The organism is Aminobacterium sp. UBA4908, from assembly GCF_002398115.1.
GTDB classification, from domain to species: Bacteria; Synergistota; Synergistia; order Synergistales; family Aminobacteriaceae; genus Aminobacterium; species Aminobacterium mobile.
Genome location: NZ_DHCG01000004.1, coordinates 20,597 through 77,939, shown reverse-complemented (window position 1 = coordinate 77,939; position 57,343 = coordinate 20,597). Strand labels below are relative to the sequence as shown.

The 57,343-nt window shown below is 44.2% G+C and carries 58 protein-coding genes and 1 pseudogene; 32 read left to right on the top strand and 27 right to left on the bottom strand.

Annotated elements, in window-relative coordinates; translation table 11 throughout:
- Positions 1–176: 176 nt before the first annotated feature.
- The 4 genes from B4J50_RS05020 to B4J50_RS05005 form a co-directional block, all read right to left on the bottom strand.
- The gene (locus B4J50_RS05020; RefSeq protein ID WP_286847781.1) at positions 177–848 is read right to left on the bottom strand and encodes an amino acid ABC transporter permease; all 672 of its coding nucleotides are present in this window, start codon (positions 846–848) and stop codon (positions 177–179) included.
- Entirely contained in the window at positions 841–1,626 is a 786-nt protein-coding gene (locus B4J50_RS05015; protein WP_024821210.1) for an amino acid ABC transporter ATP-binding protein, read from the bottom strand. Before B4J50_RS05015 ends, B4J50_RS05020 begins: the two co-directional genes overlap by 8 nt.
- A gap of 2 nt (positions 1,627–1,628) precedes the next feature.
- Complete coding sequence (locus B4J50_RS05010; RefSeq protein WP_024821209.1) at positions 1,629–2,303, bottom strand: amino acid ABC transporter permease; 675 nt, start codon at positions 2,301–2,303, stop codon at positions 1,629–1,631.
- A gap of 95 nt (positions 2,304–2,398) precedes the next feature.
- Complete coding sequence (locus tag B4J50_RS05005; RefSeq protein WP_286847782.1) at positions 2,399–3,154, bottom strand: ABC transporter substrate-binding protein; 756 nt, start codon at positions 3,152–3,154, stop codon at positions 2,399–2,401.
- 354 nt (positions 3,155–3,508) lie between these two features.
- Here B4J50_RS05005 and B4J50_RS05000 point away from each other — a divergent pair.
- The 5 genes and pseudogenes from B4J50_RS05000 to B4J50_RS04980 form a co-directional block, all read left to right on the top strand.
- Positions 3,509–4,078 (top strand): annotated as a pseudogene (locus B4J50_RS05000) (peptide-methionine (S)-S-oxide reductase MsrA); the annotation flags it as partial.
- A 209-nt stretch (positions 4,079–4,287) separates the two neighbouring features.
- Positions 4,288–5,397 carry an MGDG synthase family glycosyltransferase gene (locus tag B4J50_RS04995; protein ID WP_024821207.1) on the top strand — a complete coding sequence of 370 codons (1,110 nt, stop codon included), beginning with the start codon at positions 4,288–4,290 and terminating at the stop codon, positions 5,395–5,397.
- Between the two features lie 93 nt (positions 5,398–5,490).
- The gene (locus tag B4J50_RS04990) at positions 5,491–6,618 is read left to right on the top strand and encodes an iron ABC transporter substrate-binding protein (RefSeq protein ID WP_286847787.1); all 1,128 of its coding nucleotides are present in this window, start codon (positions 5,491–5,493) and stop codon (positions 6,616–6,618) included.
- Positions 6,619–6,630: 12 nt separating this feature from the next.
- On the top strand, positions 6,631–7,701 hold the full coding sequence (locus B4J50_RS04985) for a FecCD family ABC transporter permease (RefSeq protein ID WP_286847788.1): 1,071 nt from the start codon (positions 6,631–6,633) through the stop codon (positions 7,699–7,701).
- Positions 7,698–8,453 (top strand): ABC transporter ATP-binding protein, encoded by a 756-nt coding sequence (locus tag B4J50_RS04980; protein WP_286847790.1) that lies wholly within the window; start codon positions 7,698–7,700, stop codon positions 8,451–8,453. Before B4J50_RS04985 ends, B4J50_RS04980 begins: the two co-directional genes overlap by 4 nt.
- A gap of 3 nt (positions 8,454–8,456) precedes the next feature.
- Here B4J50_RS04980 and B4J50_RS04975 read toward each other — a convergent pair whose 3' ends face one another.
- Complete coding sequence (locus tag B4J50_RS04975; protein WP_286847791.1) at positions 8,457–9,071, bottom strand: FmdE family protein; 615 nt, start codon at positions 9,069–9,071, stop codon at positions 8,457–8,459.
- 255 nt (positions 9,072–9,326) lie between these two features.
- Here B4J50_RS04975 and B4J50_RS04970 point away from each other — a divergent pair, with 255 nt between their 5' ends.
- From B4J50_RS04970 to B4J50_RS04955, 4 genes are all read left to right on the top strand, one after another.
- Complete coding sequence (locus B4J50_RS04970; RefSeq protein ID WP_024821202.1) at positions 9,327–10,430, top strand: guanine permease; 1,104 nt, start codon at positions 9,327–9,329, stop codon at positions 10,428–10,430.
- An 8-nt stretch (positions 10,431–10,438) separates the two neighbouring features.
- Entirely contained in the window at positions 10,439–10,981 is a 543-nt protein-coding gene (locus B4J50_RS04965) for a phosphoribosyltransferase family protein (protein WP_024821201.1), read from the top strand.
- Positions 10,982–11,049: 68 nt separating this feature from the next.
- A complete protein-coding gene (locus tag B4J50_RS04960) occupies positions 11,050–12,177 on the top strand; it encodes a VIT1/CCC1 transporter family protein (RefSeq protein ID WP_024821200.1) in 1,128 nt (375 codons plus the stop codon).
- A gap of 19 nt (positions 12,178–12,196) precedes the next feature.
- Positions 12,197–12,820, top strand: coding sequence for a hypothetical protein (locus B4J50_RS04955; RefSeq protein WP_286847795.1), 624 nt, complete (start codon positions 12,197–12,199; stop codon positions 12,818–12,820).
- Between the two features lie 58 nt (positions 12,821–12,878).
- Here the strand turns inward: B4J50_RS04955 and B4J50_RS04950 are convergent, their stop codons facing one another.
- The 10 genes from B4J50_RS04950 to B4J50_RS04905 all read right to left on the bottom strand — a co-directional run bounded on the left by B4J50_RS04950 (position 12,879) and on the right by B4J50_RS04905 (position 20,580).
- A complete protein-coding gene (locus tag B4J50_RS04950) occupies positions 12,879–13,130 on the bottom strand; it encodes a (2Fe-2S)-binding protein (RefSeq protein ID WP_024821198.1) in 252 nt (83 codons plus the stop codon).
- 37 nt (positions 13,131–13,167) lie between these two features.
- Positions 13,168–15,288 carry a heavy metal translocating P-type ATPase gene (locus B4J50_RS04945; RefSeq protein ID WP_286847798.1) on the bottom strand — a complete coding sequence of 707 codons (2,121 nt, stop codon included), beginning with the start codon at positions 15,286–15,288 and terminating at the stop codon, positions 13,168–13,170.
- Positions 15,289–15,321: 33 nt separating this feature from the next.
- On the bottom strand, positions 15,322–16,485 hold the full coding sequence (locus B4J50_RS04940) for a permease (RefSeq protein ID WP_024821196.1): 1,164 nt from the start codon (positions 16,483–16,485) through the stop codon (positions 15,322–15,324).
- Positions 16,486–16,576: 91 nt separating this feature from the next.
- Entirely contained in the window at positions 16,577–16,765 is a 189-nt protein-coding gene (locus tag B4J50_RS04935; protein ID WP_334103959.1) for a thioredoxin family protein, read from the bottom strand.
- A gap of 13 nt (positions 16,766–16,778) precedes the next feature.
- A complete protein-coding gene (locus tag B4J50_RS04930) occupies positions 16,779–17,168 on the bottom strand; it encodes an ArsR/SmtB family transcription factor (protein ID WP_286953963.1) in 390 nt (129 codons plus the stop codon).
- Positions 17,169–17,216: 48 nt separating this feature from the next.
- Entirely contained in the window at positions 17,217–17,873 is a 657-nt protein-coding gene (locus tag B4J50_RS04925) for an energy-coupling factor ABC transporter ATP-binding protein (protein WP_024821193.1), read from the bottom strand.
- The gene (cbiQ, locus tag B4J50_RS04920) at positions 17,870–18,592 is read right to left on the bottom strand and encodes a cobalt ECF transporter T component CbiQ (protein WP_286847803.1); all 723 of its coding nucleotides are present in this window, start codon (positions 18,590–18,592) and stop codon (positions 17,870–17,872) included. Before cbiQ ends, B4J50_RS04925 begins: the two co-directional genes overlap by 4 nt.
- Positions 18,582–19,187 (bottom strand): hypothetical protein, encoded by a 606-nt coding sequence (locus B4J50_RS04915; RefSeq protein ID WP_024821191.1) that lies wholly within the window; start codon positions 19,185–19,187, stop codon positions 18,582–18,584. The genes cbiQ and B4J50_RS04915 overlap by 11 nt, the downstream gene beginning before the upstream one ends.
- The gene (gene cbiM / locus B4J50_RS04910) at positions 19,184–19,786 is read right to left on the bottom strand and encodes a cobalt transporter CbiM (protein ID WP_024821190.1); all 603 of its coding nucleotides are present in this window, start codon (positions 19,784–19,786) and stop codon (positions 19,184–19,186) included. The genes B4J50_RS04915 and cbiM overlap by 4 nt, the downstream gene beginning before the upstream one ends.
- Positions 19,786–20,580, bottom strand: coding sequence for a DUF4198 domain-containing protein (locus B4J50_RS04905; RefSeq protein ID WP_024821189.1), 795 nt, complete (start codon positions 20,578–20,580; stop codon positions 19,786–19,788). Before B4J50_RS04905 ends, cbiM begins: the two co-directional genes overlap by 1 nt.
- 199 nt (positions 20,581–20,779) lie before the next feature.
- On the opposite strand from B4J50_RS04905, the gene B4J50_RS04900 reads away from it, so the two are divergent.
- On the top strand, positions 20,780–21,655 hold the full coding sequence (locus tag B4J50_RS04900) for a PhzF family phenazine biosynthesis protein (protein ID WP_024821188.1): 876 nt from the start codon (positions 20,780–20,782) through the stop codon (positions 21,653–21,655).
- 55 nt (positions 21,656–21,710) lie between these two features.
- On the opposite strand, the gene B4J50_RS04895 is transcribed toward B4J50_RS04900, so the two are convergent.
- A complete protein-coding gene (locus B4J50_RS04895) occupies positions 21,711–23,270 on the bottom strand; it encodes an ABC transporter substrate-binding protein/permease (protein WP_286847806.1) in 1,560 nt (519 codons plus the stop codon).
- Entirely contained in the window at positions 23,271–24,056 is a 786-nt protein-coding gene (locus tag B4J50_RS04890) for an amino acid ABC transporter ATP-binding protein (protein WP_024821186.1), read from the bottom strand.
- Positions 24,057–24,249: 193 nt separating this feature from the next.
- Between B4J50_RS04890 and thrC the strand changes: the two genes are divergently transcribed.
- The 3 genes from thrC to B4J50_RS04875 all read left to right on the top strand — a co-directional run bounded on the left by thrC (position 24,250) and on the right by B4J50_RS04875 (position 27,891).
- On the top strand, positions 24,250–25,455 hold the full coding sequence (gene thrC, locus B4J50_RS04885) for a threonine synthase (RefSeq protein ID WP_286847808.1): 1,206 nt from the start codon (positions 24,250–24,252) through the stop codon (positions 25,453–25,455).
- 19 nt (positions 25,456–25,474) lie between these two features.
- Positions 25,475–26,617, top strand: a complete 1,143-nt coding sequence (locus tag B4J50_RS04880) for a threonine synthase (RefSeq protein WP_286847810.1) — start codon at positions 25,475–25,477, stop codon at positions 26,615–26,617.
- Between the two features lie 86 nt (positions 26,618–26,703).
- Positions 26,704–27,891, top strand: a complete 1,188-nt coding sequence (locus B4J50_RS04875) for a PLP-dependent aminotransferase family protein (protein ID WP_024821183.1) — start codon at positions 26,704–26,706, stop codon at positions 27,889–27,891.
- 129 nt (positions 27,892–28,020) lie between these two features.
- Here B4J50_RS04875 and B4J50_RS04870 read toward each other — a convergent pair whose 3' ends face one another.
- Positions 28,021–29,382, bottom strand: a complete 1,362-nt coding sequence (locus B4J50_RS04870; RefSeq protein WP_286847811.1) for a 4Fe-4S binding protein — start codon at positions 29,380–29,382, stop codon at positions 28,021–28,023.
- A 129-nt stretch (positions 29,383–29,511) separates the two neighbouring features.
- On the bottom strand, positions 29,512–29,613 hold the full coding sequence (locus B4J50_RS04865; RefSeq protein ID WP_286847812.1) for an LPXTG cell wall anchor domain-containing protein: 102 nt from the start codon (positions 29,611–29,613) through the stop codon (positions 29,512–29,514).
- 251 nt (positions 29,614–29,864) lie between these two features.
- Between B4J50_RS04865 and B4J50_RS04860 the strand changes: the two genes are divergently transcribed.
- The 6 genes from B4J50_RS04860 (at position 29,865) to B4J50_RS04835 (ending at position 35,334) form a co-directional block, all read left to right on the top strand.
- Positions 29,865–30,455, top strand: a complete 591-nt coding sequence (locus B4J50_RS04860) for a nucleoside deaminase (RefSeq protein ID WP_286847814.1) — start codon at positions 29,865–29,867, stop codon at positions 30,453–30,455.
- Positions 30,446–31,132: an L-serine ammonia-lyase, iron-sulfur-dependent subunit beta gene (gene sdaAB, locus B4J50_RS04855; RefSeq protein ID WP_286847816.1), complete on the top strand. Its 687-nt coding sequence runs from the start codon at positions 30,446–30,448 to the stop codon at positions 31,130–31,132. Before B4J50_RS04860 ends, sdaAB begins: the two co-directional genes overlap by 10 nt.
- Positions 31,129–32,004 (top strand): L-serine ammonia-lyase, iron-sulfur-dependent, subunit alpha, encoded by an 876-nt coding sequence (gene sdaAA / locus B4J50_RS04850; protein WP_286847818.1) that lies wholly within the window; start codon positions 31,129–31,131, stop codon positions 32,002–32,004. Before sdaAB ends, sdaAA begins: the two co-directional genes overlap by 4 nt.
- Before the next feature lie 271 nt (positions 32,005–32,275).
- A complete protein-coding gene (locus B4J50_RS04845) occupies positions 32,276–33,811 on the top strand; it encodes a YbaK/EbsC family protein (protein WP_286847820.1) in 1,536 nt (511 codons plus the stop codon).
- Between the two features lie 48 nt (positions 33,812–33,859).
- The gene (locus B4J50_RS04840; protein ID WP_286847821.1) at positions 33,860–34,735 is read left to right on the top strand and encodes a peptidylprolyl isomerase; all 876 of its coding nucleotides are present in this window, start codon (positions 33,860–33,862) and stop codon (positions 34,733–34,735) included.
- Positions 34,736–34,815: 80 nt separating this feature from the next.
- Positions 34,816–35,334 carry a DUF2179 domain-containing protein gene (locus tag B4J50_RS04835; RefSeq protein ID WP_024821175.1) on the top strand — a complete coding sequence of 173 codons (519 nt, stop codon included), beginning with the start codon at positions 34,816–34,818 and terminating at the stop codon, positions 35,332–35,334.
- A 52-nt stretch (positions 35,335–35,386) separates the two neighbouring features.
- Here B4J50_RS04835 and B4J50_RS04830 read toward each other — a convergent pair whose 3' ends face one another.
- The 3 genes from B4J50_RS04830 to B4J50_RS04820 form a co-directional block, all read right to left on the bottom strand.
- Positions 35,387–36,172: an IclR family transcriptional regulator gene (locus tag B4J50_RS04830; RefSeq protein ID WP_286847823.1), complete on the bottom strand. Its 786-nt coding sequence runs from the start codon at positions 36,170–36,172 to the stop codon at positions 35,387–35,389.
- 71 nt (positions 36,173–36,243) lie between these two features.
- Complete coding sequence (locus B4J50_RS04825; RefSeq protein WP_286847824.1) at positions 36,244–37,125, bottom strand: DMT family transporter; 882 nt, start codon at positions 37,123–37,125, stop codon at positions 36,244–36,246.
- Positions 37,126–37,201: 76 nt separating this feature from the next.
- A complete protein-coding gene (locus B4J50_RS04820) occupies positions 37,202–38,644 on the bottom strand; it encodes a sodium:solute symporter family protein (protein ID WP_286847826.1) in 1,443 nt (480 codons plus the stop codon).
- A 672-nt stretch (positions 38,645–39,316) separates the two neighbouring features.
- On the opposite strand from B4J50_RS04820, the gene B4J50_RS04815 reads away from it, so the two are divergent.
- The 7 genes from B4J50_RS04815 (at position 39,317) to B4J50_RS04785 (ending at position 46,811) form a co-directional block, all read left to right on the top strand.
- Positions 39,317–40,552 (top strand): M20 family metallopeptidase, encoded by a 1,236-nt coding sequence (locus B4J50_RS04815; RefSeq protein ID WP_286847827.1) that lies wholly within the window; start codon positions 39,317–39,319, stop codon positions 40,550–40,552.
- 79 nt (positions 40,553–40,631) lie between these two features.
- A complete protein-coding gene (gene panB / locus B4J50_RS04810; protein ID WP_286953961.1) occupies positions 40,632–41,462 on the top strand; it encodes a 3-methyl-2-oxobutanoate hydroxymethyltransferase in 831 nt (276 codons plus the stop codon).
- Positions 41,463–41,480: 18 nt separating this feature from the next.
- Positions 41,481–42,407, top strand: coding sequence for a ketopantoate reductase family protein (locus B4J50_RS04805; RefSeq protein ID WP_286847829.1), 927 nt, complete (start codon positions 41,481–41,483; stop codon positions 42,405–42,407).
- Positions 42,408–42,420: 13 nt separating this feature from the next.
- The gene (locus B4J50_RS04800; protein WP_286847830.1) at positions 42,421–43,428 is read left to right on the top strand and encodes a TRAP transporter substrate-binding protein; all 1,008 of its coding nucleotides are present in this window, start codon (positions 42,421–42,423) and stop codon (positions 43,426–43,428) included.
- A gap of 84 nt (positions 43,429–43,512) precedes the next feature.
- Positions 43,513–43,992 carry a TRAP transporter small permease gene (locus B4J50_RS04795; RefSeq protein WP_286847832.1) on the top strand — a complete coding sequence of 160 codons (480 nt, stop codon included), beginning with the start codon at positions 43,513–43,515 and terminating at the stop codon, positions 43,990–43,992.
- The gene (locus tag B4J50_RS04790) at positions 43,989–45,269 is read left to right on the top strand and encodes a TRAP transporter large permease (RefSeq protein ID WP_024821165.1); all 1,281 of its coding nucleotides are present in this window, start codon (positions 43,989–43,991) and stop codon (positions 45,267–45,269) included. Before B4J50_RS04795 ends, B4J50_RS04790 begins: the two co-directional genes overlap by 4 nt.
- 156 nt (positions 45,270–45,425) lie before the next feature.
- Positions 45,426–46,811: an NAD(P)/FAD-dependent oxidoreductase gene (locus B4J50_RS04785; RefSeq protein WP_024821164.1), complete on the top strand. Its 1,386-nt coding sequence runs from the start codon at positions 45,426–45,428 to the stop codon at positions 46,809–46,811.
- 43 nt (positions 46,812–46,854) lie between these two features.
- Here B4J50_RS04785 and B4J50_RS04780 read toward each other — a convergent pair whose 3' ends face one another.
- From B4J50_RS04780 to B4J50_RS04760, 5 genes are all read right to left on the bottom strand, one after another.
- Positions 46,855–47,424 (bottom strand): nitroreductase family protein, encoded by a 570-nt coding sequence (locus B4J50_RS04780; protein ID WP_286847834.1) that lies wholly within the window; start codon positions 47,422–47,424, stop codon positions 46,855–46,857.
- 408 nt (positions 47,425–47,832) lie between these two features.
- On the bottom strand, positions 47,833–48,771 hold the full coding sequence (cysK, locus tag B4J50_RS04775; protein WP_286847836.1) for a cysteine synthase A: 939 nt from the start codon (positions 48,769–48,771) through the stop codon (positions 47,833–47,835).
- Positions 48,772–48,773: 2 nt separating this feature from the next.
- Positions 48,774–49,433 (bottom strand): serine O-acetyltransferase, encoded by a 660-nt coding sequence (gene cysE / locus B4J50_RS04770; RefSeq protein WP_286847837.1) that lies wholly within the window; start codon positions 49,431–49,433, stop codon positions 48,774–48,776.
- A 485-nt stretch (positions 49,434–49,918) separates the two neighbouring features.
- Entirely contained in the window at positions 49,919–51,109 is a 1,191-nt protein-coding gene (locus tag B4J50_RS04765) for a class I SAM-dependent rRNA methyltransferase (RefSeq protein WP_286847839.1), read from the bottom strand.
- Positions 51,110–51,201: 92 nt separating this feature from the next.
- Positions 51,202–51,924 carry a transglycosylase SLT domain-containing protein gene (locus B4J50_RS04760; protein WP_286847841.1) on the bottom strand — a complete coding sequence of 241 codons (723 nt, stop codon included), beginning with the start codon at positions 51,922–51,924 and terminating at the stop codon, positions 51,202–51,204.
- A 347-nt stretch (positions 51,925–52,271) separates the two neighbouring features.
- Between B4J50_RS04760 and rsxC the strand changes: the two genes are divergently transcribed.
- From rsxC to B4J50_RS04730, 6 genes are read left to right on the top strand one after another with little or no spacing between them, the layout of a single operon-like run.
- Positions 52,272–53,594, top strand: a complete 1,323-nt coding sequence (gene rsxC, locus B4J50_RS04755) for an electron transport complex subunit RsxC (protein WP_286847843.1) — start codon at positions 52,272–52,274, stop codon at positions 53,592–53,594.
- An 8-nt stretch (positions 53,595–53,602) separates the two neighbouring features.
- A complete protein-coding gene (locus B4J50_RS04750; RefSeq protein WP_286847845.1) occupies positions 53,603–54,538 on the top strand; it encodes an RnfABCDGE type electron transport complex subunit D in 936 nt (311 codons plus the stop codon).
- Positions 54,539–55,108, top strand: a complete 570-nt coding sequence (locus tag B4J50_RS04745; RefSeq protein WP_024821156.1) for an RnfABCDGE type electron transport complex subunit G — start codon at positions 54,539–54,541, stop codon at positions 55,106–55,108. It begins immediately after the preceding gene.
- Complete coding sequence (rsxE, locus tag B4J50_RS04740) at positions 55,108–55,740, top strand: electron transport complex subunit RsxE (protein ID WP_286847847.1); 633 nt, start codon at positions 55,108–55,110, stop codon at positions 55,738–55,740. The genes B4J50_RS04745 and rsxE overlap by 1 nt, the downstream gene beginning before the upstream one ends.
- Positions 55,741–55,763: 23 nt before the next feature.
- Positions 55,764–56,339, top strand: coding sequence for an electron transport complex protein RnfA (locus B4J50_RS04735; protein ID WP_024821154.1), 576 nt, complete (start codon positions 55,764–55,766; stop codon positions 56,337–56,339).
- 13 nt (positions 56,340–56,352) lie between these two features.
- Positions 56,353–57,177: an RnfABCDGE type electron transport complex subunit B gene (locus B4J50_RS04730; protein WP_286847848.1), complete on the top strand. Its 825-nt coding sequence runs from the start codon at positions 56,353–56,355 to the stop codon at positions 57,175–57,177.
- The last annotated feature ends 166 nt before the right edge of the window (positions 57,178–57,343 follow it).

Here is a 57,343-nt window from a genome sequence, read left to right as displayed (position 1 = left end):
AAAATAGAAAGAGTGCATGTAAATAAAGCAGTCAAGTTCCATTTCTCCTACCATTTGACGCAAGGTGATATGTTTAAAGAAGCTTGTTTTTGTAAAGGGCATTCAGTTTCGTGAAGATATACCTATACGTCAAGCGATAGGGAGGGGAGAGCTTGACCCTTTGTCGCTCGTCCCCTTTAGCTTTCTTGGCTCCATCCAGGGATGTAAAGTTTTTTTTCGAGGATCGATAGAAGCCAACTGGCAAGAGTTACCATAAAGAGATAGATGATGCCTACGACGGAAAAGACAAGGGTGTACCTAAAAGAACGCCCTGCTATTATTTTCCCGGCGCCAGTGAGCTCTATGCACGTGAGCATATATGCCAGAGACGAATATTTGATCAGGTAGATCATTTCATTAGAGCACCCTGGAATAGCTCGTCGTAACGCTTGAGGAAGAATAATATTCCAGACAGCTTGGGCTCGTGTCATGCCTAAAGCTTGCGCGGCTATGAGCTGGCCGCCTTTTACAGATTGTATAGCCCCTCGAATATACTCTGAATTATAGGCGCCGTTACAGAGGACAAATCCCAGAACTGAAGCTGCGAAAGGGCTGAGAGAAATCCCCATGGACGGTAGACCGAAATAGAGCATAAAAAGTAAAATTAAAAGGGGAGTTCCCTTGAAGAAAATGACGTAAAGCTTACAGAAAAAAGAAATGGACTTGTTCCCGTACACTCTTCCAACCGCTATAAGTGTCCCTGTTACCAAGCCAAAGGGAATCGACCATATAATAAGCTTGATCGATACAATGAGTCCTTCCAACAAAGCCGGAAGTACATCTTTTTGAATGAAGAGCAGATCATCCATTGACTTTCCCCAACTCTCCGTAAAGATCTGTTAATTTTCTTAAAAATTGGCGAGTCCTTTCATATTGAGGGGCGTTTAATAGTTTTTCCGGACTCCCGCTTTCCAAAATTGTCCCCTCCTCCATAAACATGATTTCATTGGCTACAGAGCAGGCAAATCCCATCTCGTGTGTAACTACAAGCATGGTCATCCCTCCTCTGGCGAGATCTTTCATGACTTCCAGCACTTCCCCTATGAGTTCAGGATCCAAGGCAGATGTAGGCTCATCAAAAAGCATGACGTCAGGATCCATAGCTAAGGCCCTGGCGATAGAAACTCGCTGAGCCTGACCTCCAGAAAGCTGGGAAGGGTAGTGTTGAGCGAAAGAGTCCATTCCTACACGAGAGAGTTCTTCCATGGCTTTATCCCGAGCAGCGTCTTTTTTCATTCCCTTCACCTTGATAAGAGCGATCTCCACATTACGAAGCGCTGTAAGGTGATCGAAGAGGTAAAAATTCTGAAAAACCATTCCCATCTTCTGCCGAAAAAAATTAATATTTTTTTTAGAGTGAGTTACCTCTTCTCCATGAAGCCAAATTTGCCCTTTATCCGGGATGGTCAGTTGGTTGATACAACGAAGCAGCGTACTTTTTCCTGTACCAGAAGGGCCTATGAAGACTTTTGTCTCTCCTTTCCTGACAGAAAAGGAAACTCCCTTCAGTACCTCTACGTTCCCATAGGATTTATGAATATTCTCTACTCGTAAGATAACGTCTTCTTGTTGCGTTAATGTCGTCATGGTTACCGTTCTCCATTTCCAAAACCAGGAATACGAAACTTACCTTCTGCATAGTGAAGGAGTCGCATTCCTCCGTAATTCAACAAAATAAAGATAATGGCGCATGTGAGAAAAATAGGCATGGGCTGATATGTTCTGGAGACAACCAGATTAGCCCGGGTCAATATTTCCAGTACGCCAATGGCATATGTAACCGAGGAATCGGTGAGAAGGATGGGGTATTCGTTAGACCATCCAGGAAGAGCCAGTCGTATGGCCTGGGGTAAAATAATAGATTTAATAGCCTGTCCTTTGCTCATGCCTAAAGAGCGCGCCGCCAACATTTGTCCTTCTCCAAGGGATAAGATACTCCCCCTAAAAATCTGGGATTGATAGGCTGCACTTCGAAGCCCCAGAACTACTACTGCCGTTGTGAAGGCTGAGGCATCAATTCCAATGGAAGGGAAAATGCCGAAAAAGAAGAGAAAGAGAAGAACAAGGTTCGGAAGGCCTCGGAAAATCCACACATAGAATTTTACTATTTTTTGTGTAAGAGGAGAGCCATATACTTGTCCTACAGCCAGAGGCAATCCCATACAAAGCCCTAGCCCTAGTGAAAGAGCCACAATTCTTAGAGTTACAAGAGCTCCTTGAAGTAGATATGGTAACGATATGAAAATAACCTCCAGACTTCCCATGTTCTTACGCACTCCCTCTGTTTATATTTCTAAACCAAAAGAGGGGAATGAAGGAAAATCATCCCCCTTCAAGTCAGATTTGAATTTAAAGATGTCTAGAACATCTTGTATTTTGCTTTGAGTTCATTCCATTTTGGAGAGCTCATGAGGCGATCAAGACCGGTATTGATTAATTCTTTGAGGTCCGAATCCTCTTTACGAATTGCTACGGCGTACTCTTCTCCCGTAGAGATTGTTCCAATAACTTTGAGAGGTTTCCCCTCTACTGCCTTAGCAACAATAACATCGTCCATCATGGCTGCATTGATCCGGCCGTTTTCCAGGTCTTTTGCAGCTAGAGGAAAGTTATCGTAGAGTTTAAGATTTTCTTTTGGGAGAATTCCTGGCTTTACAAGGTAATCTTCCAACCACAAAGCTGCTGTGCAACCTCGTTGAGTTCCTATAGTTTTTTTACCGTCGAAAAGATTTCCCATATTGATTTCCGATTCGGCTTTTACACAGACAGCCTGATTAATGATCCAGTATACCTTGCTGAAATCAACTACTTTTCTCCGCTCAGGAGAGGCTGTCATACCCGAATAGACCATGTCTATTTTCTTTGCGAGCAGGGCAGGAATAATGCCATCCCATGCCATAGGCTGTACCTTTACTTCAAAACCCATCTCTTGAGCGATCCACTCGATAGATTCCACGTCAAATCCTGTGGGTTTACCATCTTGGCCAATAAAAGAGTAGGGATAATAATCCCCATCAATTCCTACGATGTACGTCTTCTTTTCCGCTGCCATTACTCCGCTGGCTGTCAGAACAAGAAGAAGACAGCCCATGATTATTACTAACTTTTTTTTCATACCTCATGCCCCCTCATAATTTTTTATTTTTCAAGATGATAATTTATCATGCTAAAGTGCCAGTCGATCAAAGATTATAGAGAAAGACCTTTAAACTGTCAATGCGTTAAAAAATCGATTGATTAAAAATATGGCAGAAAGAGAGTTTCTTTGTGGGTATGCCAGAGACCCTTTTCCATGTAAAATAATTTTTGAAGGGCGTGAAGAAGAGAAAAGGGGGAGAGAAAAATGATTTTCCTGAAAGGCCTTTTTATTATCTCTATAGCCGTACTTGCCATTTTAGGGATAGTTTTACCCAGCTCTGCCTCTTCCCGTGCTACTGCTACATTTGCCCTCGGGTGATTCTGGGGGTCAGATGCCCGGTTCGGGATCATTCGAGGGGTTCTTAGTACACGTGTTGGATATGCAGGGGGAGATACAGAGGACCCCACGTATCATAATCTGGGGAACCATATAGAAAGCATTCAAATAGATTATGATTCTCAAGTAATTTCTTTTAAAAAGTTACTTTCCATTTTCGCGGAGAGTCACGACTCTACTCGTGTTTCTTTTGCACGACAATATATGTCGGCAATTTTTTATAGCGATGAAAAGCAAAGAGAAGAAGCTTTTGCTTGGAAGGAAGCGATGAACCGTCAAGGAAATCGCCCGGTTGTGACAAAAATTATGCCTCTTAAGGTTTTCTATCTTGCGGAAGCCTATCATCAAAAATATTGGCTTCGGCTTCATCGCGAACTTTTGCGGGAGTATCAAGTTCAATACCCACAGTACGAAGATTTCTTGAATTCTACGTCCGTAGCTCGTGTGAATGGATATCTTGGCGGAGAAGGGACTCTTTCTATGCTAGAAAAAGATGTGCCTGGTCTCGGGCTATCGGATGAGGGGCAGCGGCGTTTAAAAAACGTTGTGCAAAATCGAGATTAGACAGAAAACGACATGTGTATAAAGGAACCTGACCTGACGATCAGTCATAATTGATTTTAACTTGAAATGCATTTATTACGTTGATCGGCCTCATGAGGTCTTTAAAACCCGCCATTTTACAGAAAACTAGAAATGGAGAAACGTTATAATAATATGAAAAGGGTATTCCACAGGCAAGCGGGCTCGGCTATTGAGGGAGGTTGAGAAAAGTGAGACCGGTTCATCTTGTTTATGTTTCTGCTGGTGGTGGGCATCGAGCGGCGGCGAGAGCCGTGCAAGAAGAACTCGATGCTCGGAAAATTCCAAATGTGATGATGGATCTGCTCGATTTTTCGAGTGATCTCTTTAAATGGTCCTATAGCGATGTCTATGCTTTCGTGAGCGAACATGCCCATATCGCTTGTAAAGTGATGTACGAATTGACGGATCAAGATAGGGAAGAAAGCGCTGTCTTAAGACTGCTGGAAAAGATTAATATGGAGAATGTGAAAAAGTTTATGAGGTATCTTACTGAAAACCAGCCAGATGTTTGTGTGGGAACCCATTTTTTCCCTCTCTCTGTCTTGTCTCACATGAAGGAACAGGGGCTCTACAGAGGGAAAATATACGGTATTGTTACCGATTATGGTCTTCATAGAATGTGGATCAGCCAATTTGTAGATTCTTACTTTGTAGGAGGAGCTTCTGTGAAGGAAGATCTCCTACAGGCAGGGATTCCTGAACATAAAATTATTATGTCTGGAATTCCAGTGATGAAAAGATACGGAGAGCTTTACCATCGAGACCGCCAGTTCTATAAAAGCAACGAATTTTCGATTCTTTTTGTAGCAAGTAGTGTTCCTAACTCCCTTGTCCTTGATATCCTTGAAGGAGTTATAGAATCGGGTATGTCTCTTTCCCTTTCAGTCGTGGCCGGGCGGAACGAAGACCTTATAGAACAACTGGAACGAATAACGATTCCTTCCAGGGTCAAATTTCAACTCCTTGGTTTTGTAGAGAATCTTTACGACTATATGGCTGAAGCAGATGTAATGATTACTAAGCCTGGTGGGCTTACAGTAAGCGAAGCTTTTTGTGCAGGAGCGCCTCTTCTTATGATTAATCCCATTCCAAAGCAGGAAATTAATAATGCCAAATACATAGAATCCCACAATGCAGGCATCTGGGCTCGTTCTGCATCAGAAGCTATTCACCACCTCCGGGATCTCTATAGTTCGCCTGAAAAATTGCAAATTATACGGGCAAACGCGAGAAAGCTCGCTTTCCCTCATGCGGCAAAAGCAGTGGCAGATGCGGTGCTTTCAGCTTTAAATATCTGACAAATTCTTGTAAAGCTATTTGCGCTTTTATTTCCACTGTGCTACGATTTTGTTATTTCGTGCTATTATAAAATCGTAAGGGAGGTTATGCTGATGAAGCGCAGATTGGCAACTGTTTTTGTCATTGTTTTTTGTGCGTTTGCGGTTTTATTTTTTGCAGGGGAAAGTTTTGCGCAGTCTACACATACAATAAGGGTTTCTGATTCTATTGGAAGAGAAATACAGATTTCTGTTCCCGCCGAACGAGTTATATGTTCAGGATCAGGATGTTTACGACTTCTAGTATACCTTCAGGGGCAAAATAGAGTCGTTGCTGTAGAAGATAACGAAAAGAAAGGGAATTTCGGTCCTCGCCCCTATGCCTTAGCCAACCCATGGTTGAAAGATTTGCCGTTGATGGGAGAGTTTCGAGGGAACGCAAATCCGGAGTTGATTTTAGGGGTGCAGCCTCTTCCACAGGTGATTTTTAAAACTTATCCGGAATCGGGAATTCCAGTTCATGTTCTTGAAGAAAAAACAGGTATCCCTGTCATAGGGTTAGGATATGGGAACCTGGCACATGGTAGAGAAATGCTCTATAGTTCCCTTCGACTCATGGGGAAGGTTATTGGGCATGAAGAGCGAGGAGAATCTGTTATTTCTTTTTTCGAAGAACATATTGCCGATCTACAGAAAAGGACGCAAGGTATAGCTCCGCAAGAACGTAAAACTTGTTATGTAGGTGGCATTGCTTCTCGTGGCCCCCATGGTTTCAGTTCTACCGAATTGGCCTATCCTCCTTTCGTGTTCACAGGTGCTGTGCATGTAGCGGCTCCTAAAAATGGGCAGGAGGAGAAGAATACCCACGCAGATGTGTCGAAAGAAAAGTTGTTGGAGTGGGATCCTGATGTCATTTTTGTCGATCTTTCCACGTTGAATGCTGATGATCGAACGAATGCCTTTTCCCAACTGAAAAATGACCCCATCTACCAGGAACTTTCTGCTGTTAAAAATGGGGAGATTTATGGGGTGTTGCCTTACAATTGGTATACTCAAAATTTCGGATCTATTCTGGCAGATGCTTACTTCGTAGGGAAAATACTCTATCCTGACCGCTTTCTTGATGTGGATCCTGCCCAAAAAGCCGATGAAATTTACCAGTTCCTTGTAGGTAAGAACGTTTTCCAGGAAATGAACGATCAATTTCAAGATTTAGCTTTCACGAAAATATCCTTGAAATAGGGTCGTGTACCTATGCACTTGGAAGAAGGAACTCTTTCTCCTCTCTATAAGGAATATCAGGCGCGAAAGATTCTTTGGCTTTTTTCAGGGGGAGTCTTGCTCTGTGGCGTAATTGTACTCTCCATTTCCGTGGGAGCTGTACGTATTCCCCCTCTAGACGTGCTTTTTACCCTTTTAGGTCGAGGGGATACGAAGCGCTGGGCCATTATTATCTGGAATGTCCGTTTACCTCAAACACTTGTTGCGGTTGTTGCCGGCGCCGGTCTTTCTGTTGCTGGAGCTGTAATGCAATCTATTTTGCGAAATCCTCTAGGGTCCCCCTTTACTCTTGGCATTTCGAATGCAGCAGCTTTTGGGGCTGCGCTGTCGGTTATGGTGTTAGGGGCGGGACGCATGTTGAGCAGCCAATCTGATGCAGTTTCTATTTTATCTCCTTTTGCCGCTACAGGAGCGGCTTTTTTCTCTAGTCTTATGGCTACAGGTGTTATCCTTCTCTTGTCTAGAACTCGCGGCGCAACTCCTGAGTCTATGGCTTTATCAGGAGTTGCACTGGCCTCTCTTTTTACGGCTGGTACCATGCTTTTACAGTATTTTGCCGACGATACTCAACTTGCAGCCATGGTTTTCTGGACCTTTGGAGATGTGGCGCGGGCTGGGTGGCGAGAATTAACGATTATAACTGCTTTTGTTTTCATATCTCTTCTCTACTTTTTTGCTCATCGCTGGGATTACAATGCTATTGATGCGGGGGAAGAAACAGCGATGGGGTTAGGAGTCAAAGTGCGGCAGGTGCGATTGTTCGGGATGGTTTTTGCCTCTCTTATCTCGTCGGTTATCGTTGCTTTCGTAGGGGTTATAGGTTTTGTAGGTCTTGTCTGTCCGCATATAGTTCGTCGAGTTATAGGCGATGACTATAGATTTCTTATTCCCGGATCTGCACTATTAGGCTCTCTGTTGCTCCTGGGGGCCGATATGGCAGCTCGTCTTGTGTTGGTTCCCAGAGTATTGCCTGTTTCCGTCCTCACTTCTTTTCTGGGAGCGCCTCTCTTTATCTGGCTTATTACCAGGAGGGGGCGATCTTGATTCTTTCAGCGAATTCCATCTCTTTTTGGTATGGGAACCGTTCAATATTGAAAGATATTTCCCTTCATGTGAAAAAACAGGAAATCGTGATGATTCTTGGCCCTAACGGTTCAGGAAAAACGACGTTGCTTCGTTGTCTCAATGGCATAAATCGACCTCAAAAGGGGACAGTTCTTTTGGGGGATAGGAATATGCGGCATATGTCGGGGCGAGAAATTGCCAAAAACGTGGGATATGTGCCGCAAAGTTGTGAACAAGTACGCCTTACGGCCTTTGATGCCATTCTCCTTGGTCGCCGCCCCTATGTAGGATGGCGTCTATCCGGTAAGGATATAAAAAAAGTAGATGCTATTATTCATACCCTTGGATTGGAAACATTAGCTCTCCGCTACCTTGATGAAATGAGTGGAGGAGAGTTACAGAAAGTAACCATTGCCAGGGCTCTTGTGCAGGAACCAAAACTACTGCTTCTCGATGAACCCATTAGCAGTCTTGATGTAAAAAATCAAATCGACATTATGGAAACATTAAGACATATTGTCTTAGGACATGGGATTTCCGCAGTCATGTCTCTTCACGATCTTACCATGGCTCTTCGCTATGGAGATCGTTTTGTTTTCATGAAAGAAGGAGAGGTTCACCACATTCTTCGAAGGGCGGAAGTCTCTCCTTCCGTCATTGCCGAGATTTATGATATTGCTGTAACGATCGATCATGTGCAGGGCTATCCGGTTATTATTCCTGCATGGTAATTCTTAAGGACGGGGTATGAATTTTTCGAAGCAGGGGAGGCAGTAAAACTCCCCTTTAAAAAACCTGGATTTTGTCTCCATAACCCCTTCGCCACATTGGCAGCATTTCACACTTCCTGTCATGGGGGCAGGAGGGGGAACTGTCTCTCTTGTCTCTTCTACGATAAAAAACTCTTCTATAGGGGCATTTAAAACAGAGTGACATCGATCAAACCGAAGTTTTGCAAAAGTTTCTCGCTCCTTCTCAGTGATAGTCCCTGAATTCATTTTCTCTTGTAACTCTCTATAATAAATATCTCCTGACGCTTTCCCGTTATTTTTGAGCACAACGCGTATAGATTTACCATCTTTCCTTCGGTAAAAGGAAAAAGCCATTTTCCCATAGGGACGGATAATGAGGTTCCCCTTTCCCAATGTGCATCCTGTCAGAAATTGAATAGCATCGACACCACACATATCTGTTTCGCAGATTGCCACTATTTCCTCATCAGAACTGTGTCCTATTTCAGCCAAAGCAATCTGTGCCACACGAATACCAAGAGCCAATCCAGGGCACCAATGCCCGTGAAAATGTATTACGTCTTCAATAATTTCGGAGCTGAGAGGCTGTATTTTCATGGGAGACCTCCTTTTTGTGTTACGAATTATAATTATAATAGCACGATATTCTCCTTAAGAAAACAAGGGATCCTTTTTTGAGGGGTGTTCTTCGAATAGTTCTTTTGCTCTGTAGGGAGAAATATATATCCGTGTACATCAGTGGCAGTACAGGGACGCATACGCGAGATTGAACCTTTACAAATAATGTTTTTTGAGTAAAAATGTTAGCGTTAAAGAAGTTCCCAAAATAACGCACAAGGAGATTGTGATGCGATGCTTACCAACATTCTTACTGCTTTTGCTGTAGTTGTGAACGGAATTCCACAAGGATTGTTAGCTCTTAGTTTCGGTTTTGCTGCTTTCCCCACTGCTATTGCTTTTCTTATCGGTATTATAGGATCCCTTACATTTCATTCTGTTGCTACAATTTCTTTCCAGGCAGAGACTATCACTCTCGCAGGAACTATGGGAAGAAATGTCCAGGAACGATTAAGCCTTGTTTTTTGGGGGGCTGCTTTTCTTCTTATTCCATCTCTTTTAGGGTTGAACGAGGCAATAGTTACATTTATTGGGCCTACGGTAGTGCTTTCTATGATGGCTGGTGTAGGAATTATGCTTGCTTACGTAGCTATAGAACTCTTTAATTCAGAGAGATGGTCAGGAACTGCATCTATGGTTTCAGGTCTTGCCGTCTGGTTTATAACAAAGGATCTGGCGTGGACGATTATTATTTCAGTGCTGGTTTCTACCGCTGTCTATAACTATTTGAAGGCTGGGAAAAAAGTTTCGCTTGAGGAAACGAAGATAGACCTTTCTCGTGAACGTTTTGTTTTTGGCGATATTGAATGGTGTTTTTGGAGAAAACCACGCATTTTTGTAGGTGCGCTGGCTCTTGCCTGTCTCAACATTGGAGCCAATATTAGTTTCGGGAAAATAACAGGAAGCATAGCTGGGGCAAATACAAATATTGACCATCTTGCTATCTATTCAAGTCTTGCCGATATGGGATCATCTCTTTTTGGCGGAGGTCCTGTGGAATCTATTATTTCCGGAACGGCTACTGCGCCGAATCCCCTTCTGTCATCGGTACTCATGATGGGATTTATGGCGGTGATCCTTCTTTTTAAGCTTCTCCCCACTATAGGACGATATGTTCATCGTTCTTCCATCGCAGGGTTCCTTTTTATTCTTGGAACTTTTGTAACTTTTGCCACTAATATCCATGGTGCTGTTACGTCGGTGCCAGACGTTGCTGGTCCTTTTGGTTTTAGTCCATGGGGCATGGTTATTGCTGCCACGACCTTGGTCTCTGCCCGTTGGAATCCTTTTTTTGGGCTTCTGGCCGGCCTTACTATTAAATTCTTTTTCGGAGTGTGATGATTCTTATGGAAAATACCTATGAGCTTCATATTTCAGGTTTAACTCGGCACTTGAAAAAAGTAAAAATTAGCGATGATCTTGTGATTGCTTCTTTTGTCATGTTGGGCGATACAGAGCTTATAGAGCGGACGGCGGAAGACCTCTATCGCAAACTGCCAAATGATATCGATTACCTTGTATGTCCTGAAGCCAAGGGAATTCCTTTAACTCACGCCATTGCCAGACGTTTAGGTATTAATTACGTAATTGTCAGGAAGTCGGTAAAGGGGTATATGAAGAACCCGGTTATTGAAAAGGTGCAGTCCATTACTACCAGAGAGCCTCAAATTATTGTTCTCGATGGTCTAGATGCTGAAAAATTAACGAACAAGCGAGTTTGTATTGTAGACGATGTGGTCTCTACAGGAGGATCATTGAAAGCTCTGGAGAGATTGCTGTCACATGTTCAGTGTACTGTTGTCGCTAAAGTGGCCGTCCTTCTTGAAGAAGGGGGCTATGATAAAGAAGATTTGATTTACCTCGGGAATTTGCCTGTTTTCAAGGAATAGACTTTTTCCCTCCCCCCCCAGAGAGTACAATAAGGGCGTCTTTTTTATGTATGGAAGGAGAGGGAGAAATGACATCGCCAGATGATCTGAAACGATATAAAAGGAATCTTATCGAAGAGCTAGAGGCTGCAGAACTTTATGAAATAATGGCTGCTCATGAAAAGAATAAAGCACTTATAGAAATCTATAAGCGCTTGGCTGAAACGGAAAGGAACCACGCTTCCAAATGGATAACTAGAATAGAAGAGGCGGGAGGCGTGGTTCCGGTTTTTAAAAGGAGCTGGCGCTTACGCACGTATACCTTCCTCTCTAAGATATTTGGGACATCATTTATCCTTCCCGCTGTTGCGGCTATAGAAAGCAGGGCGGGATCTTCTTATTCTGAGCAAAACGATTCTCTTGCCCAATCTATGGCTGTTCAGGAACGATCTCACTCACGAATTTTCAGGGTACTGTCTCGGGAAGGCAAGGGGCTTGAAGGAGGAGCTGTTGCTCGTCTTGAAGGGCGCCATCCGGCTACGGGTGGGAATGCTCTTCGTGCGGCAGTTCTTGGGGCTAACGATGGGCTTGTCTCGAATTTAAGCCTCGTTATGGGTGTTGCTGGAGCGGAGATGAGCGCCCATTCTATACTCATTACCGGGTTGGCTGGGCTTTTGGCGGGGGCTATCTCTATGGCTTTGGGAGAGTGGCTTTCTGTTCAGAGTTCAAGGGAACTTTATGAACATCAAATCAGTATTGAAAAAGAGGAACTGGAAGAAAGCCCGGAAGAGGAAATGGAGGAGCTCGCTCTTATTTATCAGGCTAAGGGGATTGCTCCTGAAAAAGCCCATCAGATGGCATATCACATGATTTCTGATCCAAACACTGCTCTTGATACCCTTGCGCGAGAAGAGCTTGGAATTGATCCTGAAGAACTTGGCGGTTCAGCGTGGGAAGCGGCAATAACTTCTTTTCTCCTTTTCTCTTTAGGCGCTGTTTTTCCTGTTTTCCCCTTCTTTTTTATAGAGGGGCTTCCAGCAGTTGCCACAAGTGCTTTATTAAGTACAGTTGGCCTTTTTCTTGTTGGGGCCGGCATTACTCTCGTTACTGGAAAAAGTCTTCTTTTTTCTGGCTTGAGACAAATTTTTTTTGGTCTTTCAGCTGCAGGAGTAACCTATGTAATTGGTCGTCTTATTGGCGTTGGCCTGGGAGGGTAGCAAAAGGGGGGAGACGTTAATGGCACCTAAATTAAAAGATATTTTGGAACGAGAGCCGGGAACGATACCTAGAGGAAATGAAATAAAGGAATTCGGCTGGGAGGTAGGAATTTCCATGCTCTCAAATCCCTTCGTTCTTGTGGAATTTGTCGTGTTCTTTCTTTTTATATGGATCGTAGTGACAGGCATAGCCCTTATTGTCATAGTAAGTGCCAGTCATTCCTTCAATTTTTTGGTTTTGGCGTACGCATTACAAGCAGGCGGTATTGCAGCGGCCCTCTTTGCAGGCGTGTTTTTATGTATAGCCCTGCTTTTTTTCGGGAATCGTTTCTATGGGAAATATTATCTTGATAATGATGGGATCCTTTACACTACAGTTCGTGGACAGGCGTTTTCTAAAGTGCCACTCTTCACTGTTCGCCCCTTCCCTGTAGGTCGTATCGACATGAATAAAAAAGCGGAGAAGAGAGTCTATTGGCAAAATGTGGAAACTATAGAGCCTTTTGAGAAATGGCGGGTTATAGGGTTAAAGAAAAAAAACAAGACGATTCTTCGCCTCTATTGTCCTGATAAGGGAATTTATGACCAGGCATTAGTCTGGTGTCAGGAAATTTTAAAGAGCAAGAAGCAGAAAGAGACGTAAGCCACTCCCTGCTTCTTATAATCTTGAAGCCTCTACGAGACTTGTATTTCTATTTTTTTCAACCGCAGTTTCCACTGGAAAGCTTTTCAAAGATAGGAATATAAATAGCCAAGAGCTCATTAATGTCTTTCGAACAGCATATCCCAGAAGGGTTTAATGTAGCGCATTGGTTCCCTGTGCAGGCTCCAGTCATGCTTTGAATATCTTGTAGTGTTTTAGCTCCATTTGTTATTGCACGAAGAATCTGTTGCTTATTCACGTTTTTACAGTAACAGACAGTTGTTTCTTGATGTGCTTCTTTCCAATTCATGTGTAACCTCCTCTTTCTCAAACATAAAATCTACTTTTCATTTGCAATGGATCGTTCGTGTAGAGTTCAAGACAGCTAGTAAGGCAATGCCTACATCCGCAAACACAGCTTCCCACATTCCCGCAATGCCGGCTATTCCGAGGGCTATGAAAAAGGCTTTAGTCGCAAGGGCAAGTATAATGTTTTGCCAGACAATTTTTCGAGTCCGCCGAGCAAGAAGAAGAGCGTCTGCAATTTTAGAAAGAGCATCGTCTAAAATAACAACATCTGCTGTTTCTATTGAAGCTTCGGAACCTAATCCGCCCATGGCGATGCCAATATCGGCAGTGGCTAATGCTGGAGCATCGTTGAGGCCATCCCCTACAAAAACGATTTTTTCTCGGGATCCCAATTGGGCTTTGATTTTATTGAGTTCCAAAACTTTGCCTTGAGGGAGCAAGTTCGCAATGTACTTGTCGACTCCCACCTTTTGAGCAACCCATTTTGCGCCGCTGTCCGTATCTCCTGTAAGCACAATAAATTGGGATAAGCCACTTTCACGAAGGGCTTGCATTGCATGCATAGCATCAGAACGAATAATGTCAGATACAGTAATGTACCCTAAATATCTATGGCCTTGGGCTACATGAACAACAGTTCCCTGTTCTGGATCCTTGATGTTTTTGAAGCCACTTTCTGCTAGAAGTTTTGAGTTCCCCACAAGAATAGGCTGTCCCTTAATAAAGCCTCGCAACCCTTTTCCCGCCATCTCTTCGAGGCCTTCTGGAGTTTGCAATGTGTTCACATCTGTGGCGTCGGCAATAGAGCGTGCTATAGGGTGGTTTGATTCCTGCTCCAGAGAGGCAGCCAGAGAAATGAGCTCATCTTCCGAAACGCCTTGTTGGGGGACAATGTCTGTTACCTTGAAAACTCCTTCTGTAAGGGTCCCAGTTTTATCGAAGGCAATGATCTTCGCAGAAGAGAGGGCATCAAGGATATTGCCGCCCTTAATGAGAATACCTCGACGTGAGGCAGCACCGATTCCTCCAAAATAGCCGAGAGGAATGCTGATCACTAAAGCGCAGGGACAAGAAATAACGAGGAGCACGAGGGCTCGATATGCCCAGTTCGTAAAAGTTCCAGCGCCGAATAAGGGGGGAATTGCGGCCACCGCTAAAGCACCAAGAACTACTGCCGGAGTGTAATATTTGGCGAAAGTTGTAATAAAACGTTCTGTGGGCGATTTCCTGGCTACGGCAAATTCCACCATTTCGAGGACACGAGCAATAGTTGTCTCTTCGAAGAGGGAGGACACACGAATAGTTAGGGCCCCTCGCAAATTAATGCTCCCGCCGTATACTTTTTTGCCGGGCTCTGCTCGTATAGGTACTGGTTCGCCAGTGAGAGGCGACTGATCTATTTGGGATATTCCTGACTCAATAATTCCATCCAGAGGTATTTTTTCGCCAGGTCGCACAAAGATCAATTCATTTACATGAACGTTCTCAGGTTTTACTTTTATCTCTGCCCCTTTGCGAAGAACCTGGGCATATTGTGGTCGAGCTGCGAGGAGAGATCGTATGGAGTTGCGGGATTTTGAAGCCGATATCTCTTGGAGTAGCTCTCCTGTGCTATAGAAGAGCATAACGGCTACAGCTTCTGGCAGCTCTCCTATAGATATGGCGGCAATGGTTGCTATTGACATGAGGGAGAATTCATCAAGACCTCTCCGGTTTTTTAAATTCCTCAGAGTGTTCAAAAGTACCTCGCTGCCGCTCAAAAAATAGGCAGTGAGAAAAAAAGCGTATTCTCCAATGCCGTAGGGTGTGGCTGCCAGTCGTTTCCTGAAGATGAGGCTTATGGTAAAAATGAAGGCTGCTGCTCCAAGCCTTTTCCCTTCTTTTTCAAAGCGTTCCAGAAGAAGGAACCAACCAGAAGTAGCAACACTGGGGGAAGGGATATTTTTTTCGTCAATGGATGTTACTGTAACGCTCGGTTCTATACGGCTCACGATGTCCTCGACTTTTTGATCAAGATTACTTCCATCATTTTCAATTCTTAATATTTTTGTATCAAAGTCAAATTTCACGCCGATAACTCCAGAAATAGTCATGATCTCTGCTTCAATCAGAGAGGCGCATCCTTGACAATGAAGATCTTGGAGCCTGTAGAGCAGCATGTTTTTTACACCTCTTCCCATTCATCAAAAACGCTAGAAAAAAGCTCCATATATAATCCCCGCAAAAGTAGATAGACACACGACAAGGCTTACGTAGGCGACCGTTTTTTTAGTACCCATAATGTTTTGGATAACCAGCATATTGGGGAGAGAGAGAGCCGGACCAGCCAGAAGAAGGGCGAGAGCTGGCCCTTTCCCCATCCCTGCCCCCATAAGGCCTTGAAGAATTGGGACTTCCGTTAGTGTAGCAAAATACATAAAGGCTCCTGCTACAGATGCAAAAAAGTTAGCGGCTATAGAATTCCCTCCTACGAGAGCTGCAATATAGCGACTTGGGATAAGAGCCTCATAGCCCGGTCGACCAAGGAGAAAACCAGCGAATAGAACTCCCAAAAAGAGAAGGGGGAAAACTTGTAAGCCATATCCCCATGTAGCATTTAGCCACTCGGTCAGTTCATCTTGAGAAAACCATTTTTTTGCAGCAAAGAGAGTGGACAGAAGCCCCAAGGTTGCAATGACCCATTTCGTGCTATATACTCCTGCCCAGATGCCAGAATCTATTTTGGGAGCTGCCCAGTTGGCAAAGACAAGAAAAATAACCATACTTGCCATAGTCCAAGTCGTTTGCCATAGAGATCGTGCTGGTTCTCCCACAGGAAGCTCAGCAAATCCCTGCTGTCGAATGGCTTCATCTTTACGGAAGAAAAAGGCCATGAGAAGGCCAATAATGACACTAAAGGAAATAGCCCCTATAGCACGGGCAACACCCATTTCTATGCCAAGAACCCTGGCGGTGAGAATAATAGCAAGCACATTAATGGCCGGGCCAGAGTAAAGAAAAGCGGAAGCTGGTCCAATTCCAGCTCCGCGACTGTAGATCCCTGCAAAAAGAGGGAGGACGGTGCATGAGCATACGGCGAGGATGGTTCCGGAAACGGCTGCAACAGTGTAGGCCACCACTTTTTTAGCCTTGCCTCCTAAATATTTCATTATGGCTTGCTGGCTTATAAAAACAGAAATAGCACCAGCTATAAAAAAAGCAGGAACGAGGCAAAGAAGTACATGTTGTCTTGCATACTCGTGGAGCATGGCTATAGACTCAATAGCGGCTCCTTTTACTCGAGGGTGATCCCCAGGTAAGAAATAAAAGAACAAGAAAGCTAGAATAATCCATAGAAACTTTTTCCGGTCGCTCATTATAAACGTCCTCCCTGTATTTTAAGTGGCGAAATCTTCACATAAAAGAGCCTTAAAAACCCCGATGCTAGCCATCGGGGAGTTTTTTACGTTATTTTACTGCCTTTTGCAAGAGTTCCTTGAGCGTTGCTTCTGTGGGAACTCGTCCCGCAAGTAAAACATTTCCATCTACAACAAGGCCTGGTGTCCCAATAACTCCGAAAGACATGATTTCTTTAATGTCTGTCACCTTCTCAATTTCGAAGTCGACTCCAAGTTCTGTTGCAACTTTCTCTGCCATTTCCGCAAGTTTTTTACACTTTGGACAGCCTGTTCCCAGTATTTGTATCTTCATCTTGTGTCTCCTTTCTCATGGCACAAAAACAGGGAGTATGGTGATATTCAGATATGGGATGCCCCTGCACTACGTGCTCAATACACTGAAGTAATGTGGCCAAACAATTCATCTTTAAGGAATAATAAATATGCAAATCATCTTTACGATCCTCTATAATGTCGAGATCTCGCAAGAGTGCTAGATGTTTACTAATTGTCGTCCGATCAAAGTGGAAAAGGTCTGCAATCTCACAGGCACACATTTCTTTTTTCGCTAGGATTTCTACAATTGAAAGGCGAACAGGGTGCCCTAACGCTTTAAGAACGGCAGCTTTTTCTCGTTGTAGTTTTGCCTCCAAATCTATCACTCCTCTATGTGGCAATAATACCACATAGAGGAGGATTGTTGTCAAAATTTAATTCAAGGAGAGGAGGTACCCTTTCTTCATTTCGTAGCCTTTATGAGTTACCTGCTCTAGAAAGGGGATATCATGGGAGGCTATTACGAGGGCTATAGGGAGTTTTTGTAAAACGGAGACGAGGTTTTCCCATGCCTCTTCATCAAGACCGTTAGAGGGCTCGTCGAGAAGAAGCAGTTCTGGTTTCATCGAAAGAAGCGCAGCAAGAGCTCCCAAGCGTTTTTGTCCCCCAGAAAGGGCATAAGGGGGGTACGAAGCAAGGGAAACAATATTTAAAACTTTCATAGCTTTCATGGCAGAGTCCATGGCTTCCTCTTTCTCCATTCCTAAATTGAGAGGCCCGAAGAGGATGTCATCAAGAAGGGTTGGACAAAAAAGCTGATCATCAGGATCTTGAAATAAGAGTCCTACTTTTCGCCGGAGATGGCGAATGTCTTTTTTTGTTTTAATCGGATTTCCTTCAAGGAGGATAGATCCTTCTGTAGGTTTTAAAAGTCCCATAATTAGCGAAAAAAGCGTGGTTTTTCCAGCGCCATTTCGGCCACGTATAAATATTTTTCCCTCTCGATAAAGATTAAGGTTAAGACGAGAGAAAAGAGGTTCAGAGCTAGGATAAGCAAAAGATATGTTCTGGAGAGAGAGAAAAGATGTCATAGAATGAAGCACCCCGCTAAAAGGATGTAAAGGACTCCTAAACGAAAATTGTCCCCTTCTTTGGGCGATGCTGGAGATTCAAGAAAATGAAAAGAACCATCAAATCCCCTTAATTCCATGGCGTGAGCAACCCGTTCACTCCGAAGGATACTCCGTACAAGAAGCATCCCTATTAAGTTTCCATAGGATCGGAGTGTTCCAAGGGAAAGAGATGGATGAAACATGCGAAGGGTCATGGACGTATAGATTTTTTCGGCTTCCTCTACAAAAACTCTCGCATATCGATATGTGAAATGAAGTAGCAGAACAAGCTTTTGCGGAATAGCCAGGGCTCGAAGCCCATAGAGCAACTCTCCCATACTTGTCGTACCCAAAAGAGCCATAAATGCGAAAACAGCGGCATGGGTTCTAATAGTGATAGAGAGCGCTAACTCTACACCATGAGGCCCTGAAAAAGGCAATGTTAACCAAAGGAAGATAAGAAAGCCGTCAAGGGAAAGAACGCGTTTTATGAGGGCTCGTAGTTGAATTTTAGCGAGGAAAATAAGCATGAAGCTATAGCCAAGAAGAAAAAGTTGTGCTGAAACAGATGAGAGCAAGGCTATACAAAGGGCAAAGGCCAAGACCAGCATGATCTTGGCACTTGCCGATATTCTGGTTAAAAAACTCTCTGAAGAGTTAAAATCGTACGTTAAAGATGGCAGGTTGTTACTGTGCATGCCTTCGATGTCCTCCGATCCAAAGTAGAACCCCTACTAACCCAATAATATAACCAATCCCACCTATAATCTCTGTGAACTTTGGCTTTGAAAGTTCTTTCCGTAGTTGGAAGAGCTCCTCTCGAAGAGGGGCGGTCTCTGCTTTGACAGCTTTCTGGACGAGCTGAGAAAACTGTTCCTCAGAAATCTCCGAAGAGAAAGTAGAAATTTCTCTTTTCGTATCACTGTTTTTTTCTTCCGCTTTTTCTATGGATGTACTTGAAGAGGAGGAGGGTGTCAAGTCGATGGTTGTTTGCCCCATATGTCCCATACCCCCACTTACTGAAACTTTAATTTCAGCATATTTTCCGGTAGGAAGGGGTATTGAAAATTGTCCCCTTTCATCTGTTTCTCCTTCAACAAGAAGCTTATTAGTAGAAGTTTCTTCCACCTTTATAGGAGAGTTTTGTACGGGAGCGCCATCATTGAAATAGGCCTCTCCTACAATAGCTCCATTTTCAAAGTAGGCAAAGACATTAAGCTTATGAGCCAAGGCTTCTGTTGGCAAGAAAAATAAAGAGAAGACCAAGGCTATTACCAGAGACCGTTTTTTCATCTTTTCATTCCCTCCACTACAAATGGCATAACTCGGGCCACATACATCATAATGAAAGCGCCCACACTCGCCTCTATGGCAATGATTGGAACATGGGCTATGAGAATGAGGCGAGCCGAGGTGAAAAAAGCTTCACCACTGGCCGCTAAAGCAGTAGCTGTGAACAATGCCGCTCCCATAACTCCTACAGCTCCTGCTGTAGCGCCGGCTAGCCATGGAGACCAACCGACTCGAAGAATATATCGCCCCATCAATCCTCCAAGGACTCCTGAAAATGCCATCGTACATGTGTTGACTCCGAGAACAACAATGCCACCAAATTGGAATAAGACTGCCTGCAAAAAAAGGGCAACTACATAGGCGGGGAAAAGGCAAAAACCTAAAAGCAAACCTCCTATGCCATTCAGGACAAGATGGACACTGGTAGCTCCTAAGTTTACATGTATAAGTGATGCTACAAAAAGAGCAGCAGAGACGATTCCTGCTCGAGGAACCGTCTCCATATCCATCTTTTTAAGCCCTATGGCAATGCCTGCAATTGCACCTGCAGCTCCTGTAGCTAAAACAGGAAGAGAAAGTACACCTTCAGCTATATGCATTAGTTTCTATTCACCGTCTTTACCCATAAAACAGCTCCGAGCTCAATAGCTGCGTCCTTTGTGCCGTCTGGAGATTTCTTTGTTTCTGGCGCTTCCGCAAGAGCAGCAAAGCCCCACCAACCTGACCACGGCATAGCGTATGTGAACACTCCTTGATCATCTGTTCGAACCACTTGCGTAATGAAAGGATCGGCAGGAGCTTTTACGTCTTGGCTGTCGTTATAAAACTCTACTTCTACATCGAGATCCGCTGCTGGCTTCCCATCTACAACTACTCTCCCTTGAAAAACATTTCCTGCCCAAAGGCCATAGGGACGAGTCAGAGGTATAATTTCTGCTCGAAGGCCGACGGTTTCATCCCATCCTTCCTCCATGCCAAACGCATTGACCACAGTTTTAGTGTAGTGGATAATATATGTATCTTCAGCAGGTTCCCAATATGGAGCAGGCTCTACATAAAAAACATGGTCACCAGGTCGTTTTATCTGATATGTTGCCTTCCACGTTCTCATGTTGTCTTTAGATTTTTCGGACGTAAGGGTTGATAAAAGATCTGTCTTTTCTCCGCGTGCTAACACTCCAAACTGTGCGGGCTTTTCCATGTCCATGAGATGCTGCTCGAAAGGATGAGTGAAAAGCAGAGAAATATTGATATCTTTAACCCCATTTTGAGTTACGATATTTTGATCAGGTAGAATAACTTGGAAATGAGCCCATGACGAGGTCGCCATAAAGAAGATACTACATAAAACCGAGGCAAAAACAAAACTCCGCCACATTTTGTGATCCTTCACTTTTTGTATCCCCCTCTGAAGATTTTTAAGATTTGTGTTACGAAATATAGTTATAGTGTTACTCTACTCGTCAAGAAATGTCAAGGACATTTTTTCACGATTCCCGCTTAAAAGAGAGCTTACGACATAAAAGAATATGTTAAGGTATGTAGAAGACCATATTTAAATGTTGCTTGTCATAAGAAAGGAGGGTTGGATTATGAAAAAGCATGAATTTTACATTGTTGATGTTTTTGGGGAGAAGAAATATGCAGGCAATCCCTTAGCTGTAGTTCGCGATGCAGGAGATCTCTCTACCGAGGATATGCTGGAAATTGCCAGAGAGATGAACTACTCGGAGACAAGTTTTATCCTTCACGATAAACCTCTTAACGGCGGTTATCCAGTTCGGATATTCACACCTGCAGGGGAGGTCCCTTTCGCTGGTCACCCTACTTTGGGGACAGCTGCTGTTATTATAAGAGAGTTAGCACCTGGGAATCCAAATTCTATTGCCCTGAGCCTCAAGGCAGGACTTATTCAGGTGAGACGGGAAGAGCATCTGTTTATTATGGAGCAGAATACGCCAGAATTTGGTCCGATCTACCCTCCAGAAGATCTAGTGTCGGTGTTGGGTGTCACATCAGACGCTATAATGGAAGAGTACCCTGTACAGTGGGTTTCTACAGGGTTGCCTACGATTATTGTCCCTTTTCGGCGGCGGGATGTTTTGAGTCGTGTACGTTTGGATAGAGATGCATATGATGCTTTCATCCAAAGGACAGGGAAGGTATTAATTCTCGCTTTTTGTCCTGAACCGGTACATTCTTCAAATCATCTTCACGTTCGGGTTTTGGCTCCTTGTTTTGGTGTGGAGGAAGATCCTGCGACTGGAAGTGGGGCAGGATGTTTGGCGTCCTATTTGGTCCGTCACCGATTCCTGGAATCTAGCAGCATAGAGAATGTACGAGTAGAGCAAGGCTATGCAGTTCATCGGCCATCTCTTTTATTTATTTCCGCAAAAGATTCCGGAGGTCAGATTCGAGTATGGGTGGGGGGCAATGTGATCCCTGTCGCTAAAGGAGAACTTATTTAAAGAAAACGAAGGGCTGGGTCGGTCGACCTAGCCCTTCGTTTAGTTTTTAACGTACTTAATAAGCTCCAGGTTTTTCCCCTATGGTAGAACCTCCTCCATTTCGCTTCCCTCGCACTGCTACAGCCATTTTTTTCTCTGTCCAGCGAGCGAGACGAACGAAAGGCAGCCCTAAAAGAAAATAGATAGTGGCTACTATAATTCCAGTCCCGAAGTAATCATAGTAAGTAGTGGCCAGCTGTCCATAGGCTTTCGTAAGGTCTACCATGGTTATGACAGACACTAACGAAGAATCTTTTAAAAGAGAAATAAAATCGTTTGTGACTGGCGGTAACGCTACTCGTACAGCCTGAGGCAAGACAACATAGCGCAATGCCTGCCAGCGAGTCATTCCTAAAGCGAGAGCGCCTTCCATTTGTTGCCTTGGTACCGCTAATAGACCAGCCCGGTAATTCTCAGCTTCATAGGCGGCGTAGTTTAAGCCTAATCCCAGAACTCCAGCAATAAATGGACTTAGCTTTATGCCGATGTTGGGAAGTCCATAAAAAATAAAGAAGAGCTGGATGAGAACTGGTGTCCCACGAATGGCTTCTATATATCCTATAGCCAGATGAGAAAAAAATGGCGGCCCAAAAATTTTAGTCATGGCCAGGAAAAGCCCGAGCAGTATGGCTAAGACCATAGCTAAAATCGACACCTTCATAGTGATAACCGCCGCTTTAGCAAGAATTGGAAGAAAGCTTATATATCTCTCGATTCTTTCTTGCAGCGAGATTTGAGGTTTCTGATGTTCAGCCCAATGGTTGAACATAGCGGGTTCCACTCTACTGGGCGAGAAATCTTGGAACATGTCGGCCATCATGGGGCTCCAAAGGTTCCATCGATCGTAAATTTCCCGAAGTTTCCCGCTATCTCGAAGGTAGACAATAGCTTCATTAATTTTTGAAAGTAGCTCCTTATCCTCTTTCCGAATAGCAATTCCGTATTCCATCCGCCCGATAGGAGGACCTACAAACATGATTTCAGGGTTGAATCCTGCATAGTAAACAGCAACAGGATCATCGAAGAGAGTTGCGTCTAAGCGTTCATTTTGTAAGTCGTTGAATGCGTTTATCTCGTCTTCGTACGTCCGAATGTCTTGAATGCCGGCTTCTACTAAGAGGAAGTACGCATAAGATTGCTTCAGGGTTCCCACTATTTTCCCTTTGCAGTCGTCAAGGGTTGTAATGCCTTTTGTCCCCTTACGTACCGCCAGCTGAAGGAAAGTGGAGTAGTAAGGAATAGAGAAATTAACTACATTCTTGTGTTCCGGCGTAATTTCCAGACCATCGATAGCTACATCATATAAGTGCCTCTCGAGCCCTGGAATGAGATTATCCCATCCATTTTGGACAAATTCTGTTTCCATTCCCAGATAGTCTGCAATGGCATCCATAATTTCTACTTCAAAACCGATAAGCTGATTCATATCGAAGGGGTCGTAAAACATGTAAGGAACTCCCCCCTCTGTGTCCCCACCCCATCGCAATATGGGCTTCTCTTTCGCCATAGCTGAGGACGAAGCAACAGCAAGGAAGAGAACAGAAAGCGCAAAGAATAAAGATATGAACCGTTTCATTTACGCTACATCCTCTGTAAGGTGTCGAAGGAACTCTTTTGTCCTTTTATTTTGAGGAAATTCGAAGAGTACATCGCCGTCAGCCACCTCGACGATCTCTCCTCCATCCATAAAGACAATGTAGTCTGAGGCATTTCGGGCAAAACGCATCTGATGGGTTACGATGATCTGAGTCATACCTTCCTCATCAAGATCTTTCATAACCTGCAACACTTCTCCAACCAGTTCCGGATCTAAGGCTGATGTGGGTTCGTCGTAAAGCATGACCTTGGGATTCATGGCCAAGGCGCGAGCAATGGCTGCACGCTGAGTCTGCCCGCCAGATAAGGTAGCGGGATACTTATGGATGTGTTCGGAAAGCCCTACTTTTGCAAGGAGTTGCATGGCTGTTTCACGAGCTTCGGCTTCCCCAATCTTTTTTACGACTATAGGGGCTAGCATAACATTTTCGAGAACGGTTTTATGAGGGAAAAGATTGAAGCTCTGGAAAACCATTCCTACCTCTTGTCTCATGAGATGACAGGATGTGAGAAAGCGTTTGCCCAGCTCCTTTTCATTGCCGGTGCGGCTTACCGTAACGCCAGCTATGGTAATAGTACCGGAGTCCATGTACTCGAGACAATTGAGACACCGCAAGAACGTTGATTTCCCACATCCTGACGGTCCGATAATAGAGACCAAATCCCCTTCGTAAATATCAATGGAGATGCCGTTCAAAACGTCTCCATCCTCAAAGCTCTTGTACAGATTTTCAACGTGAATCAAAGGTTTAGCCGCACGTGTCAATCTGCCTCAACCTCCTTACAATTGTTTTTTTGTGTGATTTCACTCTCCCCGATTTGGTTTTGAGTTTATTGTTATCATAAGCAGGGATAGTATGACAGAAAAAAATTTAGATGCAAGGATAAAAAGGGAAAAACAACTCTTTTTCTACGTTATAATTCCTCATAGGAAAAGAACCTGAAGGAGGGATTCTGTTTTGTCAGAAAAAGCCCTTATCTGTACTGTCTGCGAATCTCGTTACCCATTTCGTACCTCATTTTCTCGCTGTCCAAAATGTAATGAACCTCTCGAGTTGGAGGAGATAGGAACAGGTTCCATTAAAGCAGAAGCGTACTTTAATATTTTTAGAAGATACGGCGAATTTTTCCCCTTTAGGGAGCGCTATGACGAACTGGATCTTGGGGAGGGGATGACCCCTCTTGTGTGGACACCTGCTCTGGCAAAGAAATATGGAATAGGCGCTGTGGCTTTTAAAAATGAAACGGCAAATCCCACATGGTCTTTTAAAGATAGGGGAACAGCTACAGCTCTTCGCCACGCTAAAATATTGGGGTTTTCTCGGATCGGCACAGTCTCAACAGGTAATATGGCTGCTTCAGTAGCTGCTTTTGGAGCGAAAGCTGGGGTTGAAACTACAATATTAGTGAGTAGCGATATCCCCTCAGAAAAATTGAATCCTATCGCTATCTACCATCCTCGACTTATACGAGTTCATGGAGATTACTCCCGTCTTTATTCTGAAAGTTTGCGTCTAGGAGAGGAACTCGGGATTTATTTTATGAACTCTGATGTCCCTTTTCGCGTAGAAGGTTCTAAAACTATTGCATTTGAAATTTGTGAACAGACATCTTTTCGCGTCCCCGATTTTGTAATTGTCCCTACAAGTGCGGGAGGCAATATTCGTGGAATTGAGAAAGGGTTTCGTGAGTTTTATAAAGTAGGACTTATCGCTCGTATCCCTACCATTGTATGTGTTCAGGCGGAAGGATGTTCCCCTATAGTGAAAGCTTTTGAAAAAAAATCATTAGTAGTGGAAAGATTCTCAAATCCTCACACTATCGCCCATGCCATAGAAAATCCTTTCCCCCCAAGTGGTAATCAGGTTTTGAGGGTGTTGAATAAAAATAGCGGTATAGCTCTTGCCGTATCAGATGAAGAGATCCTTGCAGCGCAAAAAGAGCTTGCGGAAACAGGACTTTTTGTACAACCTGCCTCCGCATCATCTTTGGCTGCCTTGAAACGCCTCGTTCATGATGGTGCTCTTAAAAGTAATCATTGTGTAGTTTGTGTGCTTACTGGTAGTGGTTTGAAATATACCTCTGTTTTTCAGCACCATCATCTTGCGGTGGAAGAGTGTGATATTTCTCAATTGAAGCCCTGCCTTTCCCATTCTATTTCGTAACATATGGAGGTGGATTTTTATGTTGCGATGTTCCGTGTGTCATGAAACGTACGAAGAGATTTTGCGCCTTTGGAGATGCCCTTGCGGAGGGGCTCTCTCGTTGGAGATAGATGAAACATTTTTCCCGGGACCGGAAGAGCTAAAACGCCGTTCCCTGTCGATCTGGAGATACAAAGAAGCTCTACCTTTTAAGATAGGGACGGAACCTGTATCTTTAGGGGAAGGTCGAACCCCTCTTGTTCCTGCCCTATGGAAGGATCATAAGATTTTTTTCAAATTGGATTTTCTCTTGCCTACAGGATCTTACAAAGATCGCGGCATTGCCTACCAAATGACGAAACTCAAGGAACATGGGCTCCAGACGATCATAGAGGATTCTTCAGGGAATGCCGGGGCCTCAATGGCAGCGTACGCTGCCCGGGCGGGCATTCGTTGTCGAGTTTTTGTCCCTGCGTATACGTCGGCTGGAAAATGTGTGCAGATTGAGAGCTATGGGGCAGAACTCGTAAAAGTCCCTGGATCTCGTGAAGAAACCACACTGGTTACAGAGCAAGCATCTCAGGAATTTTACTATGCGAGCCATAATTGGAGCCCTTATTTTATCCATGGAGTTAAAACCTATGCTTTCGAGTTGTGGGAGCAGCTGGGATATGCAGTCCCCGACTATGTGATTGTCCCCGCGGGGCAGGGAAGCCTCGTATTAGGGTGTTATCTTGCTTTTCGCCATCTTCTCGCAGCGGGGAAAATATCTCGCCTTCCAAAGATCGTTGCAGTACAGGCCAGGGGGTGCGCTCCGCTCTATGAAGGATTTGTGAGAGGAGATATGGATCCTTTCCCGATTGAGAAGCGAGAAACAATAGCCGAGGGAATTAGTTCAGCTCATCCGGTACGAGGTCGTCAGGTTCTTGGAGCGGTGCGAGCTACGGAAGGAATGTGTATCGCTGTTGAGGATGGCGAGACGTGGGAAGCTTTTGATATGTTGGCGTGTAAAGGTTTTTATGTAGAGCCTACAAGTGCCGTAGTCGGAGCAGCCCTCTCCAAACTTATAGCTGATGATGTGATCTCTCGCGACCAGACTGTAGTGGCTTTTCTTTCTGGTTCGGGTCTGAAAGCCACAGATAAAATTCTTCATAGAAAAGAAGTAAAAGGAATAGAGCCTTAGTTGTATTAAATAGAGAAAGTTCTTTCCCAAAATGACGATTTCCTGTTATAATGCCCCTCAATTATTTTATGACAGGAGGGCTTTTTATGGACAAGAATGTTTTTGCTCGGCGAATGAAAAACTTTCAGGCATCGGATATAGCTGCTATTCTCAAAGTTACGGCGGACCCTGATATTATCTCTTTTGCTGGCGGCCTTCCGGCTCCGGAGCTTTTCCCTATTGAAGAAATGAAGGTCGTAACAGCTCATGTTTTAGAGAAATATGGGGCAAAAGCTCTCCAATACTCTACTACAGAGGGTTACGCTCCGTTACGTGGGAAAATAGCGAATCGCATGAACGAAAAGTACAAAACTCGTCTTACGACAGAGAATATTATGATAACCACAGGATCCCAGCAGTCCCTTGATCTTCTCGGCAAAATGCTTCTTGACGAAGGAGATGTGGTGCTCTGCGAAAGTCCTACCTATCTAGGGGCTCTCAGTGCTTTCAATGGATATAGCCCTAGATACGTAGAGATTGCTACTGATGACGAGGGTATGGTTCCTGACTCTCTCGAAGAAGCTTTAAAAAAGGAAAAACGGGTAAAGGCAATTTACGTTATTCCCGATTTTCAGAATCCTACTGGGAAAACCTGGTCTATCCAACGCCGGAAATCTTTTATAGAAATTATTTCGCGCTATTCCGTAGTGGTAATTGAAGATAATCCTTACGGTGAGCTCCGTTTTCAAGGGGAGATGCTTCCTTCTTTAAAGTCTCTTGATAAGACAGGAAATGTTGTTTTATTGGGTACATTCTCTAAAATATTTTGCCCTGGAATGCGCATCGCTTGGTTATGTGCTGAAGGGGAGCTGTATGAACGATTCGCTTATTTGAAACAGGCTGCAGATTTGCACTCTCCCACATTGAGCCAGTATGAAATTGATAGCTATATGGAAATGTACAATCTTGATGCCCATGTAGCGAAACTTATAGAGCTTTACAAGAAGCGACGAGATATTATGATGGAGGCTATTCAGGCTTCTTTCCCTTCCGATGTTTCCTATACCAAGCCTGAGGGGGGCCTATTTTCTTGGATCACCCTTCCAGAAGGTGTGAATGGGCGAGACCTTCTTATAACAGCAATTGCCAAGAAAGTTGCTTTTGTTCCCGGAGGAGCTTTCTTCCCTCGCGGCGGTCATGAAAATACCTTGCGACTTAACTATTCCAATATGCCACCAGAAAAAATTCGACGGGGGATTCATCTTTTGAGTGAAGCTATGGATCAGTATCTGTAGGGATGGAGCCGTGTCGTTGAAGTTCATAAGATGAAGAGGGGGACTTTGTTCAGCGCTCCAAAAGTTGGGCAGAAAATCCAACGTTTAGAGGCGTATTTTGCCTTCAAAAGCCCCCTCTTTTATATTAAACTAATTTCTTAGAAGTTTTTTTATGGCTTCTCGTATCACACTTACCTCAGAATTATAGAGTACAGCTAGTTCCTTCAGCGCTTTGTCTCTTGATGCATCAAGAGGCCAGCCTGCTTCTTCAAGAATCTTTTCAGCAGGGATATTGTAAGTCTGGGATATGGTTTGTAATGTTACAGACCCCTTGATCTCATCGGGGTTAGGAAGATTCTTTGACGGCGTTTCCCCCGTTGTTGCCAACGGAATTCCCTTTTGTTCAAAGTAAAGAGACAGGGCTCCTCTCACTTCTTCATCATCCACTCCCTCAATCTTTTTCAACGATACATCTCGAGGAATATCTGAAGGAAGGGAAGCAATGGCGATAACCTCCTCCTCAGATAACCCCACGGCTTCAGATATTTGGCTGATAGACATCCATCCGTAAACTTTATCTGCAGGGTTAGCTTGAGAAACCTCTTTGGGAGCTGGCGCAAAGGTGAGCCACGTTCCGCTGAGCCGCCCGAAAGCGTAAGCTCCAAAAAATAGAGCTAACCCCATAAAGCCTATGGCAAGAGAAGAGAAAACTTTTTTTCGCCACCTAAAGAAAAGCGTCTTCTCCACAGGGCATCGGTCGGTACATCTTCCGCAAGCAAGACATTCGCCACTTTTCTCCACTTCTTTTGATTCAGGGTCGAGATTGACAGAGCATACTATATGGCATTGATGGCAATGGACGCAGGAGGAGGGCTGGCGATTTACTTTTATAAGGCTCAGCTTTTGCCCCAAAGCAAGGACAGCCCCTAATGGGCACAAATAGCGGCACCAAAATCGTTCAATCCATAAACTTGCAGCTATAACGGTACCAAAAAGGATTACGAAAGCCCAAGGTTTACCTGCGATTTCCCCCCAACCAGCGCTTAAATGCATCCATGCGACCCAGGGATCATAATCTCTCCATACCAAAGTTCCGAGCTTCCATGTAAGAAATATAATGAGAAAGAGAATTCCATATTTTAAATATCGTGCAGGACGATCTATATAGTTGGGGAGTTCCCGAGAAGCTATGCCAAGTTTCCTTGCTCCTTTTGCTGAAAGTTCCCCTAAAGTACCCAGAGGGCAAATCCAGCTGCAAAAAACTCGGCCTACCACTATAGTCATAAGAACAACACCAATAAAGAGAACAAAGGAACTTGGAGCGATGCGTCTCAGCCACGTTCCAGTAGCTATATAGCTGTAGAGGCTTTCAAATCCCCCAAAAGGACAGAGGGCATCTACTGGTGGGACCCCTTGGGGGCCACCTCCCACTCTTTGATGTTGAAAACCGACCCAAGAGAGAAATGCGAGGAATAGTAACTGTGTAGCGAGGCGTATCTTTTGTGACCTCATTTCATCTCCTCCCCCTTTTTATTTTTTATTATCTTCTCGGGGAAAGGATTTTGCTATCAGCAAAAATGCGTACTCTAGAGGGGTATTAGAGTGGGCGCAACTCTTTTACGCCCACTGCAGTGAGGAGTTTTAGTCATTTGTTTCTTCATTGCTCCGCTTCTTCTTCATAAAAAGGACGCCTCCGACAATAAGAAGCCCGAGAGCAAGCCACACAACTGTTAGGGCATTCATACAACTCACCTCCTCGTGTAGTGCCGGGGTTAGGTTTAGTTGAGACAGTTACGAAGGTCCTTTTAAAGCGACGCGCACGAGGCGTCATGATCAAGAAACAAAATCGGCTGAAAATGCCAACTATTCTTATCAATTTGAAAATAGCACAAATAACAACTATATTCAACTATTAATTTTTTTAATTTTCATTATTGAAGAGTATGCAGGAGAAGGGAACTTCAGGATATAATACTTTCAAAGGAGGGGTGTTTATGGACCAGGAAGTGATATTTTGGAGGATGTTGGATGTTATTGAAGATCATATTCTTCCCCAAACTCGAGTTGCCGTTCTTGGCGGCCATAACATTTTTGGGGCAGCAATATTGTTTCGGTCTGACCTTTCTCTAATAACGGCAGGAACTAATCATGAAGGGTGGAATCCTCTTTGGCACGGGGAGGTTTATACTATAAAGAAGTTCTTTGAACTTGATCCTCACCCAGATCCCAAAGAATGTCTATTGCTCTCTACTCATGAGCCATGTTCCATGTGTCTTTCTGCCGTAGCGTGGTCTGGGTTCCCAGAAATCTACTTCCTTTTCAACTACGAAGAGACGCGGGACGCTTTTCACACCCCTAATGATATACAAATCTTAAGGGATGTTTTTTACTGTTCCTCGCCGAGTCGCGATAATCAATTTTTTAAAAATATACCCCTTACAGATTTAATCTCTCATTTGGAAGAACCGGAGCTTGGGGAGGCCCGTATTGAAAAACTTAAGAGGACCTATGAGGAGCTATCGGCAATCTACCAAAAGGGAGAGAAGGATGATTTTAACGTAGAGGAGGAGAGGCTATGCCCTTAACAGAGATTATTGGACCGGTAATGATTGGACCGTCTTCGAGTCACACCGCTGGCGCCGCTCGCCTTGGTCGTTTGGCGTTAGCGTGCTGGGGAGAAGATCCACTGGAGAGTGTGGAGATATTTTTACGAGGTAGTTTCGCTTATACGAGTTACGGTCATGGAACAGATCGGGCTCTTGTGGCGGGTCTATTAGGTATGGCTCCTGATGATATGCGCCTTCGAAATGCCCTTTCTATTGCGAAAGAACTGCAATTTAATTATCGTTTCGATGTGGAAGAAGTAGACGGAGCTCATCCCAACTCTGCCCGTTTTGTTTTTACAGGAAAAGACAATCGGACTCTCGAAGTTATTGGCGCTTCTATTGGTGGTGGGGCTGTAGAACTGCAGGAGATTGATGGTTTTAAGGTAAGCGTTTCTGGAGAACTTCCTTCTCTTATCACTATCCATCGCGATACCCATGGGGTTGTAGCGGCTATAACGAAGCTTTTTGCTGAAATGGAGATTAACATTGCTACTTTAAGCCTGTATCGTAAGTCAAAGGGGGGCATGGCGTCTCTTGTTATTGAGCTTGATCTGCCTTCTCCTCCTGACGACAGTGTAAAGCAGGCCATGGAACGTGCCCATCCATCTATTATCCGAGTATTACCCCTTTATGCTCGAGGAGGAACTTCGAAATGAGATCGTTAGGAGATTTGGTAGCTTTAAGTAATAATTCAGGATGTTCCTTTATTGAAAGTGTGTATCAGATAGAGGAGCAAGAGACAGGGCATTCTGTGGAGACGATTCGAAAAGATATGGAAAGCCGTTTTGATGACATGGCTCTTTCTGTTCAAGAAGCTCTTTCTGGAAACTGGAGTGGCAAGATTATCAAGCCAGAGGCGGAGAAAATAGGGACCTACGTTGCATCTCAAAATTCGGAGGCTTTTACGAGTCCCTATGTTCTAAGAGCTTCTCAGATAGCTATAGCTGTGGCTACTTATAATGCAGCTATGGGGCGTATTGTGGCAGCGCCTACGGCAGGAAGTTGCGGTATATTGCCTGGCCTTCTCTTTTCGTATAGAGATCATTTTGCTTCCGAAAAAAGTGAACTTGTAGATGCTTTGACTGTAGCTGGTGCTGTAGGTGCTGTTGTAGCTTCAAGAGCGACTCTAGCTGGAGCTGAAGGCGGTTGTCAGGCTGAATGTGGTGCTGCGGCAGCTATGGGCGCAGCTGCTCTTGTAGCCCTTCGTGAGGGAGCGCCCGATACTATTGCCCATAGCGTGTCTCTTACCTTTAAATCAGTGCTTGGCCTCGTATGTGACCCTATAGGCGGGTTAGTGGAATCTCCTTGCATCAAGAGGAATGGTTTGCTTGTTTCTGTAGCCGCGTTGGCTGCTGACATGGCCCTTGCCGGCATCAAATCTATTCTTCCGGCAGATGAAGTAATTGATGCTATGGGGCAAGTAGGGAGGGCAATGCCTGAAACACTGCGAGAAACAGCTCGGGGAGGGCTGGCTGTTACCCCTACAGCCCGACGTTTGGCTTCAGAGGTTCTCCACGGAAGGTGGTAGACTATCATAACCTTTTTCGCTACGGTTCTTGCCCCTATTATTATTGTATTGTGTGGGCTTGTTCTTGCTTTTGCGGGAATTCGGCGGATGCAAAAAGGTCAGATGGGACGTGCTGTCCTTGATATTATTTGGGCTTTTATGCTTTTCCTTATGGCGTATATACAGTATAGAGCTACTCGACCATAGCTAGAGGTCGACAGTATTAGTATTCTTGCTTGTTGTCGCATGGTACTTGACTACAGCTTCGATAAAATAGGGGAGGACACCTTTAATGCGAATGACATCTCTACTTGCTCCAACCATGAAACACCCCCCAGAAGGGTGGAAAGATCCTGGCGCCGTGAGATTAATGCGAGGGGGATACGCTCTCAGCTGGGAGAATGGGGAGTGGAATCTGCTTCCTCTCGGCGCTATTATGCGAGACAATATATGTTGGTTTTTCCTGGAACGTTTCCTTGGGGATAACGTGCAGCAGCTTGATTCTCTTTTAGCAACCCCTCATGGCCTTGAAAACTTACTTCGAAGGAGCGTACAAAGTTATCGAGATCTTCCGTTACGAACAGTGGAGAGTTGCGGAGGATCGCTTTTATTGGGGGGTATTGAAGAAGAAGGAATGTCTCTGAAAGATATTTCCCACTCTATTTTCAGTTCTATTAAGGAATGCTTGTCCTCCTTGAACCTCAACTGCGAAGAGGTGCAGGATCTGTGTGAGAGAGGAGCGAGATCCCGCCTCGTTTTCCCTGAAGAATCTCATCATACTTTTGCTCAGGAAGGTGTAATATGCTCTCATTGTGGGTGGCATGGTACGACAACTTCAGAGAGTGGGCGGGATCAGGGTTTCCAGGGGGCTGATTCCCCTGTAATGAAGGAAGTTTATACTCCTGATACATGTTCCATTGAGGCTCTTTGTGCGTTTCTTAATATCCCGTCGGCTCAAACGATCAAAACCATGTTCTATATGGTGGAGAAAGGGAATGAGTGGCAGATGGTCGCAGTTCTTCTTCGAGGAGACCTCCATATAAGTGATGTGAAATTAGCAGCCTCTTTAGGAGCCACTTCAGTGAGAATTGCTGCGGAAGAAGAGTTGGTGAGGGCTATAGGACAGAAACCTGGCTTCCTTGGCCCGGTTGGACTTCCTCCTTCTATATGCCTGGTGGCTGATAGAAGTGTAGTTGGGTGTCGTGATGTAGTAATTGGAGCTAATCGGCCTGATTATCACCTCATAGGAATAGTGTGGGGACGAGATTTTTCAACTGAACGGGTGGCAGATATTGTAACGTTGGAAGCGGGCATGAATTGCCCTGCCTGTGGAGAAAAACTTCAAAAAAGCTGGTGGAGCGATGTCGCAGACCTTTGGATAGATCAAGTACCTGACGAGCCATTTCTCTATCAAGATAAAGAGGGGGCATCTCGAAAATACCGTCTCTGGAGAGGCCGCCTCTCTCTTGACGTTATAATGACCACATTATCCAGAAAAAATACTTTCTCCGCAGGAATAGCGCCTTTCGATGTTGAAATTATTGTTCCTGCCATGAAAGATCTTGAGGCGGCACACCTTGCTACAGATCTTTATTGTGAGACAGTTCAGGCTGGTATGGCTGTTTTGTTTGATGACCGTGACGAACGAGCAGGAGCAAAATTTGCCGATGCCGATCTTTTCGGGATACCAGCGAGGGTGGTAGTAGGGCGTAAAGCGGCCGAGGGCATTGTAGAGGTTCATTTTGAGGAAGATACGAGAGAAATGCAGGCAGAGGACGTGCCCCTTTTTCTTGCATCTCTATTCGATGACGACGAAGCAGAGCTGTGATACACTGGTCTCGTTTGTTATCGTGCGATGGTATGGAGGGGATTTTAAATGTTTAGAGGTTCAAAGGTATTGTGTGTATCGGGCCTGATTGCTGTTTTGGCCTGGGGCGGGGTGGTTTTTGCCGCAGAGGCAGCTCCGAAAGCTGATAATGGACAGACAGTTCTTGCCCGTATCGGAACAGCAGAGATTAAGCAGCAGAATGTGGATGAAGTGATCAATGCTCTCGATCCACAGCAGAAAATGTACTATGATAATGAGCAGGGAAGAAAAGCAGTTCTTGATGAACTGATCAATCTTGAGGTTTTCGCTCGTTATGCAGAGGATAAGCGCTTTGATGAAGACCCAGTGTTTGTAGAGAGATTGGCTCGAGTAAAGAAAGAGCTTATGCGGCAACTGGCAGTGGAGAAACTGCTGGAGAATGTGACAATAGATGAAAAAGAAACGAAATTATATTATATGGACCATTTGAAAGAGTTTGAAGTCCCAGCTCAAATTCGGGCGAGTCACATTCTTTTGAAAGAAGAAGACGAGGCAAAAAAAGTTCTTCAAGAAATCAAGTCCGGTACTATAACTTTTGAAGAGGCTGCCAAGAAGTACTCTACGTGCCCATCGAAAGAGCAGAATGGTGATCTTGGCTATTTCCAGACCAACCAGGTAGTACCTGAATTTGGGGAAGTTGCGTCTAAACTTAAAAAAGGCGAGATCAGTTCACCAGTTCAGAGCCAATTTGGTTGGCATATCATTAGACTTGAAGATACAAAACCAGGGAAAATTCGTTCTTTTGAAGAAGTGAAATCTCAGGTCGAGAGCAACCTCCTTCGTGATAAACGTGCTCAGGTTTATTCTGAAGAAACAGAGAAACTTCGCAAAGAGTATGGAGTGGTTTTGGTAGAAAAAGAGCCGGCTTCTGATAAAAAACAGTAAATATATTTCAGGGCGGACAGCTCTATTCTGTCCGCCTCTTTTTGCCATAACAACACGCATGAACAGGAGAATGATTTTATATGGACTGGCTGGGACTCCTCCTTATATTTAGTGCACGTATTGCAGATGTTAGTTTGGGGACCGTCAGGATTCTCTTTCTCGTCAGAGGAAGACGCCGTCTGGCAGCATGTATAGGTTTCCTGGAAGTAATGATCTATATGTCAGTGTTAGGTTACATCCTCGGTGGAGGAGGAACATTAACCTTCCCTCAACTTATTGCATACGCAGCAGGATATGGCTCGGGAAATTTTATAGGATCTCTATTGGAGGAAAAACTCCTTAATGCTTTTGTGACTCTTGATATTATCTTGGAGAGAAATCAGGAGACCATGACACTTATAGATCGAATCAGAGCGGAAGGTTTTGGCGCTACAGTTCTGATTGGTCATGGAAAAGATGGGTTACGCCTGGTAGCGAAAGTAATCTGTCATCGTTCCGATATCGCACCTATTTCAAAAATCATCGGTGACCAGGGATTTGTCTGTATTTCAGATGTTAAAGGGTGCTGGGGTGGCTATTTCAAAGTTAAGGGGAAATAAAAAGCAAATATTAGACGAGGCTTTGTTTGCCCCGTCTCTTCAAAAGAACTCCCTAAAAGGCTTCATACCCAAGACTTATAGAAAATCGTTGGGCTACATCGATAAGCATATCTCGTATAGATGCTATCTCTTCGTCGCTTTTCGAATAAAGAAATTTAGGCAAGGCAACGCTTAATGCAGCGACTACTGTTTTTGCGTGCCCCCACACTGGGGCAGCTATGCAGAAAAGGCCATCTACATACTCCTCATCATCCACAGCGTAACCTTGCTCTCGAATCTGAGCAAGATGTTGACACAGCTTGTCTATGTCGGTAATTGTTCTGTTCGTGTATCGAATGAGTGATTCATCTTTGAAAAATTCCCTGACAGCAGCTTCAGGCATATAGGCTAATAGAACTTTCCCCAGTCCTGTACAATAGGCTGGCATCCTTTTCCCCACAGAGAGATCAACCTTAATAGTGGCAGGGCTTTCAATTTTATCGATATAGATAACATATTTCCCATCCATAACGGCTAAGTTTACGGCCTCGTTAGATTTTGCAGAGAGCTCTCGCATGAAGGGCATAGCCTGTTTCCTAAAGCCTAAAGATTGTACAACGTTATTGCCGATCTCAAAAAATTTGAAGCTGTTGGAATACTTATGGTTTGCAGGATTCTGGTTAATATATCCTAATCCTCGCAGTGTAGAAAGAATGCGATGTACCGTACTCCGCTCCAGGTCGAGTTTTTCTCCAATTTCAGAAACTCCGAGCTCCCCATGTTTATCGAGAGTTTCAATAATGGCCATAGCCCTCTGAATTGACTGTACATATCCAGAACCTTTTTTGCTATTTTTCAAGCGACGCTCTCCCCTTTTGTATAATGCATCAAAGTACATGTGAAAGATTGTATCATGATCTTATTTACGAGTTACTTTTGTTCTCTTGATAAAAGTAAAAGACCTAACAATATGAGAAATATGCCAAATCCTGAGTACAAAGAAAGCCGCTCTCCTAATAATAAAATTCCAAGGAGGCATGCTGTAAGAGGTTCGCTCAAGGAAAGAGTATATACTTTTGCTACTGGCACCAAAGTTAACCCAAGAGCAAAAAGTATATAGGGCAAAGCTGTAGCTATGGAGCCGAGATGAATAGCAACGAGAAGTCCTTGTATCTCCATGAGCCATGAAATATCATGAAATATCAATATGGGTGAAAGAATCAGTGCTCCGCAACAAAGGGTCATGGCTACTGTTTCCATAGCTCCGTGATAGCGTTGAATCTCCTTAATACCTATGCCGCAGAGGGCAAAGGCAAAGGAAGCGACGAGAGCCAATAAAACTCCCAAAGAGTTTGCTTTAACCCCTCCGCCTTTCCAAGATAGAAGTATACATCCGATGATAGCGAGAAGAGTTGAAAGATACCAATATGGGCTGGGTCTTTCTTTGAAAAAAATCATGCCAAGAAGGCCGGCAAAAGCTGGAGAACCTCCAACTGCCACCATTGTGCCCACAGCGACTCCCGTTATTCTGATAGCTGCAAAAAAGAAAGCCTGAAACCCAGCCATTCCAAGGGCTGCATAAAAGAGGCTGTGTAATGGCCATTTCCCTCTGAATCCCTGGAAACCTCGTGTGGCAAGAATATAAAGTAATAAAAAAATACCACCAAAAGTAATGCGAATAGCTCCGATAGTGAGAGGGGAAGCTTGTGAAGGAGCAAAAGCCTGAACTGTTCCTGATGTCCCCCAGAAAAGCCCAGCGAGAAGAACCAACATGCTCCCTTGCGTCTCTGTAGATAGTAAATTATACCTCATAAATTAAATCCCCTCCGAAAAAGCAATAAGAGGGTCTCATGGCTAGAGTGGCTCGACACGAGATCCTCTCCTTTTTTTAAATTTCAATAGGACTATCGTCCAAAGGGGGTTTGGTAGATGGGAAGACAAAGAGACTCATAAACATGAGTACGAAAGAGAAAAGAATCCCTGTGGACGTAGCATTTAGAATCCAAACGCCTTTGCCGCTATTTCCGAACTGCAAAAAGAGGGTAAGAAGAACCCCGCCAGCGGCGGAGAGGACGGCTCCTTTTTGAGATGCCTTATCGCAAAAAAGCCCTAAGAGCAGCGGTGCTGCAAGAGAAACACTCATAAGAGAGTAAAAAATTTGTAAAGCTGTGAGTATATTGGGAATCACAATTGCAAGAGCGACACCTACAACTCCACATATTAGTGTAACTCTTCTGCTGAATTTTAAAAGGTCTCGCTCCGAGAGATTGGGGTGGAAAAAAGTCTGGTAAATATCTTTGGAAATAGACGTGGTTAGCATATAAAGTACTGCGTCAGCAGTACTTACTTCTGCGGCAAAGATAGCGGCTAATGCCAGAGTCGATACAGCAAATGGCATCATTTCTTTCATAGCAGTAGGCAAAGCTAATTCTCTGTTGGTAAGATCGGGAAATGCGGCGAAAGCGCACATGCCGATCAACACTGGTAAGAAAGCAAAAATAAGCTGTACGATACCGTTTAACGCTGTACCTATCCGAATTGCCTGTTCGTTTTTAGCCCCGTATACCTTTCCGATAAGACCTGGAGAAATACAGAAAGAAGGGATAAGCATAAAAAGATATCCAATGATTGTCGTTGCACCAATTCCTTTCCAGGAAAAGAACTGTGCCGCAGCTTCCGACCCTAGTTTGGATGTAATGGCTGTTGTGAGACCATTACACCCTCCGACATACGAAAGGGCATAGGGAGCAGCTAATGAAAAACCGAGAAGAATAACTATAAGCTCTACAATATTGACGATAGCGGCGGAAAGAAGTCCCCCTGCGGCAAAATAGAGAGTTGTAACGCATGCACCAATAAGGATACCCCATATTTTGTCAATAGCAGCTACCACATTGAGGATCCACGCTATTCCAATGAGCTGCCCTGAAAACAAAGCGAGAGTTCCGATAGCCATCATTCCTGATATAAGTCCACGAAAAAATTTGCTGTAGCGGAGATCGAGGTAGTCTCCCAATGTATAAAGATTGTAGCGACAGGAAATACGCCAAATCTTAGGCCCTACTATATAGGCAAGAATCATAGACCCTATGCCGGCGCTGCCAATCCACCACCAGCTGGAAACGCCAAATTTGTATCCTATGCCAGCTACTCCCACTGTTGATCCAGCTCCCAAGTTTGCTGCAATAAGGGTTGTGAAGAGCAATCCCATAGATAATTGTCTCCCTGCAACAAAAAAACCGCCAGCGCCTTTAACTCGTTTGCCGATACACCATCCGATTGCAATGAGCAATAAAGCGTAAAGGACAATTGCTACTAAGTATCCATTCATGCCGTATCCTCCTCTTTTTTGTATGTGGTCTACGTGCATCTCAAGAGGTATCACGCAGAAGACCGTATTGTTTCAGAGAAGCTTTCAAAGGCGATGAAAGAGGCCTTGTCAATAGCAGTAGAAGTTATTAAGGTTACTTGTTTCTTGCAAACTTGTCTAGAAGTATGAAGTCCCTTTTTGAGAGTGGATATTGTTTCATAATATGGAATAGAATATTTTTATATGGAACATGTGTTTATGATTATATGTATGTATATATGCCTGTCAATAACGATTTATTTCCCATTCAGACTCAAAAAAATGTAAAATCGTGTCACTATACGTGAAAAATGATTCTAGCAATTACCACGATAATATGGATTGACAGAAATATATGTGCAAATATAATAGAGATGTATTCCACCTAGAAGTAAACGGTTTTGCATTATGGAATTCAAGAGAATCTTCGGCCCTAATCGTACCATGATTTCCATGAACGACTGAGGAGAAGAAATGTGAGAATAAATAATGTAAGCCACACTCTTTTATTATGTTCATATTTCACGTTTGCTCCTTTAAAAGTTCAGGGGGCAGCGTGCCCTTTCCGGTATTTGTTGATGAGTCTGCTTTATCTTGAGTCTCTTTTTGCCTTCGAACATATTTCCTCAAATGCTGTTAAGAGGAGGGGAGAAGATGTATAAAGATGTACTACGTTTCTTTGACGAAGAAGGCCTTGTCAAGTGTACCCAGAATTTAGTTCGTATTAATAGTGTTTTTGACCCAGATGTAGAAGGTGCAAATGAATCTCGGGTAACGGAGTATCTGGAAAAGCTACTTCATAAGGAAGGGTTTGAAGTCCATGTAGATGAAGTGATTCCAGGTCGCTCTAATGTCATAGCTTTTCTTCGAGGCAAAGAACCTGGCAAGACGCTTCTCTTCGAAGGACACCAGGATGTAGTTTCTATTGGAGACCCTCAGAAGTGGAAATATGATCCCTTTGGCGGAGAGATCGTCGAGGTAGATGGTAAAAAAAGAATGTATGGCCGCGGTACGAATGATACGAAAGGGAATACAGCTGCTGCCTTTTTTGCAGCGAAAACCATTAAAGACTCTGGAATTCCCTTTAAAGGCAATATACTTCTCTGCTTTCCCGTAGATGAAGAAGGCTCCATGATTGGCATCAAGGATTTTATAGAAAAGGGTTGGGCTGATGATGTGGATGGAGCTATTATTTGCGAACCTGAAGAGAAAAATCTATGTATTTTTCAAAAAGGGGCAATGCGAATCAAAGTTACCTTTCAAGGAGCGCAAGCCCATGGATGTATGCCTCTTTCTGGCGTAAATCCTAACTGGGCTCTCATGCGCTTTATCAATGAAATTAAACATCTCGAAAATTTTGAAAAGGACAGAGTGATGCGACACGACTATCTTGGATGGCCGAGCATTACTCCTACCATGATTAAAGCTCCCCTCGAGGGTGTAGCACAGATCAATGTCATTCCCGATGATTGTTATGTAACCCTTGATATCCGTACCGTTCCCAACCAGGATCACGAAGCTTTGGTACGACAAATTCAGGGCATTATTGATCGCCTTAGCCGTCAATATCCTGATGATTATGATCGCTTTGCAGCTTCCATAGAGATTATTGATGATAGGCCGTGGACAGAAGTTCCCAAAGAAGAACCGGTTGTAAAGGCCGTAGATTTTGCCTTTCGCGAAGTGATGGGCTCTGAACCTAAATATAACGGGGTCCCAGGAGCTACAGATGGCACGTTCCTGCAGATTCGGAAGGGCATTCCTGTAATTGTTACAGGGGCTGGCGATAGGGAAGTGCCCCATCATGTAGATGAATGGGTTGAGCTTGACGACCTGATTGAAGCAGGGAAGATCTATACGCTGGCAGCCCTCTACTATTTAAACGAATAATAAATATATATACATTATTAATACCAAGAATAAACTTTATTTTTGTGTAGAATACGAATATGAATAGGGGGAATTCACGATGGCAAAAGTAACAATTCAGAAATTGAAAGAAATGAAGGATAAGGGCGAAAAAATATCTATGGTTACAGCTTATGACTATGCTCAGGCTGTTTTGGTAGAGAAGGCGGGAATCGAAATTATTCTCGTAGGCGATTCCCTGTCCATGACTATATTGGGCAATGAAGGAACAGTCCCTCTTACTACAGATGAAATGGTAGCTCACATCAAACCGGTAGTAAAGGGAGCTCCCACTCCTATGATCGTAGGCGATATGGTTTTTGGCTCTTACAACGAAAGCATCTCTCAGGCTATTCATAGCGCCAATCGCCTTATGAAAGAAGGCGGGTGCGACGTAATCAAGCTTGAAGGCGGTCGCCCGGAAGTAGTTTCTGCCATTGTGGAAGCCGGTATTCCTGTTCAGGGTCATATCGGTCTTACCCCCCAGACTGCTTCTATGCTTGGCGGATTTAAGGTGCAGGGAAAGAGCCTTGAAGCGGCTCAAAAGATTGTTGATGATGCTAAGGCTCTCGAGGATGCCGGTGCTTTTTCCATCGTTGTAGAGTGTGTTCCCGAAGAACTTGGTCGAGCTATTACCGAAGCCGTTTCAGTGCCAGTTATCGGTATTGGCGCTGGTCGTTACACAGATGGCCAGGTCCTTGTTTTCCACGATATGCTGGGACTTTTCGACAAGTTTTTGCCTAAATTTGTAAAACAGTACGCTCAGATTGGTGATGAGATTGTTAAAGCCCTTGGGGAGTATAAAAATGACGTTCGCAGTGGTGGCTTCCCCAGCGATGAGTTTGTTTTTGGCGGTTTAACTCGGGAAGATTTGAAGGATCTGCGTAAATAACTGAAGAGGTGAAAGGTAATGAAAATAGCAGTACTTGGCTCAGGAGCCATGGGGTGTCTCTATGGCGGGAAGTTGGCCGAAGCAGGTCTTGATGTCACCCTCATTGATGTTTGGAAAGAGCATGTTGATGCTATTAATGCCCACGGCCTTTCTGTGGAAGGTATTGGTGGCGATAGAGTAATAAAAAATATTAAAGCAGTAACAACACCTGAAGAGGTTAAAGAGTGCGATCTGCTTATTGTTTTCGTGAAAGCTACCCTTACCTCTCAAGCTATGGAAAGCGCTCGGTGTATTATGGGGCCTCATACGAGTGTTTTAACCCTCCAGAATGGCTTGGGAAATGTTGAAAAAATTAGCGCTGTAGTGGGCAAAGAAAAAGTTATTGCTGGCGTAACAGGTCATGGGTCTACACTTCTTGGACCGGGTAAAATTCGCCATGCGGGGCAGGGGAATACTGTCATTGGCGAGTTGGATGGTAAGATTGACGAAAGGTTAGAGGCGGTAGGTTCCGTTTTAGAAAAGGGAGGTTTTTCCGTAACCCTTTCCAATAATGTTATGGGGCTTATTTGGGGAAAACTCATCGTTAATATTGGCATTAATGCCCTCACAGCTGTTACTGGCCTGAAGAATGGGCGTCTTGTAGACTTTCCTGAAACGGAAGAGCTCCTTTGTGGCGCTGTAGAGGAAGCCATGGCCGTTGCTAAAGCAAAAGGAATCTCATTAGAAATAGGCGATCCGGTGGAACATACCAAAAAGGTAGCGCGTCTTACAGCAGAAAACCGGTCTTCCATGCTTCAGGATGTTTCCAATAAACGAAAAACAGAGATAAGTGTTATTAATGGGGCAGTGGTGGAAGAAGGGGTTCAATACGGAGTTCCAACGCCGATAAACAAGGTGTTGTATAACCTCGTTTCGGTGAAGGAAAAAACATATAACGAAGTCTAAAGGGGGATCTACTTTGAAACAGTGGCGTTTTGAAAGCAGATTTTTTGTTGTTGTTGGGCTTTTATTGTGCACTCTGGCGATGTTTATGAGTGAACCGGCGATGGCGGCCAAGTATTCCTTCAAATTAGGACATTCCGTAAGCGATCAGCATCCATATCACCTCGGCGCTGTTCGTTTTAAAGAAATAGTGGAGAAAGAAACTAATGGAGATATAGAGATCAATCTCTTTCCTAACAACCAGCTTGGAACTGGAGAGAGAGATCTTGTAGAGGGGATGCAGATTGGCACTGTCGATATGGTAGTGTCTTCCACAGGCCCTATGAGCGGTTTTGAGAAAAAATTCATGATCTTCGATTTCCCATTCCTCTTCAAAGACAAAAACCATGCTTACGCCACTCTTGATGGAGAGATTGGGCAATATATTATGGGGCTTCTTGAGAAGCAGGGTCTTAAAGGTTTAGCGTGGTATGAAAATGGGTTCCGCCACCTTACTAACTCGAAGCGACCTGTAAATACTCCAGAAGATGCCAAGGGGCTTAAGCTGAGAACTATGGAAAATAAGGTTCAGATGGCGATCTGGAAGGCTCTTGGCGCTGATCCTACTCCTATGGCGTGGGGAGAAGTTTTTACAGCCCTGCAGCAAGGGACAGTAGATGGACAGGAAAATCCCATTCCGATTCTCTTCACCCAGAAGATCTATGAAGTGCAAAAATATGCTTCTCTGACAGGCCACGTTTTCTCTCCGTCTATGCTTCTTATGAGCAAATCTCGCTTTGACAAGCTGTCGAAAGAATATCAGGACGTTATATTGAAGGCAGCTCAGGAATCTGCCGTATACGAACGAGAGCAAATCACGAAGATGGAAGACGAACAGATTACAAAGCTAAAGGAGCTCGGAATGGAAATTAATGAGCCAGATAAAGCTGCTTTCCGCGAAGCAACAAAATCTGTTTACGATGAGTTCCGCGGAGAACTTGGTGACGACGCGAAACTTCTCGATCAGATTCTAGCTGCTAATTAAAGCTATTCACTACTGCCCTGGGGAGGGGCAATTGTGCCCCTCCCCTTTTTCCTTTTGGCCTTGTAGAAAGGGTGTTGTGGTGCTATGAAAAAGTTATTAGACGGAGTAAACCGAGCCGTTGAATATGTAGTAAGTATCATGCTTCTCGTAATGGTTATCGTTGTATTTCTTCAAGTCATCTTCCGGTTTGTTCTTCATTCATCTCTGCCATGGTCTGAAGAGCTGTCCCGATATATTCTCGTGTGGATCTCTTTTTTGGGAGCCAGTATTGGAGTCAGGCGTGGAGCTCATATTGGAGTGGAAGCCGTTACAAACTTGCTTCCTTATGGCTTGAAAAAAGGAGTCTCCTTTCTCGCCACTCTTTGTGCAACGGTATTTTTTGTCCTTATGGTTGTTTATGGATATAAGATTCTTTCTATAGTAAGGGGGCAATTGTCCCCTGCTATGGAGATATCCATGGCTATTCCCTACTCTTCCGTATTTGTCGGTGGAGCCCTTATGTTCCTCTATTCCATTGATGAGGCTATTGCTATTGTGACAGGAAGAAAGGATGTATCCCAATGACTACTATCCTTTTTGCCAGTATGCTTCTCTTTTTTATGATGAACGTTCCCATTGCTATTGCTATAGGCTTGTCATCTGTTGCGGCTATCTTTTTTTCAGGATCAGTGCCTCTCATAGTGCTTGTGCAGAAAATGTTCACTGCTACAGATTCTTTCCCTCTCATGGCCGTTCCATTCTTTATTCTTGCCGGTTCTCTTATGGAGTTTGGCGGCATATCCAGGAGGCTTGTAGATTTTGCCAACTCTATAGTAGGGCGTTTTTCAGGAGGACTTGCCTTTGTGGCTATTATTGCCAGTATGTTTTTCGGAGCTATCTCCGGTGCAGCGGTAGCTACAGTGGCAGCTATTGGAACCATCCTTATCCCGGCTATGGTAAGACGAGGGTACGATAAACCTTTTGCAACAGCTGTACAGGCTACGGCTGGAACTTTGGGGGTCATGATTCCTCCCAGTATCCCCATGATTATTTACGGTGTCCTTACAGGAGTCTCTATAGGAGCACTCTTTATGGGCGGAATTCTTCCTGGCATTCTTGTGGGTTTTTCTCTTATGTTTGTGGCATGGCTTATCTCCAGGAAGAAGGGGTATAGGGGAGACGAAAAAGCTTCCTTAGGTAAAATTTTCGGGACGTTTAAAGAGGCCATTTTGGCTCTTTTAATGCCTGTCATTATTTTAGGGGGTATCTACGGGGGCGTCTTTACCCCTACAGAAGCGGCAGTGGTAGCCGTAGTCTACGGTTTTATTGTAGGCTTCTTCGTTTATAAAGAATTGAATATAAAACAGTTGAAGGATATTTTTGTTACCACTGTTATTGGTACGGCTATGATTATGTTCATTATCGCTACTTCCTCTGTCTTTAGCTGGATTCTTACCGCCCAGCAAGTGCCTCAGGCGGTGGCATCGGCAATTCTTTCCATATCAAAGAGCCCTGTTATCATTCTGTTGCTTATTAACTTGTTGCTTCTTTTCATAGGGACATTTATGGAAACGGTGGCAGCTATTATTATCCTAGTACCTGTTTTGCTTCCTGTGGTCACTCAGATTGGCATGGACCCTCTCCATTTTGGAATCGTACTGGTTGTTAACCTTGCTATAGGCATGGTAACGCCACCTTTGGGTGTATGTCTTTTCATAGGATGCAGCATTGCTGATATTAAGCTTGAAGATATCACAAAAGCTGTCTGGCCATTTATTCTTATTATGGTAGTAGATGTGCTTCTCCTTACGTACCTGCCTTGTATTTCTACAATCGTTCCTAAACTTGCAGGACTCTATTAACAGAAAGGTGCATATGCATCCTTCAGGCTCTCTCTTTTATGAGAGAGCCTTTTTTTGTGGTATTATTTCATGGGTTGTCTTCAGATCCCCTTTCTAAACATTTTCAACAAAGGCCCCTATAAGTGACAGAAAAGAAATGAGAAGGAGAGAATAAAATTGAGATATGACGTGGTCATAGTGGGTTCTGGCCCTGCCGGGATCTTTGCGGCCATTGAATTGGTAAAAGATCAAAAGAAAGTTCTTATTGTGGATAAAGGGAAGGTCATTAAAGATAGACGATGTCCTATTCTTGAGGGGCGTTCTTCAGTCTGCGTAAACTGTGATTCCTGCAACATTGTTTCTGGATGGGGTGGGGCAGGTTCTGCTTCTGATGGGAAGCTGACATTGACCACAGGTTTTGGTGGGAACCTAGAAGAATGTATAGGTGAAGATGCCCTTGAAGAACTGATCCGTTATGTGGACGATACCTTCGTCCATTTCGGTGCTGATAAAAAATATTATGAGCCTTCAGGAGAAATAGTAAAAGAGACTATCAGGAAGGCAGCAAGCAAGGGAATTAAAATTATCCCTGCCCGTATTCGACATATAGGAACTGACGCTTCCCGTATGGTCCTCAATAATATGTATGAAGAACTAAAGGACAAGTGCGATATTCTTATGAATACGGAAGTAAAAGAGATAGTGGTACGAAACGGCGTTGCCGAAGGTATTCTTCTTGAAGATGGAAGACAAATTGAGGCAGATTCTGTGATCCTTGCTCCAGGAAGAGAGGGGAGTTCGTGGCTTGAGGGTATTGTCAATCGCTATAATCTCTCCATTGCTTCTATGCCTGTGGATATTGGGGTTCGAGTGGAAGTGCCTGACAGTATTTGCGAAGATCTTACCCGACATTTTTATGAGGTCAAATGCTTATACAATACCCCTACTTTTGATGATCGTTGCCGCACTTTTTGTATGAACCCATCGGGTTTTGTGGTCCATGAATATAATAAAGCGCATGATCTTGTAACGGTAAACGGCCATAGCTTAAAGAACGTAAAGTCTAAAAATACGAATTTTGCTGTATTGGTGACGAAGAACTTTACCCAACCCTTTAATAATCCCATCGGTTACGCTACCCATATTGCAAAACTTGCTAATATGTTGGCGGGAGGAGGCATCCTTGTACAGCGTCTTGGTGATTTACGGGATGGTCGACGCTCTACGGAAGCTAGGATTGCCAGAGGAATGGTTCATCCTACAGCGAAAGCTCAGCCCGGAGACCTCAGTCTCGTGCTCCCTCATCGTTTCCTTACTGATATTGTGGAATTTATAGAGGCACTGAATATTATTATGCCGGGGATCAATATGAACGATACCCTTCTCTATGGTGTAGAAATAAAATTATATTCCTTGCGGTTAGAACTGAAGAGTTCTTTGGAAACGCCAGCAATTCGCCACCTCTATATGGCTGGTGATGGCGCAGGGGTCAGTCGAGGTATTATCCAGGCGGCAGCGAGTGGAGTTGTGGCCGCTCGTTCTATAATTTTCGAAAATAAATAAGCAAATAAAAGGCTCCGACTAGATAATATGGTCGGAGCCTTTTCTATCGTATATATGTAATGGTGTTTTGTTTCCTTCTCGGAGCACTATAGAGATGATCAGGGCTTTTGTATCCTACGGCTATAGAATAAAAAGGTTCATAGCCCTCTGGTATACTTAATTTTTGAAGTTCTTCCTTCGTAGCTGTAACGAAGAAGAGCCCTGTAAAACCGATCCAGCATGTTCCAATACCAAGAGATTCCGCCGCTAATAGTATATTTTGAATGGCCGCCGAACAATCCGCTATTGGCTTAAGTAATGCCTCTCCTCCTGTCTTTCCAGAAACGACTATGACAGTTGGAGCGTTATAAAACACATGGAACCCTTCACGTTCCCCCATTTTACGAACCCATTCAAGACGTGACGTCTTCATCATGGCAATAGTTTTTTCGCTCATCATATCGATAAGCTCTTCCTTTTGTATAACACTAAAATGCCATGGCTGTTCATTATGAGCACTTGGAGCCCAAACTCCCGCTTCAAGAATAAGGGAGAGCTCTTCGTCTCGAATTTGCTGCGGTAAATATCGCCGAATACTTCTTCGATTTTTGATAGTTTCTAGTACGAGATTCATCTCTATCTCTCCTTTCTATTTCCTGTTGTAAGAACATTATTATAGACCACAACACTATAAACATTGTGTATGGGTAGACATTAACATAGAACCCTTACTACAACTTGTGTAAATATTCTAAATAGCTCAAGAAGTGGGTGACCCCATGACTGTTGATCTTTCTACTTCATTTTATATGGAGATAGAGTTAAAGAACCCAGTGATAGTAGGGGCGAGCGGAATGACGTCGAACATTCAAAACATTTGAGAAATAGAGGCTGTAGGAGTGGGCTCAATATGTTGATATTCTTATGAAGCATGAGTCTCTCTTCTTGCCACATCCGAAAATTTAAAGGATAAAGAGGCGAAGCAGGGACTCCCTTGCAGAGGAGTCCCTGCTTTTATATTTTGAGCGTAATGTGCAGAGTTCTAATCTCGAGCGGTGGAAGAAAAGGCTTCAGTACTTAAATATTTGTCTCCTCTGTCACAGGCAATAGTGACTATAATTTCCTCAGGGGAGACTTTTTTTGCCACTTCCATAGCAGCCCAGATATTAGCTCCTGTGGATATGCCGCAAAAAAGCCCATGTCTTCGAGCAAGCCATTGAGTTGTATCGAGAGCGGCTTCATCTTCCACAGGAAGAACTTTAGTGAGAAGTTCTCGCCGAAGAGTTCCGGGTATAAACCCTGCTCCAATTCCCTGTATTTTATGAGAACCAGCAGGTTTACCGCTTAATACAGCACTATGAGCAGGTTCCACCCCTACAACTTCCATTTCGGGATAACATGTTTTCAACAAAGCGGCTGTCCCAGACAGAGTCCCCCCTGTCCCTATCCCTGCAACAAAAGCAGCTATAGAATGTCCATTTAAATCAGAAAGAATTTCTGGCCCAGTAGTGATACGATGAGCCCAAGGGTTCCCCGGGTTATTAAACTGATCTGGCATATACGCTCCTGGTATTTCTTTTAGAATCTGTTGAGCCAAAGAAATAGCCCCTCTCATTCCCCCTTGAGCAGGGGAGAGCTGGAGATCAGCCCCATAGGCACGGAGCACCGATCGACGTTCTATGGACATGGATTCAGGCATTGTAAGAATAACGCGGAGGCCTAACGCCTGACCGAGCAAAGCTAATGCTATGCCCGTGTTTCCCGAAGTGGGTTCTACGAGAGTTGTGTTTGAGTGTAGCAGCCCCTTTCCCTCCGCATATCGGAGCATTCCCCAGGCAGCTCTGTCTTTCACAGATCCTCCGATATTTGTTCCCTCCAGTTTTATGGCTATAGCGCCACCTTTTTCTATAGGCCTGAACATATAAAGAGGAGTATGCCCTATAAGGTTGCGCAACGCTATTTTATCTGTGCGAAAGATCATTATTATGCTGCCTCCTTCGTATTATTTTTTAGTATGGCTAATTCTTTCTCTAAAATTTCTATTCTTTTCAGAAGATCTTCTTGAACCATTGTGTGCCGTATCTTTCGGTGATATTGAAGTGCCATGCCTGGAATACCTACGATAGTTGTTCCTGGAGGAACATCTGTTACCACCACGCTGCCAGCGCCGATTTTAGCTCCTTCCCCCACTGTAATATTCCCTAAAAGGCAGGCTCCTGCCCCAATCATGACGTTATCGCAGACGGTAGGATGACGTTTCCCGCGCTCTTTTCCTGTCCCACCAAGAGTTACACTGTGATACAGAGTCACATTGTTGCCTATAACCGCTGTCTCTCCTATAACGATCCCCATGCCATGATCGATAAAAAATCCCTTCCCGATAATGGCGCCTGGGTGAATTTCAATGCCGGTAAGCCATCTCATAATTTGGCTCAAGAGCCTTGGTAGAAGAGGTATGTGCAGCTGAGCGTGAAGAAAATGTATAAGTCGATGGGCCATAATGGCGTGAAGACCTGGATAGCATAAAAATACTTCCATCCATCCTCCCACTCCTCCTTTAAAGGCGGGATCATTTTGGGGTATTGCCTGAACATCAGCCTTGAGTGTCTCCCAAGCTGATTGTAAAAAACTATTTTTTCTCATTTTCTGACACCTCCTGGAAATGATCTGTCTACATTTACAGGTACACGGACAATCTATTTCCATAGGCATCACTTCCTCTCTCAATAAAAAAACGGGCTCGCCCTTTCAGGCAAACCCGTTGTAATTTTTCCCATCATTTCACCATATAAAGCGAATGAAATTATAGAGTCGTAGCGAATTTTTGAGGCCACAACGGGACATATGTCCACCGCAGCCTTCTCTACACGCTACGGGGGATGGTTAAATCATCCTCCCACAACAACAGAACAACGTTACTCCATGTTGACTCATAACAGCAATCGCTCCTCTCATAAAATTTACTATACGAAAGCCTATCTTTTTTGTCAAGTTTATTTTCCCTGTCTCTTGTAGATGGGGCAGAGTTTCGTTCCGTTTACGTAGGTCCAGTGAAATAGAAATTTCTCTGACTATTTCGGCACACAAAGGTGACGCAGAAACAATATTTTCCCAGCCCCGTTGATAGTTTACTTTTCTACTTCGAGAAGAAAACCTTTTAAATAGTGAGTCTCTGGAATTTCAAGAGAGACAGGGTGATCTTCTGGCTGTTGCCCTTCTCTTATTAACCGGACGCGTTGCTGTAAATCATGGGCCGCATCTTGGAGGACTTCGGCAAGCATGTCTCTGGAGAATGCGTGACTACAGCAAAGGTAGAGCAGTACGCCTGAAGGGCGCAAAAGCCGATAAGCTCGAAGGGCTAATTCCTTGTATCCTCGACGAGCTGATTCTATTTGTGCTTTTCCTGGAGAAAAAGGCGGTGGATCCATAATAATGACATCGAAGAGGCTATGTTCCTGTTCTATCTTTCGTAACTCGTCGAAAGCATTGTTATGTCGAAAATCTACTGCATCTGGAGAAAACTTATTAAGTGTCAAGTTTTCCTTATAAACTTGAAGGGCCTCCTCCGATTGTTCAACAGCCACTACTGAATGCGCTCCCCAGTGGAGTGCATGAAGGCCGAAATGGCCTTGGAAAGAAAAACAATCTAATACGCGAGCCCCACATGCAACTTCTTTAAAAAGAGAAGGAAAGGAACGCACATCAAGATAGAGCCCTGTCTTCTGACCAGCCAGAGGATAGACTCGTTCTGTAACATTTCCCAACATGATATCTACATTCCCATTCGAGGGTAGTTCTCCCCATAAAAGACGATTCTCTCTGGGAATTCCTTCCTGCTCTATATATCGCACGTCATTTTTAAGAACAACAGCCTGAAGGGGGAGAAGGTCTAAAAGAGAGTCAAGAACAACCTCCTTATGACGATACCACCCTGCTGAAAGAAGTTGTATTGATGCCACGGGACCATAAATGTCCACAATAAGGCCTGGTAGTTCATCGGACTCGCTGTGTATAAGACGAAAAGCTTGTCCCTCAGCTATCCATCGCTTACGAAGGGCCAGGCTTTTTTCGAATCGTGAAGTGAGAAGCGCTTTAAGGTCTGGTCGTTGAGGAGCAAAAGACAGCACTCTCATACAAAGGGCGCCAGGGCTCCAGAATCCCCAGGCTACAGTTTGAGATCGATTATTGAAAAGGGGTATCAAATCTCCTGGCTTCGATAGAGGAAGAGTGGAAAGATGACCTTTGAAAATCCAGGGGTGTCTACGGGTAATGCGGTCTGATCCTTTCCTATTTAAAACAGCCCCGCTTTCTTTAGTCATGGTGCGTTCACCTCTTTAAGTAAGTATAGCTATTTTATCACCGGGAGAGCGGGGAAAAAGCATCCCCGCCCTTCACCCGTTTGATGCTCAAACTAAAGGCGAGATTCTGGATTGTAACTTTGAAGTTTCGAGAGATTCCTTGAAACCCGCGCCCAGTAAACAGACGATGGGCCGCCATAATATCGGCCCAAGGCTTTTTCAGGAGAGCCATAAGCTCGAAGATATCTGGAAATAAGAAGACATCCTGCAGCGATCCCCTGCTCTGGAAGAAGAAGCTCGTCTTCTCCTCGTATCCCATTAGCGCGTAACAGGTTAGAGTGAATTTTCCACATAACCTGCATAACGCCAGCGGCACCGTAAGCGCTTCGCGCTAAGGGATTAAAGTGGCTTTCGGTGTTGGCTACAGCTACCACCAAATCCAATGGAGCCCCATATTTGGTGGAGTATCTCAAAAATGCAGCGGCTTCCCGTGCTGCTATTTCTCTCGAAATGGCCGGATTTTGTTTCTGAATGAAACGTGCGAGCATACCCATTGTTTCTAAATAATCTTGGGTGGTCTCGGAAAGAACCAGAAATGGTTTTACATGATTGGGCAAAGATTGGGAGAAATGGCTGGTCATAAATCGACCTATCTGGTAAAAAGAAGCAGTTGCAGGTTCATGAGTCCAATCTTTAAGTTGTATCTTCTCAGGTTGCATCGTTCCTTTCCTGCGTAAATGGAGGTGCAAATGGCGGTAACCAGTGGTAAATGCAACGAGCCCGGCCACGGAGAGCAGCAGAACAGCGAGGATTGTATGTGTAATTCCTTTCCTCATGCTGTGTCCCCTCCTTTCAAAGTACAGAAAAATTAAACGCCTTTCATAGAAGCTCTACGAAAGGCAATAAGAAATTATAACGATGAAGGGGATCTGCGCAACTTTTGTAGCTCTTAATTAATTTTAAGTTTTGTTTTGTAGGGTTTTTTCTCTTTGCGTGAATACTATAATTAAGTCAGAAAATATGGTAGAAAGAAGGAAAACGAATAAAGAAAAATAGTACAAAGAGTAAAGGTATAACGTATGTAGTATAATTTATACATATTTGGGCGAAGCTATCCTAGACATACATATGAATAGAATAGTTTATCATGAGAACATGACAATAGGAGGCTAGAAAGTTCAATATGAGACTTTTAACGTTTAGAGGAGGCGTTCATCCTCCCGATAACAAACATTGGACGGCAGATAAACAGATAGAAGATCTATTGCCTAAAGGTGATCTGGTGTTTCCTATGTCTCAACATATTGGGGCGCCGTGTATGCCAGCAGTGAAGAAAGGCGATTATGTGCATGTAGGGCAAAAAATAGGAGAGCCTCAGGGGGATTTTTCTGTTCCAGTGATTTCAAGCGTATCGGGAACAGTGAAAGACGTAACGTTTATGCCCACACCGTCGGGCACAGACATAATGTCTGTAGTGGTAGAGAACGACTATAGATATGAAGAGGAATCCCCTCTTTCTCCTCGAGAGTATAAGGGGCTTTCTCCTGATGAATTAAGAGCCATGATCCGAGACGCTGGAATTGTCGGAATGGGAGGTGCATGTTTCCCTGCCCATATAAAACTTTCCCCCCCTCCTCACTGTACTATTGATCGCATTATTATTAACGGGTCGGAGTGCGAGCCGTATCTTACCTCCGATTATCGATTAATGCTTGAACATAGTGGCGAAATAGCGGAAGGAGCGAAAATTCTTCTCCAGATTTTCCCTACCGCGGAGTTGATTTTAGCCATAGAAGATAATAAACCCACAGCTATTCAGAAAATGTCCGAGGCTTTTAAGGGAATCCCCAAGGTGTCGGTTGTAGCTTTGGAGACGAAATACCCTCAAGGCGGGGAAAAACAGCTTATTTGCGCCACAACCGGTCGTGAAGTTCCATCTGGTAAACTTCCTGCCGATGTAGGGTGTGTTGTGAGCAATATCTGTTCTGTGTACGAGATTCGCCATGCAGTAGTTATGGGGAGATCTACCTTAACGAGGATTGTAACTGTATCAGGAGATGCTGTTGCTACACCTAAAAACATACGGGTTCGGTTAGGCACATCTTTTAGAGAGCTTGTAGATGCAGCGGGTGGTTTTGTCAAAGATCCTGTAAAAGTACTGGCGGGGGGTCCTATGATGGGCCTTTCGGTGAACAGTCTTGACATTCCTGTTATTAAGGGAACATCGGGGATTGTGGCCCTTACTGAGAAAGCGATACAACTCTACGAAGAGTATCCCTGTATTCGTTGTGGCCGGTGTGTAGAGGCATGCCCTATGGGACTTCTTCCTTTTAAGCTCAACGCCTTGTCGTTGAGAAATGAGTATGACGCTTTTAAAGAAAATGGTGGAATGAACTGTATCGAATGCGGTTCCTGTTCTTTTATGTGCCCCTCTAAGCGCCATTTGGTGCAATCCTGTCGAGAGGCGAAAAGATCCGTCATCGCAGCGATGAGAAGAAAGGGGTAGCTTGTGTCATGGCAGAAAAAAAACTAATGGTCTCATCTTCGCCGCACTTGCGATCTTCTGACACTGTTCAGACCATTATGAGAGATGTTCTTATTGCTTTAGCGCCAGCAGTTGTGGCGGCATTTTATTTCTTTGGAGCAGATGCTTTATGGGTTATTGCCGTATCAGTGGCTTCCTGCGTTTTTTCAGAAGCCTTGTGGCAAAAACTTTTGGGGAGACCTCAGACTATTGGAGACCTGAGCGCCATAGTTACCGGCGTTTTGTTGGCCTTTAATCTGCCCTCCTCTGTTCCCCTTTGGTTGCCCGCAATAGGCGGTGTCTTTGCCATGATTGTGGTAAAGCATTTTTTCGGGGGCATTGGTCAGAATATAGTGAACCCTGCCCTAGCCGCAAGGGCTGTTCTCTTGGCGTCATGGCCCGTTGCTATGACCACATGGACAATCGACGGGGTTACCACTGCGACTCCCTTGGCTCTTCTCAAAGAAGGGAGCGTAAGTGCGTTGCCCCCTCTCTTTGATGTTTTTGTAGGGCACGTGGGAGGCTGTCTTGGTGAAACTTCAGTAGTGGCACTTCTCCTTGGAGGAGCATATCTTCTCTATCGTCACGTTATTAGTTGGCATGTTCCTGTTGTGTATATAGGTACCGTTTCGATTCTTACCTTGGTACTTGGACGGCAGGGTTTTATGTCAGGAAATCCTTTGTATGAGATGTGTTTAGGCGGGCTTATGCTTGGAGCTATTTTTATGGCTACGGACTATACCACTTCTCCCATGACGAAAAAAGGTCAAGTTATTTTTGCCTTGGGATGTGGCCTTCTTACTACTCTTATTCGTCTTTATGGCGGGTATGCCGAGGGAGTATCGTATTCTATCCTCATTATGAACCTCTTTGTTCCTCTTATAGATAGAATTACGATTCCCCGGATTTTTGGAGAGGTGAGATAGGTGAAAAAAATACTGAAACTCGGAACGATCCTTTTCGTTATTACAGCCATTGCTGGTATACTCCTTGGTTGGGTTCATGAAGTTACAAGGGAACCTATTGCCCGTCAACTTCAAAAAGAGAAAGTAGAAGCGATGAGAGCCACTCTTCCCATGGCGGAAGATTTCCGTCCTGTAGACATATCTTTTCCATCAGATAGTTTTATTCGCGAAGTCAACGGTGGCTACAAAGGGGAAGAATTAGTTGGATACGACATTAAAGTAACACCAAAGGGATATGGCGGCATTATAGAACTTATGGTAGGAATTAGTATGGATGGTCGCATTCAGGGAATTCGTATCCTATCCCATGGAGAAACTCCAGGGTTGGGGGCTGAATCTGTGAAGCCTGCTTTTTCCGGCCAGTTTGCGGGAAAACCGGCAGTTGAACTTTCTGTGGTGAAAGATACACCGGCGAGAGAAGAAGAAATTCAGGCCTTGACTGGTGCCACCATTACGTCCAAAGCAATAACTTCAGCAGTAAATCAGGCTGTAGCTCTCTTCCATGCGAGCCTGAAAGGAGGCGGAAAATAATGGGAGCTCTTTTCGAAAGACTTAAAAGTGGCATTGTTTCCAACAACCCTATTTTTGTTCAGGTTATTGGAATTTGTCCAACTCTCGCAGTCACATCCAGTGCTGAAAATGGCTTAGGAATGGGACTGGCTGCTACTGTGGTCCTCATGGGATCAAATTTGGTTATTTCTGCTTTGAAACGAATTATCCCAGATGAAATCCGAATCCCTGCGTTTATTATCATTATTGCCGCATTTGTGACGTTGATCCAGTTTTTCATGCAGGGCTTCCTTCCCTCCCTTAATAAAGCGTTGGGTATTTTTATTCCCTTGATTGTGGTCAACTGCATTATTCTTGGCCGTGCTGAAGCCTATGCCTCTAAAAATGGAGTCCTGTCCTCTCTTTTCGACGCTATTGGAATGGGGTTAGGTTTTACAGCAGCTCTTGTTATTCTGGGGTCTATTAGAGAGCTATTAGGGGTAGGAACTATTTTTGGCCTTCATGTTATGCCGGCAAGCTTCAAGCCAGCACTCGTTATTATTCTGGCTCCTGGCGGCTTCTTGGTGTTGGGTATTCTCATGGCGCTTATTAACCATGTCAATATAAAGAAGAAAAAGGCCAACGAACGAATCAGCCACTTTGCTGATGCCTAAGGCTGGAAGGATAGGAGAATAAAATGAGTTTTTTTGCTATTTTTATAGACGCTCTTCTTGTTCATAACATTCTATTGTCTCGATTCCTTGGAATTTGCTCGTTTCTTGGAGTCTCCAATAGCGTAAGTACTGCTGTGGGCATGGGATTGGCTGTCGTTTTTGTCATCACACTTTCTTCCATTATGACATGGATTGTGTATAATTTAATCCTTGTGCCTCTGAATATTACGTATCTTTCCACGTTAGCCTTTATTCTCGTGATTGCAGCATTGGTTCAGTTTGTAGAAATGGTCATTCGGAAAAAGTGGAGGGCGCTCTACTGGGCTTTGGGCATCTACCTTCCCTTGATTACGACAAACTGTGCTGTTCTTGGTGTGGCCGTAATTAATATGAACGAAGGCTATAGTTTAATGCAGTCGATAGTTCATGCTCTAGGCGCTTCTCTCGGCTACTTGCTTGCTATTGTTTTAATGGCAGGATTACGAGAGAGAATGGAGAATAATACGAACATGCCCGAAGCTTTGCGAGGGCTGCCCATTAGTCTTATTACGGCGGCTCTTATGTCCATCGCTTTTTTAGGGTTCAGCGGTTTGATTTAGGAGGGAACGTGGAATGTTGGATGCGATAGTTTATCCCGCCATAAGTCTTGGAGGATTAGGTCTCTTTTTTGGATTGTTGCTTGGTTTTGCAGCGAGAAAATTTGCAGTTCAAATTGACCCTAAAGTGGCTCAAATTCGAGATATTTTGCCAGGAGCCAATTGTGGTGGTTGTGGCTATGCTGGATGCGACGCATATGCGAGCGCTGTGGCTTCTGGCCAGACTTCTCCTGATCGTTGTAATGCTGGAGGTGCCGAAGTAGCTCGTAAAATTGCCGCTATTCTAGGGGTTGAAGTAGGCCCTTTCGTGCGACGCGTGGCTTTTGTGCGATGTGCTGGATCAAGGGAGAAAGCAAGGGAAATCTCTCTTTATGAGGGAGTGCTTGATTGCCGAAAGGCGACGATTGTTCCAGGTGGTGGTACGAAAGCCTGTAAAAATGGCTGCCTTGGTTTTGGAAGCTGCGTAAAGGCGTGCCCCTTTGATGCTATGTATATGGAGGATGGGGTCGCTAAGGTGGACGAAGACCGATGTACAGGATGTGGAGCCTGCGTGGCTGTTTGTCCAAGAAACGTGATTTCTCTCATCCCGGCGGCTTTGGCAGTGCGAGTTACTTGCAACTCTACCCAAAAAGGGGTAGGGGTGAAAAAAGTATGTGATGCAGGGTGTATTGGCTGTGGTCTCTGCTCTAAGGTCTGTCCCCCCCAGGCTATTACAATGAGAGATAATCTTCCTGTCATCGATCCCGATCTCTGTACAGGATGTACCTCATGCGCTATGAAGTGTCCGGTTGGGGCTATTTCTGTGCAGAACCTTGTAAAAGGTGAGGAGATGGCGGGATAGTTATTTAAGGGCAAAAATAAAAGATAAATATATAAAGAGGGCTGTCTTTTCAGACAGCCCTCTTTATATATAGTAAAATCTAATAACTGTTTATAAAAATTTGTTTTTCTATGCTTTAATATTAACTTCAGCTTCGATTGTAACTTCTACTTCTACTTCTACTTCT

Coding starts and splice junctions, on each gene's coding strand:
- B4J50_RS04835 (WP_024821175.1), top strand. CDS start 34,816: ATGGACTGGCTGGGACTCCTCCTTATATTTAGTGCACGTATTGCAGAT.
- B4J50_RS05020 (WP_286847781.1), bottom strand. CDS start 848: ATGGATGATCTGCTCTTCATTCAAAAAGATGTACTTCCGGCTTTGTTG.
- B4J50_RS04825 (WP_286847824.1), bottom strand. CDS start 37,125: ATGAGGTATAATTTACTATCTACAGAGACGCAAGGGAGCATGTTGGTT.
- cysK (WP_286847836.1), bottom strand. CDS start 48,771: ATGATCTTTCGCACAGATAAAATAGCGTTGCGCAACCTTATAGGGCAT.
- B4J50_RS04960 (WP_024821200.1), top strand. CDS start 11,050: ATGACATCGCCAGATGATCTGAAACGATATAAAAGGAATCTTATCGAA.
- cbiQ (WP_286847803.1), bottom strand. CDS start 18,592: ATGCACAGTAACAACCTGCCATCTTTAACGTACGATTTTAACTCTTCA.
- B4J50_RS04900 (WP_024821188.1), top strand. CDS start 20,780: ATGAAAAAGCATGAATTTTACATTGTTGATGTTTTTGGGGAGAAGAAA.
- rsxC (WP_286847843.1), top strand. CDS start 52,272: ATGAGACTTTTAACGTTTAGAGGAGGCGTTCATCCTCCCGATAACAAA.
- B4J50_RS04795 (WP_286847832.1), top strand. CDS start 43,513: ATGAAAAAGTTATTAGACGGAGTAAACCGAGCCGTTGAATATGTAGTA.
- sdaAA (WP_286847818.1), top strand. CDS start 31,129: ATGAGATCGTTAGGAGATTTGGTAGCTTTAAGTAATAATTCAGGATGT.
- B4J50_RS04875 (WP_024821183.1), top strand. CDS start 26,704: ATGGACAAGAATGTTTTTGCTCGGCGAATGAAAAACTTTCAGGCATCG.
- B4J50_RS04870 (WP_286847811.1), bottom strand. CDS start 29,382: ATGAGGTCACAAAAGATACGCCTCGCTACACAGTTACTATTCCTCGCA.
- B4J50_RS04950 (WP_024821198.1), bottom strand. CDS start 13,130: ATGAATTGGAAAGAAGCACATCAAGAAACAACTGTCTGTTACTGTAAA.
- B4J50_RS04805 (WP_286847829.1), top strand. CDS start 41,481: ATGAAAATAGCAGTACTTGGCTCAGGAGCCATGGGGTGTCTCTATGGC.
- B4J50_RS04895 (WP_286847806.1), bottom strand. CDS start 23,270: ATGAAACGGTTCATATCTTTATTCTTTGCGCTTTCTGTTCTCTTCCTT.
- B4J50_RS04860 (WP_286847814.1), top strand. CDS start 29,865: ATGGACCAGGAAGTGATATTTTGGAGGATGTTGGATGTTATTGAAGAT.
- B4J50_RS04945 (WP_286847798.1), bottom strand. CDS start 15,288: ATGCTGCTCTACAGGCTCCAAGATCTTCATTGTCAAGGATGCGCCTCT.
- B4J50_RS04935 (WP_334103959.1), bottom strand. CDS start 16,765: ATGGCAGAGAAAGTTGCAACAGAACTTGGAGTCGACTTCGAAATTGAG.
- sdaAB (WP_286847816.1), top strand. CDS start 30,446: ATGCCCTTAACAGAGATTATTGGACCGGTAATGATTGGACCGTCTTCG.
- B4J50_RS04970 (WP_024821202.1), top strand. CDS start 9,327: ATGCTTACCAACATTCTTACTGCTTTTGCTGTAGTTGTGAACGGAATT.
- rsxE (WP_286847847.1), top strand. CDS start 55,108: ATGGGAGCTCTTTTCGAAAGACTTAAAAGTGGCATTGTTTCCAACAAC.
- B4J50_RS04750 (WP_286847845.1), top strand. CDS start 53,603: ATGGCAGAAAAAAAACTAATGGTCTCATCTTCGCCGCACTTGCGATCT.
- B4J50_RS05005 (WP_286847782.1), bottom strand. CDS start 3,154: ATGAAAAAAAAGTTAGTAATAATCATGGGCTGTCTTCTTCTTGTTCTG.
- B4J50_RS04975 (WP_286847791.1), bottom strand. CDS start 9,071: ATGAAAATACAGCCTCTCAGCTCCGAAATTATTGAAGACGTAATACAT.
- B4J50_RS04845 (WP_286847820.1), top strand. CDS start 32,276: ATGCGAATGACATCTCTACTTGCTCCAACCATGAAACACCCCCCAGAA.
- cysE (WP_286847837.1), bottom strand. CDS start 49,433: ATGAGAAAAAATAGTTTTTTACAATCAGCTTGGGAGACACTCAAGGCT.
- B4J50_RS04790 (WP_024821165.1), top strand. CDS start 43,989: ATGACTACTATCCTTTTTGCCAGTATGCTTCTCTTTTTTATGATGAAC.
- B4J50_RS04815 (WP_286847827.1), top strand. CDS start 39,317: ATGTATAAAGATGTACTACGTTTCTTTGACGAAGAAGGCCTTGTCAAG.
- B4J50_RS04990 (WP_286847787.1), top strand. CDS start 5,491: ATGAAGCGCAGATTGGCAACTGTTTTTGTCATTGTTTTTTGTGCGTTT.
- B4J50_RS05015 (WP_024821210.1), bottom strand. CDS start 1,626: ATGACGACATTAACGCAACAAGAAGACGTTATCTTACGAGTAGAGAAT.
- cbiM (WP_024821190.1), bottom strand. CDS start 19,786: ATGCATATAGCTGAAGGTGTACTTTCTCTTCCTGTTTTAGCTACAGGA.
- B4J50_RS04820 (WP_286847826.1), bottom strand. CDS start 38,644: ATGAATGGATACTTAGTAGCAATTGTCCTTTACGCTTTATTGCTCATT.
- B4J50_RS04955 (WP_286847795.1), top strand. CDS start 12,197: ATGGCACCTAAATTAAAAGATATTTTGGAACGAGAGCCGGGAACGATA.
- B4J50_RS04730 (WP_286847848.1), top strand. CDS start 56,353: ATGTTGGATGCGATAGTTTATCCCGCCATAAGTCTTGGAGGATTAGGT.
- B4J50_RS04940 (WP_024821196.1), bottom strand. CDS start 16,485: ATGAGCGACCGGAAAAAGTTTCTATGGATTATTCTAGCTTTCTTGTTC.
- B4J50_RS04985 (WP_286847788.1), top strand. CDS start 6,631: ATGCACTTGGAAGAAGGAACTCTTTCTCCTCTCTATAAGGAATATCAG.
- B4J50_RS04925 (WP_024821193.1), bottom strand. CDS start 17,873: ATGACATCTTTTCTCTCTCTCCAGAACATATCTTTTGCTTATCCTAGC.
- B4J50_RS04760 (WP_286847841.1), bottom strand. CDS start 51,924: ATGAGGAAAGGAATTACACATACAATCCTCGCTGTTCTGCTGCTCTCC.
- B4J50_RS05010 (WP_024821209.1), bottom strand. CDS start 2,303: ATGGGAAGTCTGGAGGTTATTTTCATATCGTTACCATATCTACTTCAA.
- panB (WP_286953961.1), top strand. CDS start 40,632: ATGGCAAAAGTAACAATTCAGAAATTGAAAGAAATGAAGGATAAGGGC.
- B4J50_RS04840 (WP_286847821.1), top strand. CDS start 33,860: ATGTTTAGAGGTTCAAAGGTATTGTGTGTATCGGGCCTGATTGCTGTT.
- B4J50_RS04735 (WP_024821154.1), top strand. CDS start 55,764: ATGAGTTTTTTTGCTATTTTTATAGACGCTCTTCTTGTTCATAACATT.
- B4J50_RS04965 (WP_024821201.1), top strand. CDS start 10,439: ATGGAAAATACCTATGAGCTTCATATTTCAGGTTTAACTCGGCACTTG.
- B4J50_RS04915 (WP_024821191.1), bottom strand. CDS start 19,187: ATGAAAAAACGGTCTCTGGTAATAGCCTTGGTCTTCTCTTTATTTTTC.
- B4J50_RS04880 (WP_286847810.1), top strand. CDS start 25,475: ATGTTGCGATGTTCCGTGTGTCATGAAACGTACGAAGAGATTTTGCGC.
- B4J50_RS04865 (WP_286847812.1), bottom strand. CDS start 29,613: ATGAATGCCCTAACAGTTGTGTGGCTTGCTCTCGGGCTTCTTATTGTC.
- B4J50_RS04780 (WP_286847834.1), bottom strand. CDS start 47,424: ATGAATCTCGTACTAGAAACTATCAAAAATCGAAGAAGTATTCGGCGA.
- B4J50_RS04765 (WP_286847839.1), bottom strand. CDS start 51,109: ATGACTAAAGAAAGCGGGGCTGTTTTAAATAGGAAAGGATCAGACCGC.